Origin of the sequence: Staphylococcus simulans (assembly GCF_047037175.1) — a bacterium.
Lineage (GTDB): Bacteria > Bacillota > Bacilli > Staphylococcales > Staphylococcaceae > Staphylococcus > Staphylococcus simulans_C.
The window spans coordinates 403700-461370 of record NZ_CP178241.1 but is presented as its reverse complement, the minus strand read 5'-3'; the positions used below and the strand labels follow the sequence as shown (position 1 = coordinate 461370).

General features: G+C 36.8%; 53 protein-coding genes (2 of these 53 running past the window's edge). 3 read left to right on the top strand and 50 right to left on the bottom strand.

Features of this window, described 5'->3' with window-relative positions:
- Nucleotides 1–92: the 3' portion of a glycerophosphodiester phosphodiesterase gene (locus ACFCT9_RS02170; RefSeq protein WP_412520457.1), read on the top strand. The gene continues 862 nt to the left of window position 1, outside the view; the window shows 92 of its 954 coding nt (coding positions 863–954); the start codon falls outside the window, past its left edge; it ends in the stop codon at nt 90–92.
- 154 nt (nt 93–246) lie between these two features.
- Here ACFCT9_RS02170 and thiW read toward each other — a convergent pair whose 3' ends face one another.
- From thiW to ACFCT9_RS02105, 13 genes are all read right to left on the bottom strand, one after another.
- Nucleotides 247–744 carry an energy coupling factor transporter S component ThiW gene (thiW, locus tag ACFCT9_RS02165; RefSeq protein ID WP_412520455.1) on the bottom strand — a complete coding sequence of 166 codons (498 nt, stop codon included), beginning with the start codon at nt 742–744 and terminating at the stop codon, nt 247–249.
- Between the two features lie 33 nt (nt 745–777).
- Nucleotides 778–1134 (bottom strand): RicAFT regulatory complex protein RicA family protein, encoded by a 357-nt coding sequence (locus ACFCT9_RS02160; RefSeq protein WP_412520453.1) that lies wholly within the window; start codon nt 1132–1134, stop codon nt 778–780.
- Nucleotides 1134–2675, bottom strand: a complete 1542-nt coding sequence (miaB, locus tag ACFCT9_RS02155) for a tRNA (N6-isopentenyl adenosine(37)-C2)-methylthiotransferase MiaB (RefSeq protein WP_412520451.1) — start codon at nt 2673–2675, stop codon at nt 1134–1136. The genes ACFCT9_RS02160 and miaB overlap by 1 nt, the downstream gene beginning before the upstream one ends.
- Before the next feature lie 122 nt (nt 2676–2797).
- Complete coding sequence (gene opp4C / locus ACFCT9_RS02150; RefSeq protein WP_412520450.1) at nt 2798–3697, bottom strand: oligopeptide ABC transporter permease; 900 nt, start codon at nt 3695–3697, stop codon at nt 2798–2800.
- 12 nt (nt 3698–3709) lie between these two features.
- Nucleotides 3710–4678 carry an oligopeptide ABC transporter permease gene (gene opp4B / locus ACFCT9_RS02145; RefSeq protein WP_412520448.1) on the bottom strand — a complete coding sequence of 323 codons (969 nt, stop codon included), beginning with the start codon at nt 4676–4678 and terminating at the stop codon, nt 3710–3712.
- Nucleotides 4675–5661 (bottom strand): ABC transporter ATP-binding protein, encoded by a 987-nt coding sequence (locus ACFCT9_RS02140; RefSeq protein ID WP_412520447.1) that lies wholly within the window; start codon nt 5659–5661, stop codon nt 4675–4677. The genes opp4B and ACFCT9_RS02140 overlap by 4 nt, the downstream gene beginning before the upstream one ends.
- A gap of 12 nt (nt 5662–5673) precedes the next feature.
- Nucleotides 5674–6660 carry an ABC transporter ATP-binding protein gene (locus ACFCT9_RS02135; protein WP_412520446.1) on the bottom strand — a complete coding sequence of 329 codons (987 nt, stop codon included), beginning with the start codon at nt 6658–6660 and terminating at the stop codon, nt 5674–5676.
- Nucleotides 6661–6717: 57 nt separating this feature from the next.
- Nucleotides 6718–8439: an oligopeptide ABC transporter substrate-binding protein gene (opp4A, locus tag ACFCT9_RS02130; protein WP_412520444.1), complete on the bottom strand. Its 1722-nt coding sequence runs from the start codon at nt 8437–8439 to the stop codon at nt 6718–6720.
- A 172-nt stretch (nt 8440–8611) separates the two neighbouring features.
- The gene (locus ACFCT9_RS02125) at nt 8612–8902 is read right to left on the bottom strand and encodes an MTH1187 family thiamine-binding protein (RefSeq protein WP_412520443.1); all 291 of its coding nucleotides are present in this window, start codon (nt 8900–8902) and stop codon (nt 8612–8614) included.
- An 87-nt stretch (nt 8903–8989) separates the two neighbouring features.
- On the bottom strand, nt 8990–9505 hold the full coding sequence (locus ACFCT9_RS02120; protein ID WP_412520441.1) for a type II toxin-antitoxin system YoeB family toxin: 516 nt from the start codon (nt 9503–9505) through the stop codon (nt 8990–8992).
- Nucleotides 9506–9709: 204 nt separating this feature from the next.
- On the bottom strand, nt 9710–10576 hold the full coding sequence (locus ACFCT9_RS02115; RefSeq protein WP_412520440.1) for a 2-oxoacid:ferredoxin oxidoreductase subunit beta: 867 nt from the start codon (nt 10574–10576) through the stop codon (nt 9710–9712).
- Nucleotides 10563–12338 carry a 2-oxoacid:acceptor oxidoreductase subunit alpha gene (locus ACFCT9_RS02110; protein WP_412520438.1) on the bottom strand — a complete coding sequence of 592 codons (1776 nt, stop codon included), beginning with the start codon at nt 12336–12338 and terminating at the stop codon, nt 10563–10565. Before ACFCT9_RS02110 ends, ACFCT9_RS02115 begins: the two co-directional genes overlap by 14 nt.
- Nucleotides 12339–12452: 114 nt before the next feature.
- Complete coding sequence (locus ACFCT9_RS02105; RefSeq protein WP_412520436.1) at nt 12453–13250, bottom strand: TIGR00282 family metallophosphoesterase; 798 nt, start codon at nt 13248–13250, stop codon at nt 12453–12455.
- A gap of 280 nt (nt 13251–13530) precedes the next feature.
- Between ACFCT9_RS02105 and ACFCT9_RS02100 the strand changes: the two genes are divergently transcribed.
- Entirely contained in the window at nt 13531–13749 is a 219-nt protein-coding gene (locus ACFCT9_RS02100) for a hypothetical protein (RefSeq protein WP_412520435.1), read from the top strand.
- A gap of 112 nt (nt 13750–13861) precedes the next feature.
- On the opposite strand, the gene ACFCT9_RS02095 is transcribed toward ACFCT9_RS02100, so the two are convergent.
- Nucleotides 13862–14692 carry a LysR family transcriptional regulator gene (locus tag ACFCT9_RS02095; protein WP_412520433.1) on the bottom strand — a complete coding sequence of 277 codons (831 nt, stop codon included), beginning with the start codon at nt 14690–14692 and terminating at the stop codon, nt 13862–13864.
- Between the two features lie 122 nt (nt 14693–14814).
- Here ACFCT9_RS02095 and ACFCT9_RS02090 point away from each other — a divergent pair, with 122 nt between their 5' ends.
- Nucleotides 14815–15810: a YeiH family protein gene (locus ACFCT9_RS02090; protein WP_412520431.1), complete on the top strand. Its 996-nt coding sequence runs from the start codon at nt 14815–14817 to the stop codon at nt 15808–15810.
- A gap of 111 nt (nt 15811–15921) precedes the next feature.
- Here ACFCT9_RS02090 and rny read toward each other — a convergent pair whose 3' ends face one another.
- The 36 genes from rny to hslU all read right to left on the bottom strand — a co-directional run.
- A complete protein-coding gene (gene rny, locus ACFCT9_RS02085) occupies nt 15922–17481 on the bottom strand; it encodes a ribonuclease Y (RefSeq protein ID WP_412520429.1) in 1560 nt (519 codons plus the stop codon).
- Between the two features lie 199 nt (nt 17482–17680).
- Nucleotides 17681–18745: a recombinase RecA gene (gene recA / locus ACFCT9_RS02080; RefSeq protein ID WP_412520427.1), complete on the bottom strand. Its 1065-nt coding sequence runs from the start codon at nt 18743–18745 to the stop codon at nt 17681–17683.
- A gap of 168 nt (nt 18746–18913) precedes the next feature.
- Complete coding sequence (locus tag ACFCT9_RS02075) at nt 18914–20059, bottom strand: CinA family nicotinamide mononucleotide deamidase-related protein (protein WP_412520425.1); 1146 nt, start codon at nt 20057–20059, stop codon at nt 18914–18916.
- Between the two features lie 134 nt (nt 20060–20193).
- Nucleotides 20194–20775 carry a CDP-diacylglycerol--glycerol-3-phosphate 3-phosphatidyltransferase gene (pgsA, locus tag ACFCT9_RS02070; RefSeq protein ID WP_412520423.1) on the bottom strand — a complete coding sequence of 194 codons (582 nt, stop codon included), beginning with the start codon at nt 20773–20775 and terminating at the stop codon, nt 20194–20196.
- A 25-nt stretch (nt 20776–20800) separates the two neighbouring features.
- Complete coding sequence (locus tag ACFCT9_RS02065) at nt 20801–21199, bottom strand: helix-turn-helix domain-containing protein (RefSeq protein ID WP_412520421.1); 399 nt, start codon at nt 21197–21199, stop codon at nt 20801–20803.
- 21 nt (nt 21200–21220) lie between these two features.
- Nucleotides 21221–22060, bottom strand: coding sequence for a DUF3388 domain-containing protein (locus ACFCT9_RS02060; protein WP_412520419.1), 840 nt, complete (start codon nt 22058–22060; stop codon nt 21221–21223).
- Nucleotides 22061–22192: 132 nt separating this feature from the next.
- Nucleotides 22193–22897 carry an elongation factor P 5-aminopentanone reductase gene (ymfI, locus tag ACFCT9_RS02055; RefSeq protein WP_412520418.1) on the bottom strand — a complete coding sequence of 235 codons (705 nt, stop codon included), beginning with the start codon at nt 22895–22897 and terminating at the stop codon, nt 22193–22195.
- Nucleotides 22898–24184, bottom strand: coding sequence for an EF-P 5-aminopentanol modification-associated protein YfmH (gene yfmH, locus ACFCT9_RS02050; RefSeq protein WP_412520416.1), 1287 nt, complete (start codon nt 24182–24184; stop codon nt 22898–22900). It lies immediately after the preceding gene.
- Nucleotides 24185–25480: an EF-P 5-aminopentanol modification-associated protein YfmF gene (yfmF, locus tag ACFCT9_RS02045; RefSeq protein ID WP_412520414.1), complete on the bottom strand. Its 1296-nt coding sequence runs from the start codon at nt 25478–25480 to the stop codon at nt 24185–24187.
- Nucleotides 25470–26192 carry a GntR family transcriptional regulator gene (locus ACFCT9_RS02040; protein WP_412520412.1) on the bottom strand — a complete coding sequence of 241 codons (723 nt, stop codon included), beginning with the start codon at nt 26190–26192 and terminating at the stop codon, nt 25470–25472. Before ACFCT9_RS02040 ends, yfmF begins: the two co-directional genes overlap by 11 nt.
- A gap of 2 nt (nt 26193–26194) precedes the next feature.
- Nucleotides 26195–28561: a DNA translocase FtsK gene (locus ACFCT9_RS02035; RefSeq protein WP_412520410.1), complete on the bottom strand. Its 2367-nt coding sequence runs from the start codon at nt 28559–28561 to the stop codon at nt 26195–26197.
- Between the two features lie 225 nt (nt 28562–28786).
- A complete protein-coding gene (rnjB, locus tag ACFCT9_RS02030) occupies nt 28787–30460 on the bottom strand; it encodes a ribonuclease J2 (RefSeq protein WP_412520408.1) in 1674 nt (557 codons plus the stop codon).
- Between the two features lie 184 nt (nt 30461–30644).
- The gene (pnp, locus tag ACFCT9_RS02025; RefSeq protein ID WP_412520406.1) at nt 30645–32750 is read right to left on the bottom strand and encodes a polyribonucleotide nucleotidyltransferase; all 2106 of its coding nucleotides are present in this window, start codon (nt 32748–32750) and stop codon (nt 30645–30647) included.
- A gap of 166 nt (nt 32751–32916) precedes the next feature.
- Nucleotides 32917–33186, bottom strand: a complete 270-nt coding sequence (gene rpsO, locus ACFCT9_RS02020; protein WP_002480719.1) for a 30S ribosomal protein S15 — start codon at nt 33184–33186, stop codon at nt 32917–32919.
- A 125-nt stretch (nt 33187–33311) separates the two neighbouring features.
- On the bottom strand, nt 33312–34286 hold the full coding sequence (locus ACFCT9_RS02015; RefSeq protein WP_412520404.1) for a bifunctional riboflavin kinase/FAD synthetase: 975 nt from the start codon (nt 34284–34286) through the stop codon (nt 33312–33314).
- Between the two features lie 14 nt (nt 34287–34300).
- Entirely contained in the window at nt 34301–35215 is a 915-nt protein-coding gene (truB, locus tag ACFCT9_RS02010) for a tRNA pseudouridine(55) synthase TruB (protein ID WP_412520403.1), read from the bottom strand.
- A gap of 161 nt (nt 35216–35376) precedes the next feature.
- Nucleotides 35377–35724 carry a 30S ribosome-binding factor RbfA gene (gene rbfA / locus ACFCT9_RS02005; RefSeq protein ID WP_412520401.1) on the bottom strand — a complete coding sequence of 116 codons (348 nt, stop codon included), beginning with the start codon at nt 35722–35724 and terminating at the stop codon, nt 35377–35379.
- A gap of 353 nt (nt 35725–36077) precedes the next feature.
- Nucleotides 36078–37376, bottom strand: a complete 1299-nt coding sequence (locus tag ACFCT9_RS02000; protein ID WP_412520399.1) for an MFS transporter — start codon at nt 37374–37376, stop codon at nt 36078–36080.
- Nucleotides 37377–37405: 29 nt separating this feature from the next.
- Nucleotides 37406–38155, bottom strand: coding sequence for a glycerophosphodiester phosphodiesterase family protein (locus tag ACFCT9_RS01995; RefSeq protein WP_412520397.1), 750 nt, complete (start codon nt 38153–38155; stop codon nt 37406–37408).
- Between the two features lie 266 nt (nt 38156–38421).
- Nucleotides 38422–38805 carry a VOC family protein gene (locus ACFCT9_RS01990; RefSeq protein WP_412520395.1) on the bottom strand — a complete coding sequence of 128 codons (384 nt, stop codon included), beginning with the start codon at nt 38803–38805 and terminating at the stop codon, nt 38422–38424.
- A 96-nt stretch (nt 38806–38901) separates the two neighbouring features.
- Nucleotides 38902–41019, bottom strand: coding sequence for a translation initiation factor IF-2 (gene infB, locus ACFCT9_RS01985; RefSeq protein ID WP_412520394.1), 2118 nt, complete (start codon nt 41017–41019; stop codon nt 38902–38904).
- Nucleotides 41020–41035: 16 nt separating this feature from the next.
- Nucleotides 41036–41341, bottom strand: a complete 306-nt coding sequence (locus tag ACFCT9_RS01980) for a YlxQ family RNA-binding protein (protein WP_412520393.1) — start codon at nt 41339–41341, stop codon at nt 41036–41038.
- Complete coding sequence (rnpM, locus tag ACFCT9_RS01975) at nt 41338–41622, bottom strand: RNase P modulator RnpM (protein ID WP_412520392.1); 285 nt, start codon at nt 41620–41622, stop codon at nt 41338–41340. Before rnpM ends, ACFCT9_RS01980 begins: the two co-directional genes overlap by 4 nt.
- 18 nt (nt 41623–41640) lie before the next feature.
- Nucleotides 41641–42876, bottom strand: coding sequence for a transcription termination factor NusA (nusA, locus tag ACFCT9_RS01970; RefSeq protein ID WP_412520390.1), 1236 nt, complete (start codon nt 42874–42876; stop codon nt 41641–41643).
- A gap of 21 nt (nt 42877–42897) precedes the next feature.
- Nucleotides 42898–43365: a ribosome maturation factor RimP gene (gene rimP, locus ACFCT9_RS01965; protein WP_412520389.1), complete on the bottom strand. Its 468-nt coding sequence runs from the start codon at nt 43363–43365 to the stop codon at nt 42898–42900.
- 137 nt (nt 43366–43502) lie between these two features.
- Nucleotides 43503–47810 carry a PolC-type DNA polymerase III gene (locus ACFCT9_RS01960; protein WP_412521606.1) on the bottom strand — a complete coding sequence of 1436 codons (4308 nt, stop codon included), beginning with the start codon at nt 47808–47810 and terminating at the stop codon, nt 43503–43505.
- A 260-nt stretch (nt 47811–48070) separates the two neighbouring features.
- Nucleotides 48071–49771 (bottom strand): proline--tRNA ligase, encoded by a 1701-nt coding sequence (locus ACFCT9_RS01955; RefSeq protein WP_412520388.1) that lies wholly within the window; start codon nt 49769–49771, stop codon nt 48071–48073.
- Nucleotides 49772–49792: 21 nt separating this feature from the next.
- The gene (rseP, locus tag ACFCT9_RS01950; protein ID WP_412520386.1) at nt 49793–51076 is read right to left on the bottom strand and encodes an RIP metalloprotease RseP; all 1284 of its coding nucleotides are present in this window, start codon (nt 51074–51076) and stop codon (nt 49793–49795) included.
- A 190-nt stretch (nt 51077–51266) separates the two neighbouring features.
- Nucleotides 51267–52049: a phosphatidate cytidylyltransferase gene (locus ACFCT9_RS01945; protein ID WP_412520384.1), complete on the bottom strand. Its 783-nt coding sequence runs from the start codon at nt 52047–52049 to the stop codon at nt 51267–51269.
- Between the two features lie 20 nt (nt 52050–52069).
- A complete protein-coding gene (locus ACFCT9_RS01940; RefSeq protein WP_412520383.1) occupies nt 52070–52837 on the bottom strand; it encodes an isoprenyl transferase in 768 nt (255 codons plus the stop codon).
- A gap of 185 nt (nt 52838–53022) precedes the next feature.
- Nucleotides 53023–53577, bottom strand: coding sequence for a ribosome recycling factor (gene frr / locus ACFCT9_RS01935; protein ID WP_412520381.1), 555 nt, complete (start codon nt 53575–53577; stop codon nt 53023–53025).
- A 26-nt stretch (nt 53578–53603) separates the two neighbouring features.
- Nucleotides 53604–54326: a UMP kinase gene (gene pyrH, locus ACFCT9_RS01930; protein WP_002480696.1), complete on the bottom strand. Its 723-nt coding sequence runs from the start codon at nt 54324–54326 to the stop codon at nt 53604–53606.
- Nucleotides 54327–54464: 138 nt separating this feature from the next.
- Nucleotides 54465–55346, bottom strand: a complete 882-nt coding sequence (gene tsf, locus ACFCT9_RS01925) for a translation elongation factor Ts (RefSeq protein ID WP_412520379.1) — start codon at nt 55344–55346, stop codon at nt 54465–54467.
- Nucleotides 55347–55583: 237 nt separating this feature from the next.
- Nucleotides 55584–56366: a 30S ribosomal protein S2 gene (gene rpsB, locus ACFCT9_RS01920; protein WP_412520378.1), complete on the bottom strand. Its 783-nt coding sequence runs from the start codon at nt 56364–56366 to the stop codon at nt 55584–55586.
- Nucleotides 56367–56552: 186 nt separating this feature from the next.
- Entirely contained in the window at nt 56553–57326 is a 774-nt protein-coding gene (gene codY, locus ACFCT9_RS01915; RefSeq protein ID WP_412520377.1) for a GTP-sensing pleiotropic transcriptional regulator CodY, read from the bottom strand.
- A gap of 33 nt (nt 57327–57359) precedes the next feature.
- Nucleotides 57360–57671, bottom strand: the final stretch of a protein-coding gene (hslU, locus tag ACFCT9_RS01910) for an ATP-dependent protease ATPase subunit HslU (RefSeq protein WP_412520375.1). The gene runs 1095 nt beyond the window's last position; the window shows 312 of its 1407 coding nt (coding positions 1096–1407); its start codon lies beyond the right edge, outside the window — the gene reads right to left on this strand; it ends in the stop codon at nt 57360–57362.

Sequence of the window (57671 nt, the reverse complement as noted above, 5' to 3'; positions counted from 1 at the left end):
CAGCAGAAATGAAAACATTACTCAACGCCGGTGTGGATGGTGTCTTCTCAAATTATATTGATCAGTATATTCAATTACGTGACCAAAAATAGTACGCATTGAACACATATTGCGATTTCATAAATGATTTCGAACAGTTTACTGTTCTTTTCTTTCTATAACTAAAACAATCATTCGTTATAAAATCATAAGATATAACAATGACCCCATTCACTTCTTTACAGAAATGAATGGGGTCTCATTTTATTAATCTTTAGGCAGCCAACGAGAGAGTTTGCCTTTTTTAAATAATATCATCAAAATCACATAGCTGATAAAAGCACCGACAGTACTTGACGTAATAAAAGCTGCCATTAAAGGTTTAATCGCGAAATGTTGTAAACCGAGTACGAAAGCTAGCGGAATACACATAAAACTTCCAATTAAACCTGTACCAATAACTTCACCAATCGCCGCCATAAACAAATGTTTACGATAGCGATAAAGCGCACTTGCGAGTAATACGCCAATCATACTGCCAGGAAATGCGAAAGCAGAGCCTGTGCCGAACATCATACGAATCACTGAAGATAGAAAGGCTTGTGCCAATCCAAACCATGGTCCTACAAACACCGCACATAACACATTGATCATATGCTGAATCGGTGCTGCTTTGATTGGACCAATGGGAATTACAATCAAACTGCTTAATACCACATTAATGGCGATAAACATTGATGTCAGTGTAAGTTTTCTTACATTCACAATAAAAAACGCCCTTTCACTTATAATTTAAAGTTACTGCTTGTGGTGCGCTGCGTTTAACTGATCAGCCATCGTATTAATCATCATTTGCAACAATTCATTCGCATCTGCTTGCGCATCACGAAACTCTGTCACAATCGGCAACGCATTAATTTTTTGTTCAATTTCTGCGATTTCTGCTTCGCTACGTTTATAGGCTTCTAGCTTGCCATAGTTCTGCAAATTCACAGATTGCTTTTGTCTTTGTTTCAAATCTGCCATCCAAGCATCAATATGATGATTGCGATGAATTTGTGCTTCTACTTTTTGATATTCTTGAACGGTTTCTAAAGCTTTAATTTGTTCACTGAGTGCTTCGGCTTTAGCGATGATCGATGCTTTGTCATACATTAGGCTTCAACCGCTTCAGCTTTAACAATATTTAAGAATGTCCCATTTAAAGAATACTGCTTCGCTTCATCAATTTGAACTTTCACTAATTGACCAATTGCTTCTTTAGGACCTCTGAAGTTAACTAGTTTGTTTTTCTCAGTATAGCCTGCTAGAACTTCTTCATCTTTTTTACTGCTGCCTTCACATAATACAGTGACCACTTCGCCTTCATAGGCTTTTAATGCACGTTCAGAATAATAGCCGACTTTTTTATTTAAACGTTGTAAACGTTCTTTCTTCACTTCAGTTGCGACATTATCTTTCATACGTGCTGCAGGTGTACCATCACGTTGTGAATATAGATACGTATACGCATGTTCAAATTGAACTTCATCATAAAGTGATAGTGTTTCTTCAAATTGTTCTTCTGTTTCATTCGGATAACCGACAATAATATCCGTTGTTAACGCGACATCTGGAATTGCTGCTTTAATACGTTTAACTAAATCTAAATAACTTTCACGTGTATATTTACGCCCCATAATTTTGAGTACTGCATCATTCCCTGATTGAACCGGTAAATGAATGTGAGGGACAATGTTGCCGCCTTTAGCAATGACTTCAATCATATGATCAGTGAAGTCCCAAGGGTGGCTGGTTGTGAAGCGGACACGTGGGATATCAATTTTCGAGATATCTTCAAATAAGTCGCCTAAACCATATTCGATGTCTTTTAAATCTTTACCATAAGAGTTAACATTTTGGCCTAACAACGTAATTTCTTTATAACCTTGACGGGCTAGGTCGCGCACTTCTTCAATAATATCTTCTGGTCTACGGCTACGTTCTTTACCGCGTGTAAATGGTACAATACAGTAGGTACAGAACTTGTCACAACCGTACATAATATTGACCCAAGCTTTGAAATAGTCATCACGAACTTTAGGCAAGTTTTCAATAACATCGCCCTCTTTTGACCATACATCAATGACCATTGCTTTTGATAAGTAAGCTTCTTCTAAAATTTCAGGCAGCTTATGAATATTGTGCGTACCAAAAATCATATCCACGTTTTGGAATGATTTTAAAATTTTATTGACGACTGATTCTTCTTGTGACATACAACCGCATACACCAATTAAACAATCTGGACGATCACGTTTTAAATGTTTTAAATTACCGATTTCACTAAATACTTTATTCTCCGCATTTTCACGAATCGCACATGTATTTAATAAGATGACATCAGCTTTTAACATATCATCAGCTAAAGTATAACCAAGCGCTTCAAAAATCCCTGCCATCACTTCTGTGTCATGTGCATTCATTTGACAACCGTATGTTTTAATAAAGAACGTACGGCCTTTACCCATATCTTTAAACTTTTCATCTATTTGGAAATCACGATTATATTTTACTTCTTCTTTTCCGCGTTTTTTCGCTTCTTTTAAACTAGGAGGTTGATACACTGTTTCGAAGTATTGACTATAATCTTTTTCTTTTTTATTTCGTTGAGCAATGACGTCTAAAGAACCTGCTTTTCTTTGTTCTTCATTCACTTCGCAAAATCCTTTCTATATCCCCGATTTATCATTATTACATTATATATGGTTTATCATAAAAGTGCAAAATGATTCTTAATCTCAAAAGAAAAAGTCGGTCATTGTGACCGACTCTGAAATTAGTGTTTAGATTTAGGGTTTAAGGCATCTTTTAATCCTTCACCCACAAAGTTGATACATAAAATTGTAATTGTGATGATCATCGCTGGCGGCATCCAAATCCATGGCTTACTGCTTAATACATCCGCTTCTTGTGCATCAGACAACATATTCCCCCATGTTGGTGTTGTTTTCGCAATACCGAAACCAAGGAAACTTAACCCTGCTTCTGCGACAATTTGTACCGCAAATAATAGAGTGGCTTGTACGATGATAACACTTAAAATATTCGGCAATAAATGTTTCAACATAATTTTATAAACAGGTGTGCCGATTGAAACAGCGGCTAAGAAATATTCATTTTCTTTCTCTTGCATCACTTTACCACGTGTCAATCTGGCAATTCCAACCCATGATAATGTGATGATAACAGCTGCTAAAATAAACGCTGAACCATATGGGTTTTTAATTTTATCGCTGAATGTCGCATTTAAGACGATTGCGAATGGAATGAATGGGAATAACATCACAAATTCAGTGAAACGCATGAGAATTGTATCTACTTTACCCCCATAGTATCCGGAAATCATTCCGACAATTAAGCCGATAATCAAAATTCCTGCAGTCGTTACAATCCCAAAGACCATCGAAACACGACCTGAATAAAGCAGACGACTTAAAATATCGCGTCCTCCTGCATCTGTACCTAACCAATGTTCTGGTGACATGTCCCCTTTAATATATACAAGGTTCTGCAAGTTCGGATCATATGGCGCAAGCAGTGGAGATAACATTGAAATCACAAATATCGCAATTAATGTAATCAACGCTGTCATTGCTAGTTTATTATGTGTGAAATGAATCATAGCTGTTTTCAGCGGTGAATAACTTTCACGTTTAGATTTTGTTTTTTTAGACATGTTTTCTCCTCCTTAGTTGCTCTTAATTCTAGGGTCTACAATACTGTATGTGATATCAGAGATTAAGTTCGCTAACAGTCCTAAAAATGCGAAGAATAAAAGTAACGCCATCATTAATGGATAGTCTTTACCACTGATTGCTTCAATTAACAATTTACCGATACCAGGATAAGAGAAAATAGTTTCTGTAATAACCGCACCACCGAAAATAGATAGTACATCTCCACCAAAGAATGTCACAATCGGAATGACTGAGTTTCTTAAAATGTGTTTATTATAAATTTTATTTTCTGAGATACCATTAGAACGTGCTGTTCTGACATAGTCTTTACGAGAATTCTCGATAATATCATTTCTTAAGAATTGCACATAACCTGCTGTCGACATAATACCTAAAATTAATGCTGGTAATAAGGCATGATAAATCTTACTCATATAATAAGGGAAAGTTCCTTCTTCCAATCCCATTGTGACTGACCCTTGGAATGGGAACCAGTTCAATTGGAATGCGAATAAATAAATCGCGAACACACCCGTAACAAATGAAGGTAATGCCAGTAAGAGATAGTTCCCAATTTGTATAGAATAATCTAAAGGCGAGTAAGGTTTACGCCCCGAAATAATACCAAGCGGAAAAGCTAAAATATAAGTGAATACTAAACTTAAAGTACCTAAAGTAATGGTATTTGGCATTCTTTCTTTGATTAAATCTATAACTGGGCGTTTGAATCGTACAGACTCTCCTAAATCGCCATGGGCAATATTGTCAGCCCATTTCATGTATTGCACATGAATCGGTTGATCGTAACCAAGTTTCTTTCTTTGTTGTTCAATATATTTAGAAGTTGAACTATCTGTTGATGTTACTGTACCTGTAAATGCATCCCCTGGCTGTAATTTCGCAATCCCGAAGATGACGATTGAAATTAAGAATAATAACGGAATCATTAATAATACACGACGAACAATTAACTGAATCATTTTTCCACCTCTTCCTCAATCAACAAGCATGCTGCAAAATGATTTTGACTGACTTCTTTGTACTTTGGTTTCGTTGTTTTACACGCTTCTTGCGCAATCGGACAACGGGTATGGAATGGACACCCTGTTGGCGGATTGGCAGGAGAAGACAGATCGCCTGTTAGTAAAATACGTTCTTTTCTTTTATCTGGATCAATTTCAGGAATTGCTGAAATTAAAGCTTGTGTATAAGGATGTTTCGGATTACTGTAAATCTCATCTGCAGGGCCTTGTTCTACGATGTGACCAAGGTACATCACACCGATATAGTCACTCACATGTTTAACGACGCTTAAGTCATGAGCGATAAATAAATAACTTAAGTTGAATTCTTCTTGCAAGTCATCTAATAAGTTTAAAACTTGAGATTGTACTGAAACATCTAATGCGCTGACGGGTTCATCTAAAATAATCAGTTTCGGTTTTAAGGCTAAAGCACGTGCAATACCGACCCTTTGTCTTTGTCCACCTGAAAACTCATGGGCATATTTATAATAATCTTCTGTGTTCAATCCTACTTTGACTAATAAGGCTTTTACTTCTTTTTCAAGTTCTGTTTTAGATAATTTTTGATAGTTTTTAATCGGTTCAGCGACTATATCGCCGACCATTTGAAGCGGGTTTAAAGAAGCATAGGGGTCTTGGAAGACCATTTGGAATCCTTGTCTTGCTTCTCTTAACTTTCTTCCTTGAATTTTGGTAATATCTTCACCATCAAATAAAACAGTTCCATCTGTCGGTGTCTGTAATCTTAAAATACTGCGGCCTGCTGAAGATTTACCACAACCTGATTCTCCTACAAGCCCCATTGTTTCCCCTTCATTGATTTTAAAACTGATACCGTCTACTGCTTTAACTTGGCCGATTGTTCTACGAAAAAATCCACCTTTAATTGGATAATATTGCTTAAGATTGTTTACTTCTAAGATTGTCTTTTTATCCATATCGTTCCTCCATTATTGCTCATCAAATAAATGACAAGCGACTTTATGTTTTGCGCCAATTGTTTTTAAAGCGACGTTTTCAGTTTTACAAATATCCATCACATGCGGGCATCTATTTGCGAATTTACATCCTACTTTCGGCATGTTGACAAGAGAAGGAACATTGCCTTCGATGACTTCTAATTTTTCAACCTCAGTATCCAATTTTGGTATAGATCTGATTAACGCTTGTGTATAAGGATGTTTTGGTGATTTGAAAATTTCCTCGGTTGTTCCTGTTTCAATAATGTTTCCGGCATACATCACTGCGACACGATCACACAGTTCAGAGATAACTGCCAAGTCATGCGAAATGAAGATAATCGACATATTCGTTTCTTTTCTGATTTTACGTAGTAATTCTAATATTTGCGCTTGAACCGTTACATCTAACGCTGTAGTAGGTTCATCCGCGATTAATAAATCCGGACTGCAAGAAATTGCCAGTGCAATCATGACACGTTGTCTCATCCCGCCTGATAGTTGATGCGGATAGTTATCAATCACTTCTGCTGCACGTGGAATCCCTACTTGATTCAATAAATCAATCGCCCTCGCTCTTGCTTCTGTTTTATTCAGTTTTAAATGCAGCATTATTTTTTCAATAAGCTGATTTCCAATCGTAAACACTGGGTTGAGTGCTGTCATCGGTTCTTGGAAAATCATAGACAATTCTTTTCCTCTGAATTGGTTATAAACATTTTCATCCAAGTTATCAATTCGCTTACCTTTAAATAGGATTTCTCCCTCTTCAATTTTGGCGATTTTTTCTGGCAACAGCTGCATAACAGATAAACTTAATACAGATTTACCTGAACCCGATTCACCTACGATGCCAAGAATTTCTCCCTCTTCCACTGACAAATTAATATTGTTAACTGCAGAATGCCATTCTTTCTTTATGTAAAAGCTGGTTTTTAATTGTGTTATTTCTAAAATATTCCTCGCTGTCAATTTCATCTCTCCCTTTACTTATTTAGAAAAAGCCTCGAAAATAATCGAGGCTTTCTTACAAAATTATTTTTCTACAGTCCATTCATTTGCAGGGTTAGCACCTTTGAATGAAACTTTAAAGTTTTTAACTTTGTTGCTGACTAAAGTAATATCTTCAAGTTCTACAAGAGGGATAACTGGAACATCTTTATTCCAAAGTTTTTGCCATTTCAAGTAGATATCTTTACGTTTTTCTTTGTCATTGCCTACAACATCAAAATCAGTAGCTTCCGCTAATAATTTATCTGATTCTGGGTTGTTGTAACGTGATTCATTCCATAATGCATTTGATTTATATAATCCTGATGGATCTGGGTCAGCCCCTTGTTGCCATCCTCTGAAGTAAACTTCTACGTTTCCGTCAGATTTTTCTAAGTCTGAATTATATTTACTGAATTCAACCATGCTGACTTTAGTTTTTAAGCCAACTTTTTCCCAATAACCTTTAAGTGCTGCAGTTCTTGGTTCGAATGTTGGGTTAGAACCTGCATAGTGTTTTAAGCTGATTTCGAATTTTTTACCTTTAGGGTCTTCTCTGAAACCATCGCCGTCTCTGTCTTTGTATCCTGCTTCATCTAATAATTGTTTTGCTTTTTTAACGTTGTATTTGTAATCTTCTAAGCCTTTGTTACCTTGAGATACCCAGTGACTTGTAGGGATAAGTGAGTTTGTTGGTTTAGCGTAACCATACATGAATGCTTTGATCCATTCATCTTTGTTAATCGCATAATCCATTGCTTTTCTTAAACGTACATCTTGGTATTTAGGTAATGGTTCTCCGACTTTCATTGCTTTTTTATCGTATTTGTTTAATACAAAACCGATAATCATGTATTGTGTTGATGGAGCTGTTAAAACTTTAATGTTGTCTGCTTTAGAATCTTTAACTTGTTTAGCCATTGGCGGTGTACCTTGACCAACCATGTCGATTTCACCATTTTGTAGTGCTTTAACCATCGCATTTTGGTCTACAACTTTATAGTTGATTTTGTCTAGTTTTGGTTCACCTTTCCAATAGTCTTTGTTTTTCTCAAATTGTACTGATTCGCCATCTACAATTTTTTTAACTTTGAATGGTCCATAACCGATTGGGTGTTTACGAACAGCGTCTGATTTCGCCATATCTTTAATTGGAATATCTTTAAAGATTTTTTCGCTTAATAAGTCGCCTGCGTAAATTTTCAATAAGTTATTAACTTTTTTCTCTTTGAACGTGATTTCAACATTGTAATCATCGATTTTTTTGATACCAGAGATTTTATCTGCTTGACCTTCTTTTTTCGCTTTTGCACCTTCGATACAATCTACAGTGTCAAAACGTGGTCCATCATAATCTGGGCTTGCTAATGTTTCCAATGTGAAAATCCAGTCATTGATTGTTAATGGATTGCCATCTTGCCATTTCACACCTTTTTTCAATGTGAATTTATATTTCTTAGCTGGTTCTAATTCTTTCCAAGAAACTAAGTTTGGTTCGATTTGTAAATGATCATCCGTTTTGAATAAACCATCACTGAATAATCCAATTACACCTGAGTCAGTGACTGATGATGCAAAAATACCTGAGAAGTTCCCTTCTGGCGGTGCACCTGTACCAATATTTAATGTGCCGCCTTTTTTGTCGCTCTTGCCTGTACTGCTTGAATCTTTAGCACTATCAGAACCCGACTTTTTACTGCCGCACGCTGAAAGTACTAATAAGAGTGATAGTAAAACTATCGCTAACTTAAACCATCGCTTCTTCATAAAATTCCTCCTCTTGATGTTGTCTCTATGCCGTAATATGAAATTATTATATTAATATTCTGACTATTGTGTCAATGACGATTTAGATTTTTATTATTTTAATAATTAGTATATTCGATAACACAAAAAAGCACTCCTTCAAAAAGGAATGCTTAAGCAAATAATTATTTTATTAATCATACTTCGCAGTCAAATCTTCCATCGTAATACCTGTCGGTACATGATAGAACTTAACTTGACTGATAATGCTTGGTACTTCTAATTCAACCATTCTGTCATTGATATTTTGAATTAAAATCAAACATTCGCTCATCGTGCCTTGAACTGTTGTTTCTAAAGGCGAAACTCTGAATTTCATTCCTGATTGTTCAATAATAGAAATAGCTTCATCAACATAAGGAATGACATCTTCTCCATTAGGTGTCTTAGGTAAAACTTGAATACTCATCAACGTATCTTGCATTTTTTAACCTCTTTTCACGCTTTCATTGATTTAACTTTATCAGAATTCATAGTGTCTTTCTATTGTCATAACTTTATTTAATGAAAATTAAACAGTGTGGTAATAACAGCTGATAATGATAAGGCGTTGATCAATGATTTTATAAACTAAGCGATGGATTTCATCTAATTTCAATACTTTAAAGCCGCCTTCGCTGATTCGTCTCACATATAGAGGCACAGGATGATTCGCTTCATCAAAAGGAATCTCACCTTTAATTTGTCTAATTGCGCGATTAAAGTGTTTGATTAATTCTCCATTTAAACTTTTGAAATGGGTATGATCATTATTTGCCGTTTCCGTAAAATCAATTAATAGCTGATCATCAACTAAAACTTTGACGAGATGTCCATTAATGTAATCTCTAATACAATGTGCTAGATGTTTTCGATTGGCTTCATTTTTTAATAAATAAATACGTGCATCATACCCTTGTGGTGTTTCATTATCATTTATATGTTCATTTGAAGGTTCAACTTGCTGTCCTTCTAAGTAATTATGTGCAATTTTATTTAATAAGTGCTCTTGTGTCATAGGTTCGTTTCCATTTATCTCTTTCTTCATTTGTACACCTCTTAAATGCGACTTATTTTAACAATACCCTGATAAAGTGGTATGCCAAACTTTTATTTTAAACTTTAGTCAATCTCAATTTAATAGATATACAAAAGAATCAGATATGTATAATTTGATAATCATAAATAAGCCTTCACACCCTATAATAACTTATACCCGTTATTTGAGGAATATGAAGGCTAATCTACTATTTTAAATAAATTGTTTTGTCAGTTCGTCAAATTGTGATTGATCAATGCTGATATCTTGTTTTGCTAAAGCTTCACCGCTCATGACTTCTAATTGTGATTCATAAGAAGGTGTTTCTTTATCTTGGTATACAATACCTGTCAACAATGATTCATGATTAATGACTGCTTGAGTGGCTTTCCCTTTATCTGACGGATCATAATCTTCTAACTCATCCACAGATACAAGGTTTTCTTTAAACCAATCGTATGTGTTGACTTTATTATAAGTCACACAAGGTGAAAAGACGTTCACAAATGAGAAACCATCATGGTTAATTGCTTCTTCAATTAACGCAGTCAAACCTTTGATGTCACTTGAGAAACCTTGTCCTACAAACGTTGCACCCGATGATAATGCTAATTCTAGCGGCGCAACATTTTGTTCAATGTTACCTTTCGGCGTTGTTTTTGTCACAAAGCCAGGTGCTGATGATGGTGACGTTTGACCTTTTGTCAAACCGTAAATTTGGTTATCCATTACAATGTACGTAATGTTCATGTTACGGCGTAATGCATGAATAGTATGTCCCATACCAATCGCATAACCATCTCCGTCACCGCCTGAACAAATGACTGTTAAGTCTTTATTGGCCATTTTTACGCCTTGCGCAATCGGCAATGCACGACCATGAATCGCATGCATACCGTATGAGTTCACATAGCCTGATAAACGGCCTGAACAACCGATCCCTGTTATTAATGCTACTTCTTCTGGCTCTAAACCGACATTTGCGGCTGCTTTTTGTATTGCGGCTTGGACTGAGAAGTCACCACAACCTGGACACCAGTTTGGCTTAACGTTATTTCTAAAATTTTTAAATGTTGCCACCTGTAACCACTCCTTCAGTTTCTTTGGCAATTTCTAAACCTTTTTCTTCAATTTCATGTGGTAAGAATGGTGTGCCATCATACTTCGTTTGATTGATTAATTTTTGATGGACATTCACATTCATTTTCAATATATTCGCAAGTTGTCCTTGATAGTTATGTTCAACAACAACAACTTTTTTCGCTTTATCAACCGCTTCTTGCACGATTTGTGTAGGGAACGGATGTAATTGTTTAATTTGTAAGTGATTGACTTTGATGCCTTCATCTTCAAGTCTTGCTTTGCCCTCTTGAATCGCACCTTTCGTAGAAATGAATCCGATATATAGAATATCTGCTTCATCATACGGTTGATCCTCAATCACAGGTTCATTGATTAATAAGTTTTCTGTCTTACGCATACGTTTATCCATTTGTTCTTGACGGTTTTGTGCAGACTCGCTAGGTTTGCCTTCTGGACTGTGTTCTACGCCTGTCACGTGGTGAATACCGCCTTTAACACCTGGAATTGGTCTTGGTGATACACCGCTTGCTGTCAATGCATAACGTTTGAAGTAAGATTTGTCATCTTCATCTCTTTCAATGTCACTTTGCAATAATTCACCGCGTTTAATTTCTACACGACTGAAATCTAATTGTTCAACCGTTTGTTTACCAAGCGCTAATTGTAAATCACTTAAGATAATCACAGGACATTGATATTCTTCAGCCAAGTTGAACGCTTCGACTGTTAAATAGAATGAATCTTCTGCGTCAGTCGGTGCTAAAACAATTTTAGGAATATCACCATGTGTCCCATAAATCATCTGCATTAAATCAGATTGCTCTTCTTTTGTCGGTAAACCTGTTGAAGGACCGCCACGTTGTGTATTCACAATTACTAATGGTGTTTCAGTCATGCCTGATAAACCAATAGATTCCATCATTAATGAAAGACCAGGACCTGCTGATGCTGTAAATGCACGGACACCTGCATAGTTTGCACCAATCGCCATCGTTGCTGCTGCGATTTCATCTTCTGTTTGAATCACTGCACCATTTACTTTAGGTAAATTATCAATCATATATTCCATAATTTCTGATGCAGGTGTAATCGGATAAGCTGCCATAAATTTAGAACCTGCTGAAATGGCACCTAAACCGATTGCATCGTTACCAATCATATATAAGTGCGGTTCAGATTGGCTCGCTTCTAAGTGATAGTCACCTTTTAAATCGGCCATTTCATCTTTCATGGCTTGATAGCCTTCATGCAAGGCTTGCACGTTCATGTCTACAATATTTTGTCCTTTTTTACCGAATGTATTCGCAATCAATGATTCAAATGATTTTGTATCTAAATCCATAATGGCACAAGTTGCACCGATTGCGACCATATTTTTCATTAATTTCGTACCAAGCTCTTTTGCGATATCAGTAAAAGGCAGTACGATAAGTTGCGCTTTACAATTGTCAGGACGAGACGGTTTTGCTTTTGCATCTGCAATAATCACACTATCATCACGCATTTCATGATGATTTAATTCGATTGTTTCTTGATCGAATGCGATTAAAATATCTAAATCATCACTGATCGCATGTACAGGTGTTGTAGATACTCTAATTTTATTATTGGTATGTCCGCCTTTGATACGGCTTGAGAAGTGTCTGTATCCGTAGAGATAATATCCTTCACGGTTCATTGCTGTGGCAAAGATTTCTCCAGTCGATTCAATTCCTTCACCTTGTTGTCCGCCTACTTTCCAAGATACTTGTGATTTCATACCTAGCTTTGCCTCCTGTCATATAATTCATCTATCATCATAACAAAATAAACCACTGTATTACTATGATAACAGTGGTTTTAAGTGAAATTCATACTAACGGACGATACCCTATCAGACTATATCGAATGGGTTATCCTCATTAATTAAAACACGTTCTATTTTTTTCGTTTTACCATTTTTATCTAAATCAATGACGACACCAGATAAGACTTCTCTGCCTTCATCAGGTACGACGTGACGTTGCGGTAAACTTGAGATGAAGCGGTAGATAACTTCATCACGATTTATACCTAAGATACCGTCATAATAGCCTGTCATACCGACATCTGTAATATAGCCTGTTCCTTGCGGCAACACACGATTATCTGAAGTCTGAATATGTGTATGTGTCCCGACTACAGCGCTCGCACGACCATCTAAATACCAGCCCATCGCATTCTTTTCTGAAGTTGTTTCCGCGTGGAAGTCAACAAAGATATATGGCGTTTCTTTTTGCGCTTCTTGAATCAACGCATCTGCTTTTTTAAATGGATCATCAATATCTTGCATAAACGCACGCCCCTGCAAGTTGATTACTGCTAGTTTTGTATCATTAATCTGCATATAACGCATCCCAACACCAGGTGCTTCATCTGGGAAATTCGCAGGTCTGACCATACGTTTCGCATCATCAATAAACTCATAAATTTGGCGTTGACCATAGGTATGATTGCCCATTGTGATAAAGTCTACGCCTTCACGCAATAATTGCTTATAAATTTTTTCAGTCAGTCCTTTGCCGTGTGCCGCATTTTCAGCGTTCACAATTGTCGCAGTCGGACGGTAATGTTGTTTTAATTTAGGAAGATACGTCGTAATTGCCTGACGTCCTACCTTCCCTACGATGTCGCCGATAAATAATATTCTCAACGTTCTTCATCCTCTCATATTAGTTAGTTTAATGGAAAAAGCATCAATTGAAAAGCACCAATCTTTTGATTAAATCAAAGAATTTCTAAAGTATCTCTTAAAATTTAGCCACTCAATCTTTAATTTTATGTAGACCGGGTAAAAGTAATTAAGTCATTCATACATCACAATGTTGTATTTGTAAAAAATCTGTCAATTTTCGATTGAAAGTTTTACTTTTTCATACTGTGTTTGTATGTTATGATTTGTCTATCAAATTTATAGGAGATGTCGTTAATCAATGTCAATTAATATTGATCCCGAAAAGTTCGCAGAACTAGTACTTCAATCAAATCCGTCAAGAAGTGAGGATGCGGAAGATATCGCAAAAGATGCATTAGAACTTTATGTTAATGCTTATCGTTTAGCTGAAAGATATGCACAACTATCTTCAAATGCATTAGATACTTGCGAAGTACTTAAAGAAGTAAAACAAACAGATTTGCTTCTATCTAAATAAAAAAATAAAGATTAAAAAATAAAAACTATTACAGTGAGAAACACTGACACATGAAACACGAGAAGTTAAGCGATTGATGCTTAACTTCTTTTTTTATGAACTACTTTTCTATCTATTGTTTCTTCAAATGCTCAATCAATAAACTTAAGTTATCATCGATATATTTATGCTTATGTGTAAATAAATAGAAGTCACGTTGTATATCAACTGGCACGACACTTAAGTATTGATGATCATAAGGTGTCAGTGCTGAAGATGAAATAATTGAAATCCCCATGCCGCTGCGCACCATATTTTTGATTAGCGTTGTGTTGTTCATCTCAACTAAGAAGACATCATGTAAACCCAGTGCTTCTATACCCTTTTCTTGATACGCACGAGTACCTGAACCGCGTTCTCGAATATAAAATGTTGATGCTTGTTCAAATACTTGTCCTTTTCTGCGTATCAACACTAATGCATCATGTTCAATTTTGATTTTATTCAATGCATTATCTTGAATCTCTTTTTCTACAATCCCCACATCGATACTATTGCTTTTCAGATGTTCGATAATATGTTCGGAATTATCTAATCGTGCATGAATGTGCAATTTAGGATATTTAAAAGCCAAGTCTGCTAAATGTTCAGATAAGCGATATTCACCATAAGTATAACTGCTGCCGATGACTAACTCTCCTGAGATCGTATGAGGTGCTTGTTTTAAATCCTTTTTCAAACGGTCTTCTAGCCGTTGCTTTTGAATAGCATATCGAAACAGTGTTTCCCCGTCTGAGGTCAAACGCATATTGGAATGTTTAAATTCAAAGACTTTTACGTCATATTCACTTTCTAAGCGCTTAATATCTCGACTGATAGAAGGCTGAGACGTATATAAATTTTGCGCTGCTTTAGTATAGCTTCTTGTTTTGACGACTTCAATTAACACTTTAAAAGGATCCATTTGATGTCCTCCGTAATTTATATTTTCCATCATTATAACAAATTTGTTATGAGTGACATACCAAATATTTATTTAACGTTATAGTCTGCTAATGGTACGCTTATTCTCAAGGAGGCGTAACTATGACAGCATTACGACAAAAACCTTTTATCTTAGGGATTGTGTTTACTCTGGTTATCGCACTGATCAGTATGTTGTTAGCGAAATTGCCGATTCTCGCAAATGTGGGCGCATTAACCATTGCCATTTTATTTGCGATTGTTTATCGGCATGTCAAAGGCTATCCAGAACAACTCAGACCAGGTATTGAATTTTCAGCCAAGAAGTTGTTAAAATTTGCGATTGTCTTGTACGGTCTTAAATTAAATATTAATGAGATTATTACACAAGGACGTACTTTATTACTTGTCGATATCGGCGTAGTCATTTTCAGTATCGGTTTTATTTTCTTACTCAATAAATGGCTGAAAGGCGATCGTGATATTGGTCTTTTATTAGGTATCGGCACAGGAATTTGCGGTGCAGCTGCGATTGCCGCAACTTCTTCCATTTTAAAAGCAAAAGAAAAAGATACAGCTTTAAGTGTTGGAATTATTGCCTTAATCGGAACACTCTTTTCATTGGTATATACTGTTATCACATCAATCTTTAATATTGCGCCTCAATTATATGGGGCATGGTCAGGCACAAGCTTGCATGAAATTGCACACGTTGTTTTAGCTGCTGGCTTTGCGGGAGAAGCTTCTCTTAAAATCGGCTTGCTCGCAAAATTAGGACGTGTATTCTTATTAATCCCAGTAAGTTTAATCTTGCTTGCTATTATGAAATACAAATCACAACATAGTACACAAAAAGCCAAAATCGAAATTCCTTATTTCTTATTCGGTTTTATTATTACAGCACTGATTAATACGTATGTACCTTTACCAGAACCGTTAATGGCAGTCTTAAACTTCCTAGCAACCTTGCTGATCATTATGGCGATGGTTGGTTTAGGATTAAATGTCGCATTAAAAGACATTAAAGACCGTGCCGGCAAACCACTCATTGCGATAGTCATTGCTTCTATCGTATTATCTGCCTTAACCTTTGCGACATTAAGCATGTTGCATATTTAATACTATAGTTATCATAATTGCTCCCTTTAGCACTTTGTTGAAGGGAGCTTTTTTATGTAAGTAAAAGAACCTTGAGCTGTCTCTAGCCCAAGGTTCTGTTAATTTCAAAAATTATTTTGCATATTCAATTGCTCTCGTCTCACGAACAACTGTCACTTTGATATGTCCTGGATACTGTAATTCATCTTCTATTTGGTTTTTAATATCTCTTGCTAGGCGATGTGCTTTCAAGTCATCAATGTCATCTGGTGATACAATCACACGGATTTCACGACCTGCTTGAATCGCAAATGCTTTTTCTACGCCTTCATAACCTTCAGATAGCGCTTCTAAGCGTTCTAATCTGCGGATATAATTTTCAAGTGTTTCTTTACGAGCACCTGGGCGTGCTGCTGATAGCGCATCTGCGGCAGCAACTAGGATAGAGATAATAGATGTTGGTTCAACATCCCCATGGTGGGAATGAATCGCATTAATCACTGTTTCATTTTCATGATATTTCTTCGCAAGTTCAACACCAATTTCAACATGGCTGCCTTCTACTTCATGATCAATCGCTTTACCAACGTCATGTAATAAACCAGCACGTTTTGCCAATGTCACGTCTTCAGCCAGTTCAGCTGCAAGCATACCAGATAGGTGTGCAACTTCGATAGAGTGTTTCAAGACATTTTGGCCATAACTTGTTCTGAATTTAAGTCGACCAAGTATTTTAACAAGGTCAGGATGCATGTTATGAACGTTAATTTCAAATGTCGCTTGTTCACCAGCATCTCGGATAATATCATCTACTTCTTTACGTGCTTTTTCTACCATGTCTTCAATACGACCCGGATGAATCCGACCGTCTGAAACTAGGTTGACTAAAGCTGTGCGTGCAATTTCTCGTCGAATAGGATCAAAGCCTGATAATATAACCGCTTCTGGTGTATCATCTATAATTAAATCAATACCCGTCAATGTTTCTAAAGTACGAATGTTACGGCCTTCACGACCAATAATTCGACCTTTCATTTCATCATTCGGCAAGTTGACTACCGACACTGTTGACTCTGACGTATGTTCTGCTGCTAAGCGCTGAACTGTAGTCGCCAACAATTCTTTCGCGGTTTTATCAACTTTTTCTTTCGCTTCAAGTTCCTTTTCTTTAACAAGTACTGCAATATCTTGTGACAGTTCTTCTTCAACACGTTGAAACTGTTCTTTGATAGCTTCTTCACGTGTGAGACCGGAGATGCGTTCTAATTCTTGTTCGTGCTTCATTATTATGGATTGAACACTACTCTCTTTTGCATCTACTTGTTGTTGTTTTTCTTCAATTTTCGACTCTTTTTGTTCTAAAATCTCATCTTTTTTGTCTAAAAGATCAGATTTACGATCTAAGTTATCTTCTTTTTGAAGAAGGCGGGTCTCTTGTTTTTGAAGATTTCCACGTATTTCTCGAAGTTCATTTTCTGTTTGTTCTTTTAAACGTTGATTTTCTTCTTTCGCCTCAAGTAATCTCTCTTTCTTGAGATTCTCTGCTTCTTTGTTCGCCTGATTGATAATATCATCTGCAGTTTGTTTAGCTTGCACTTGTTTGTCGTGCAAAACTTTTTGGGCAACTATATACCCTACAACAACTCCTAGAATACAACCCAGCAAAATGAGTAGGAGGGTTAATAAATTCACACAAACACCTCCTTTTTCTAGGATTTTGTTTATTTGTATATCGATTTCAATATGATTATATGAAGTTATATAAGAATCATACATACCAATTGTACTTTTTTAACATGAGTAGTGTCAAGGCTAATAGTTTACATAACCTTCACAATTACACCGCAAAAAGAAAAACCTGGAAGCTATGTCCAGGTTTATAAAATCAATGCTATTCTTCTTCAAATAATGATGCATTTTCATTATTTTTTTCTGCTTCTTTTTCTTCTTTCTCTTCAACATCGCCATCAAAGATACCCAATTTTTGACGTAATTTTTGATCGATGTCTGCTTTCACATCAGGATGCTCTTTCAAGTAATTTTTAACATTTTCTTTACCTTGACCCATACGTTCGCCATTGTAAGAATACCAAGCGCCTGATTTATCTACGATATCATGTTCGACACCTAAGTCGATTAATTCGCCTTCTTTAGAAATACCTTGTCCGTACATAATGTCCACTTCTGCCACTCTGAATGGAGGTGCAACTTTGTTTTTAACGACTTTAATTTTAGTACGGTTACCGACGATTTCTTGACCTTGTTTTAATTGTTCAGCACGACGTACTTCTAAACGAACTGAGCTGTAGAACTTCAATGCACGTCCACCTGGTGTTGTTTCAGGGTTACCGAACATAACACCGACTTTTTCACGAATTTGGTTGATGAAAATCGCTGTACAATTTGATTTAGAAATAGCACCTGAAAGTTTACGTAATGCTTGAGACATCAAACGTGCTTGTAAACCAACATGTGTATCTCCCATTTCACCTTCAATTTCAGCTTTCGGTGTTAATGCTGCAACTGAGTCAACAACAATAATGTCCACTGCACCACTACGTACAAAGGCTTCAGCAATCTCTAAACCTTGTTCCCCGTGGTCAGGTTGTGAAAGGTATAAGTTGTTGATATCTACACCTAATGCTTCTGCATAGACAGGGTCTAACGCATGCTCAGCATCGATAAATGCCGCAATGCCGCCTTGTTTTTGTACTTCCGCAATCGCATGCAATGCAACTGTTGTTTTACCAGAACTTTCTGGTCCATATATTTCTACAATTCTTCCTTTAGGGTATCCGCCTACTCCTAAAGCGTTATCTAATGTAACAGAACCGCTTGATACACTTGAAACACGGCGTGCTTTGTTATCGCCTAACTTCATAACCGCACCCTTACCAAACGATTTCTCCATATTCTTAATAACAGTATCTAGCGCTTTTTGACGTTCATTATTCAATGTCTGGCCTCCTATTCGAGATATCTTCTCAAATTTATCTTAATTAATACTATACAGGTTTCTATCCTGAATTACAAGAAATAAACGAATATTTGTTCGGTTATTTATCATTTTAAGCTACATCCAACCGAACACCCGTACTTATAAATACATTTTTTCAGTTAATCTCTACTCAGAAAACATATTTATCAAACGGATATAGACATAGTTTGGCGTTCTATGTTTAATTAAATTCCTTTTTTGCGTCATAATAAAACTTTCTATTTTGAAGTCATCTTCTGTTAGTACACCTAAATAGACTTGGTCTTCCTCATGCAATAAGGCAACACCGATATCTGTTTGATACAATTTGCGAACTTGTTCAGCACCTGATTTCAAACGCGCTTTGATATCTAAATCGTGCTCTACAAAGATTACATCATCGATCAACATACCTCTTAATTTATCAATTGTGTCGTCCTCTTTTAATCTAGAATAGACTTCACCTGATGTCACGCCATCGTATATCGCAAATGTACCTGGTACTTTTTCTAAAGTAGCTTGTTCAATTGTTGTTTCATCAGAGCCAAAATAATACTTACCGATACGATTTAAAATGTCCGCTTTGACGGGTTCAATCAATGTTTTACAAGTTGCTTCATCAGGTCCGCTCGCTGTCACACGTATTTTCACTTCATGTGAACCTGCTAGAGGTGCGATTGTCGGGTTGGATTGATTATCAATTAAATCCATGAGTTCCGTTTCAACACGTGATTCTCCGATACCCGCAAATTTAAGTTGCTCTGAGAAAATTGTTCCATTTTCCTCCATCAATAATGGCAATAATTCTTCCTCTGCCATCGGCTGCATCTCTTTAGGAGGTCCCGGCATTAACACAATACGTTTGCCGTCTTGTTCAACTAACATACCTGGGGCCATACCTACTTTATTGGGCAGCACTGTTGCCCCTTCAATTACTAGGGCTTGTTGTTTATTATTTTCACTCATTTCTTGCTTTTGATCTTTAAAGTAATTTTCAATATAGTCTAATGCTGTTTCATCCGTAACCAAGTCGCGTCCTAATACTTTGGCTACAGTATGTTTCGTCAAATCATCTTTCGTCGGACCTAGCCCGCCTGTCATCACGATGGTATCATTGACCTCTAAAGATTGACGTAATAAGCGTTCTAATCTGGCTTCATTATCACCAATTACCGCTTGTTCTACTACATTTAAGCCTACACCATTAAATAGTTGCGACAGAAACTTCGCATTTGTATTTAGTATTTGGCCGAGTAAGAGTTCTGACCCTACTGCTATAATAGAAATTTTCATAAAATTTCCTCCATTACCTTCGAAAATCTAAGTTTATTCTATACAAATATAAGAGTGGCATAAACATAGTGATTTGTGAACTCATATGCACTGTGTTCACCACTATATCTATGCCACTCTTTTGTTGATGTAACTTATGATTGTTTTTTAAATACATCTCTGCCTTTGTAGAAGTATTCAATACCTGAAAGAATCGTAAAGAATACACCGATGTATAACAATACTTGTCCAATTGGGAATCCAATCCATGCCACAAGCGGTTCACCCAGTAAAATCCAAACAAGTGCTACCATTGTAACAGCTGTTTTAATCTTACCTAATTGACCTGCTGCGCTGACGAAACCTTGTTCAATTTGCAGTAAACGTAATCCAGTAACTGCAAATTCACGTGCGATGATAATAATCGCTACGACTGAATTTGTTAAACCTAATTCAACTAATACGATTAAGGCACTCGCTACTAACAATTTGTCCGCAAGCGGATCTAAGAATTTCCCCATGTTTGTGACTAAGTTCCATTTACGTGCTAAGTATCCATCCGCAAAGTCACTCAATGATGCGATGATAAAAATCAAACCACTGATAAAGAACTCAATACGAATAGAATGACTTCCGATAAATGTCATATTGCCGAAGCCGAAATCGACTAACGCAAAAAGAATAAATACCGGTATTAAAATTACCCTGAAGATAGTTATCTGATTGGGTAGATTCATAAACATTTCCTCTTTTCTTGCTATATTATAATAAGAATACTGCTGCCACCCATAATGCTAATGTTGCCACAATAAAGCCGCTGAGCCAAACAACCAATTGCTTAGAATCTTTACTTTGTGTTTTATAATCTGGCGGGTTTGTGCTGCTGAATTGTTCAATTGTTTCCTCATAGTGACTATCCGTAGAATCCGGCAGTTCCTCTTGATGATGAGCAATCAGAATAGAAGCGTCAGTATTCACTGCTTTCGCATATTTTTCAATAATACCTTCTGCATAATTCGGGTTAGAAAGCGCATTAAAGTCATTCGCTTCAATAAGCGTCAAAGTTTCTCGTTTTACTTTAGTCTTTGACTCTAACTCATTTAACGTCATGCCTAAGCGTTCTCTTTTACCTTTTAATGTCTGTCCGATTGTATTGCTCATGTTTTGACACTCCTTGAAACATTATTCAAAAAATCCGAATCCTCCGCCAAAATCATCAAAGGAATTACCGAAATCTAAGTTATTCTTACTTTTAACTGTTTGTTGTTTCATATGTTCATATTTAATTTCTTGGTCTTCAGTTTCTCTTAATTCGATAATATAATCAAAATCATCTAACTGATAATCACAAGACTCTACAAATAAATCTGGATGCTCTACTACTTTAATGGCTGGTAAAGCCATCACTTCATCAACTAGATGACGGTGTTTAGGATCATTCTCCCTTGCGGTAACTGCGCCATCTATAATATAAACATGTTCTGGACCGTACTCTCCTTTTAACAGAGAGTTACGTATTGTTTGTTTAATCAAAGTTGAACTGATAAACAACCAACGTTTATGTGCACAGACACTGCCTGCTACGATAGATTCCGTTTTACCTACACGCGGCATTCCGCGGATACCGATCAGTTTATGCCCTTCTTCTTTAAAGATCTCTGCTAAAAAGTCCACAAGCAAACCTAAATCTTCACGTTCAAATCTGAAGGTCTTCTTATCATCAGCATCTTGTTTAATATAACGTCCATGTCTGACAGCTAAACGATCACGTAACTGCGGTTTACGCATTTTGGTAATCGAAATCTCATCAATTTGACTTACAATATCTTCAAAGCGTCGCATTTTGTCTAGACTATCTGCACGAATTAATAGACCACGTCGATTTTGATCGACACCATTAATCGTCACAATACTAATCCCCATCATCCCTAATAGACTTGCGACATCTCCTAAAAGTCCAGCACGGTTAAAGGTAATTTCATATTCTAAATACCATTCAATTTTTCTTTCTGGTGCTATCATGTTTTAACACGCCCCTTAGTTCAACAACATATAGAATTCATCAGAATGAAGTGATACATACTAATTTTCAATAGAATTGAAAGATATCTACATTATACATTATCTCAAAGTAGATGAATATGGAATTCATACCTAAATATACCAACCGCCATTTACTTTTTGCACGGTACCCGTCACACTTTGTGCGCGCTTATCATAAAGATAGGCACACGTATGTGCGACTTCCTCTGGTGTGACCATACGTTGTTGCGGCAATTCATCAATGATGGCTGCTAACTCAGATGGTTCAAATTCATCAGCCATATGACCGCTGACCATACCCGGCGTAACAGCATTCACTGTAACATTGGTCATCGCAAGTTCTTGACTCAATGCTTTAACAAATCCGATTTGCGCAGCTTTCATCGCAGAGTATATCGTTTCCATGCTCGCACCTGTTTCTCCCCAAATAGAAGAGATAACAATGATTCGACCATGACGACTTGCTCTTAATTGGTCTAAGAAATAACGCGTAATCAGCATCATATGCTTTACATTCAACCGATAACATGTATCAATTATATCTGCCGTCATATCTTGAAACATCCCATATAAACTGCGCCCTGCCGCATAGACTAAGACATCTAAATTATGGATAAATGAAAATGCTGATTCAACATCCAACGTGTCAGTTAAATCCGCTTGAACAAACGAGACATCTTGTCCTTCGTACTTCGTCATCAACTGATCAAGAGCAGCATGATGATAATGCACAATCACCTCATAGCCATCTGACAATAATCGTTCCACAATCGCAGAACCGATAGACCCGGAACCTCCAATGACTAATGCTTTCATTTATTTCTTAATCTCCAGTCTGCTGTCAGCAATTTGATCAAAGTTTAAACTTTTCACTGCTGTTTCATTAATACTTTCTAGCGTAATACTGTCTACAATATCTAACATATTAAATAAGCTGACACCTTCGAAATAAAGTTTTGTATATTGGTTTGCGATGTATTCTGGTGAATTTAAGCTAGAAACAAACTCTCCGATGAATTGTTTTTTCAACAATTCAAAAGCTTCTTCATCTTCCAATTTTCCAACTTTGGCTTTTAATTCATCCAATAACATGGCTTTCAATTTATCTGGGTCAGGTGTTGAACTTGTAATTAAAGAGAAACTATACGACGGTTCTAACACAAATTGGTAACCGAATGTATCATCAATTAATCCTTGATTTAATAAGCTTTGATAGAAATCTGTTTCTTCTCCTAATACCATTTCAAAGAAGAAAGTCATTTCGATATCACGCTGCATAAAGACTTCTTTAGATGCCTGTTGCGGTACATTTTTAAAGCCCAGCATTAATCTTGGAATTTGGATATTCATTTCCTCAACTACTTTAGTTTGCTGTACTGCTTCTGGCTCTTCTAAACTGTCTCTCACGATTTCAGGTTGTGCAGTTAATGCGCGTTTCGCTTCATGATCACGAATCAAGTCATGAATACGTTCAGGTTCTACATTACCTACGACAAACATTACCATATTTGATGGGTGATAGAACGTTTCATAGCACAGATATAAATCATCTTTCGTAATTTCATAAATACTTTCAACACTTCCAGCAATATCCACTTTAACTGGATGTTGTTTATACATGGCACGTAACGTATTGAACATTAATTTATAGCCTGGTTGTTCTTGATACATTTTAATTTCTTCTGCGATAATCCCTTTTTCTTTTTCCACTGTTGCTTCAGTGAAATAAGGTGTTTCAACCATATTCATCAAGCGTAAAATATTAGACTCAACATTTGATGTTGCGCTGAATAAGTAGCTTGTACGATCAAAGCTTGTAAAGGCGTTCACTTGTGCGTTATCTTCCGCAAAGTCAGTAAATAAATCGCCTTCTTCTTTTTCAAATAATTTATGTTCTAAGAAATGTGCTACACCATCTGGTACAGTCACAAATTCATCACTGTTTAAAGGTTTGAATTTACTATCTAATGATCCGAATTGTGTTGTATATGTAACAAAAGTCTTTTGGAATCCTGGCTTAGGAATAATAAACAGTTTCAAACCGTTATCCATTTGTGATTCATATACAGTTTCATCGATCAATTCATAATAACGTTTCTTCATTTAGGCTTCATCCTCCTTCGTCAACACATAAATCGTATCTAGGATGGCACTTTGTGTTAAGTGAATCACATCTTCTTTCGTCACATCATGGATTTTTTGTCCGTAATTGCCATTTGTTAAATCTTTTGGCAGTAGGATTTGATTATGCGCAATTTCAACCATACTTTTTGGACGATCTTGTGATTCATTACGTTGTGAAATTAAAATCTTCTTCGCAAGTTCTAATTTTTCTTCGCTGAATTCACCACGTTGGAATTTCTCGAATTCCGCTAAAATCGTATCTTTTGCAACTTCGTATTTCTCTGCTGAAACACCGCTCAATACGAACATATAGCCGTTTTTGCCATCAATTTGTGAGTGCACAGAATAAGCTAGGCTTTGTTTTTCACGCACCTCATTGAATAAAACAGATGATGGATCGCCGCCAAACATTGTATTGAAGACTACAAATGTATAGTAATCCGGTTGTCCATAATACGTATTAAAGCGATAACCAATATTTAATTTTGCTTGGTCAATCTCATCATATTCCACAATCGTTTGCGGTAACTCATCTTTAGAACGTTGTGCTTGAATCACTGAAGAAACTTGTTGTAATGGTTGAATATCAAACAGTTGTTTGATTTTGTTTGTGACTTCATTTGAATCAACATTACCTACAACATAAACAGCACAATCATCGTTTTCTAACATGGATTGGTATGTATGATATAACAATTCTGGTGTGATTTGAGGTATATGTTCGATTAAACCTGATGCTAAATAACTATAAGGTTGATCGCCAAACATGTTTTTCATCAATTTTAAGAAAGCCAGTTGTGCTTTATTATCGTTGATTGCTTCTAATTTCTTTTTCAATAATGTTTTTTCTTGTGTCACAAACGTATCATTGAAACGTTCATTTTCAACTAACGGATGATATAAAATTTGTTGCAGTAAAGCTAAACCTTCATCAAATAAAGGGTCCTTATGTTTTAAGTATCTTTCATTTACGATTTCTAATGTAATTGTGATGACATGTTTATCTTTGAATTTCGTCACAAAGCTGTTGACATAGGCGCCGTATAATTCTGAAAGTTTTCTATTGAACGCCTTGTCTGTCGGCCATTTTTTCGTTGCTCTGACCAGTAATTTACTTAACAATGCGCGCGCAGTCATTGTTTCTTCATCCAGTGGTGCCATAAATTTGAATGTGATAATTGTCGTTTTGAATTTATCTGTCGGCATCACTTTAATGCGCGGTTCTGTATGATTGTGTTGTTGACTCACACTGTCACACCCTTTCTTAATTTTCATCAGTTTTACGTATTGTTTTGAATTTGACTACTTCACTCTTGAAATAATTATATGAATATAGAATCGGTCTATTTTGATGGTCATAATGAATTTGTCTTAATAACATTAACGCTTCATTCGGCGCTGACTCTAAAGCTTCTGACACTTTAGGTTCATAACTGACCGATTCAATTTCAGTTTCTGAATAAGCAATATGAATATCAGCATAGGCTTTAATTGCGGTTAAAATCGATTCATCATGTGCTTGGAATGCCGCACAAGTCAAATAATTGGTTGCGACCTTATCTAGACAATAGACCACCGGTCTGCCGTCAGCTGTTCTGATTCTTTCAATCAGAGTCACAAATTCACCTTCATTTAAATTAAGTGCTTTACGGTCATACATACTTGCAGGCTGCTGATCCAAATTCATAAAGATTGTTCCAGCTGTATAACCTTCGTTTTCTATCATCTTGCTGATACTTAACAACTTATCAAGCGGATAAAAGAAAGGCTGAGGTGTTTTAACACTCGCTGTTGCCTCAAAGTTTTGCGTTAAAACTTGTTCCGTAATAAGTTCATCCACTGCATCATATACATCATCTGTTTTTGCGTTGACTTCTCTGGCGATTGATAAAGTACTTGGAACCGGATCACCCGGCAGCAATTTGCCTTCTTCAATTTCATTTAGTATCCATTCTTTAATTCTGTATATCGAATTCGTATTTGTCATCATTACACCTCACCATTATCTATATCCACTAATACTTGTCGTGGTTTACTACCACGTTGTGGCCCAATTACTTGGTTGTTTTCTAAATCATCCATTAAACGCGACGCACGGTTATAACCGATTCTGAATTGACGTTGTAAAAGGGATGTACTCGCTTTTTGCTGTTCAACAATAAATTGATAAGCTTCCTCATATAACGGGTCTTCACTTTTCTTTTCTCCGCCTTCAGGTGTGGTACCTGGTTCCATTTCTTTCACATAGTTGGCTTTTTGCTGATCAATGACAAAGTTCACGACATTTTGTACCTCTTGATCACTTAAGAAAGCACCTTGGATACGTGTTTGAATCGAACCGCCATTACCAAAGTACAACATGTCCCCTTTACCTAATAACTTCTCAGCGCCCCCTCTGTCAATAATCGTACGAGAGTCGGTTTGGGAGCTGACCGCAAAGGCAATACGTGATGGAATGTTGTTCTTGATTAAACCAGTAATGACATCCACAGATGGGCGTTGTGTCGCGATAATTAAGTGAATACCTGCAGCACGTGCCATTTGTGTGATACGTTGAATCGCATTTTCCACATCTTTACCTGCGACCATCATTAAGTCGGCTAACTCATCTACAATAACGACAATATAAGGCAATAATGATTGTTTTTCATCTAATTCCTCATTTTGACGTTTCATATATTCATTGTAGCCTTCAATATTTCTAGTACCCGTATGTTGGAATAAATCATAACGACGTTCCATTTCGGCTACAACCTTTTCTAAAGCTTGTGATGCTTTATGAGGATTTGTAACGACTGGAATTAATAAATGCGGAATACCGTTATATACATTCAATTCTACCATTTTTGGATCAATTAGCATGAGTTTTACTTCATGCGGCTTCGCATTCAACAAAATACTTGTAATAATACCATTGATACATACCGATTTACCGCTGCCTGTTGAGCCTGCCACAAGCAAGTGCGGCATTTTATTTAATTCTACACTGATAGGTTCGCCTGATATATCTCTACCCAAACCTACCTCTAATTTATTCTTAGAAGGGAATTTTTCATCTAAGACTTCTTTTAATGAAACGATTGCGATTTTATCATTCGGTACTTCAATCCCCACTGCTGAACGTCCAGGAATCGGTGCTTCAATACGAACATCTTTTGCTGCTAAAGCTAACGCAATATCATTATGCAAGTTTACAATCTTGCTGACTTTAACCCCTTGTGCCGGTTGTACTTCATATTGTGTTACGGCTGGGCCAATTTTGATTTGTGTCACTTTCGCATTGACATTAAAGTTTTTCAAAGTATTTTCTAACAAGCGGCCTTTCTTTTGAACTTCAGCACGTGACGTTGTTTTTTGTTTCACAGGTTCGTTCAAAATAGAGAGCGGCGGTAATTGATAATCTGAATTTTCAACTTCACCCGCTTCTGAAATACTGCTCATATCTTCAGCTGTTTCTGTCGCATCACGATCAACCAATTGACGTTTTTCACGCTTTCTCTTAGGTGATGGTGTTGGTTCTGGTTGTCTAGGTTCAGCTGGTTTTGGCGTCTCTTCTTTTTGATCATCACCAAAAATTGGAATCGCAGCTTCTTGCTTCTCAGTCTCTGACATGGGCACTTCAGTAAAGTCGCTGACGTCTATTACTTCGTCTTCTTGTTGTGCACGTTCAGCGGCTTTTTCTTCTTTACGACGTTGTTTTTCTTCTGCACGCTCAGCTTGACGTGCTTTACGTTCTTTTCTATGTACAGCTGCCTGTTCACTGCCTGATTTTAATTTTTCTAAGAAAATTTTCGCCACATCACGATGACGGCGTTTAGATAATAAAATAAAACTAGAAATAAACAGCAGTAACGTTAAGATGACAACACCTACAATTGAAACTAACGGTATCGTAAAATGGACTAAATAATAACCCAACACACCGCCGCCAAAGTTTGGAAAATGTGTTTTATCATACTGACGATATACATAAGAAATCACAGGTTCACGGTCACCCATGGCTCCTTTCGTAAAGACTAAATATAATTGTGTTGCGAATAACAAAGCCACTTGTAACACTATTGAGCCCGTTAATCTTCTTGTCTTCGGCAACTTAGCATTATACGCTAAAAAGCCTGTAGCTAATATCACAAGGATATAAGTTAAATATCTGCTATTGCCAAATAAGTAATTGAAAAGGGTATCAATTACTCTTCCGATTATTCCTAATTGGAAGGCACCTAGAACAACAAGTACAACCGTAATAATCGCAGCAATATAACGTAAGGGGGCTTCATTTTGTTTTTTCTTTGTATTTTTTCGTCTTGATGTCGTTTTACGTTTCGTATTTGTTGTTCTTTTCTTTCTTTGTGCCAAAACATACACCTTCTTTTCCATAAAATATGTCTTAGTGAATATGTATCATGCGTACAAACACATAATGTATCTGTACACATACTAAACTGACTATCCCTCTATTTTAACATTTTACGTTTAACCCACATAGTTCAACTTCTAAAATATGAGCTATACGATGAAATGCTATGGTACGCATCTTTGCACACCATAGCATTCTTGTATGTTCATCTTGCAGACCTTTAATTAAACTTCAGAAATAATTGGGATAATCATTGGACGACGTTTTGTGTTTTCAAACAACAATTTGCTGATTTTATCGCGCATGTTTTGCTTGATTTCAGACCATTCAATACGACGTTCTTGAAGTCCTTGCTCAACAATTTCACGTACTTTTTCTTCCGCTTCTTTAAGCAATTCTTCACTTTCTCTAACATAGACGAAACCACGTGATTGAATTTCAGGTCCAGCCGCAATTTGTCTTGTTTTCGGATCTAATGTCACAACCGCAATGAAAATACCATCTTCTGCTAATAAATGACGGTCACGTAAAACAATATTACCGACATCTCCGACACCGATACCATCAATTAATACGTTGCCTGACTCTACTTTTTCATTTAAAATCATGTCTTCGCCGTCAAAGTTTAACACGTCACCTTTTTCAGCTAAGAAAATCTTTTCAGGTGCAACGCCTGCTTCTGCCGCTAATTTTGCATGAGCAATCTGCATTTTGAACTCGCCTTGGACAGGGATAAAGTATTCAGGCTTCATGATGTTAAGCATCATTTTGAGTTCTTCCATGCAACCATGACTTGATGCGTGGATTTTCTTATTGTTTGGAATTATATCTGCACCGGCACGCGCTAATTCATTTAGCGTATCACCGATAATGACTTCCATGTTAGCTGAAGCTGTCATTGCTAAGAAGACTGAATCTCCTGGCTCGATATTCATAATTTTATGTTTTTGGCGTGCCATTTGATTTAATGCTTCAACAGGTTCTCCTTGCATGCCTGTCGCAATAATTACCACTTCATTCTTCGGATAGTTTTTAACTTCATTAATTGGAATTAACAATTCTTTAGGAATATCAAAGTATCCCATTTTACGTGCAATATTAAATGACGTTTCTAATGAACGACCTAAGAATGACACTTTACGATTTAATTTGCTCGCAATATTCAACACTTGTTGAATTCTGATAAAGTTAGATGCATAACAAGACACAATCAATCTGCCGTTGACTTTTGTAAATGCATCTAGCATGTGAGACTCAATCACATTTTCAGGTGTATTGTAGCCTGGTTTCTCTGCTTCTGTTGAATCACTGATTAACGCAAAGACACCCTCTTCACCAATTTCAGTCATTTTCTTAAGGTCTGGCGCATAATTGCCTTGTAAACTTTGGTCAAATTTAAATTCACCTGTATACACAATTGCACCATATGACGTATGAATCGTGATACCTAAACTATCTGGAATACTGTGTGACGTATTAAAGAATGATACATTCACATTTTTAAAACGCATCACAGATTCATTGTTGACTGTATAATATCTAACCTTCTTATCAATTTTACGTTCTTTCATATTTTCTTTGACTAACGCAAGTGTCAATTTAGAACCATAGACAGGTGCATCTACTTTCTCTAACACATAGCTGACTGCACCGATCGCATGCTCATGGCCATGCGATAAGAAGATTCCTTTTAATTTATCTTTATTTTCAATGACATATTGGATATCTGGAATAACAATGTCGACACCCAGCATTTCGTCTTCTGGGAACATAAGACCTGCATCCAACATAAACATTTCATCGTCGACTTCAACGATATACATATTTTTCGCAATTTCACCCACGCCGCCAAGCGGGATGATGCGGATATCATTATTCTTTTTCTTTACTAAATTCAATTTTTCTCCTCCTATTTATAATCCCCGACCATATAAGTATTCACTCTATATTATAAGTTAAATTCTTTTTAATGTACACTAACTAAGAGTCTGCTTGAAGATAAACCCTTCATATGTATAAAAGAATGCTTGTGCAGCAACATTAAGTTGTACAAGCATTCTTCTTATTGAATCTATTATGCTATTAGTCTTCTTTGTTTAACAATACGCGGTGTGATGCATTCACACGGCCTTTGCTATCAATTTCTGTAACTTTAACTTCAATAGCATCGCCGATTTTCAATACATCTTCTACTTTATTAATACGTTCATTCGCAATTTGTGAGATGTGTAATAACGCATCAGTGCCTGGGAATAATTCCACAAATGCACCGTATTTTTCAATACGTTTTACTTTCGCATTATATGTTTGACCGACTTCTGCTTCACGTGTAATTTCTTCAATAATTTCACGCGCACGATTAATCATTGCTTGATCAACTGCACCGATAAAGATAGTACCATCTTGTTCGATATCCAGTTTAACACCTGTTTCATCAATGATTTCGTTAATTTTCTTACCGCCAGGTCCAATGACATCTCTGATTTTATCTGGTTTGATTGTCATTGTTTCAACTTTAGGTGCATAGGCACTTAATTCTGGTCTTGGTTGATCAATTGTTTGAAGCATATGCTCTAAAATTGATAAACGACCAACACGTGCTTGCTCTAAAGCTTCTTCAATGATTTCTCTCGTTAAACCATCAATTTTGATATCCATTTGGATTGCTGTGATACCGTCTTTTGTACCGGCAACTTTGAAGTCCATGTCACCTAAAGCATCTTCCATACCTTGGATATCTGTAAGAATTGTATAGTTATCATCACGTGTGACTAGACCCATCGCAATACCAGCTACAGGTGCTTTAATAGGCACACCGGCATCCATTAACGCAAGTGTTGAACCGCAAATTGATGCTTGTGATGATGAACCGTTAGATTCAAGCACTTCACTGACAATACGTACAGTGTAAGGGAAATCTTGTGTATCAGGAATAATATATTTTAAAGCGCGTTCTCCTAATGCACCATGTCCGATTTCACGACGTCCTGGTGCACGTACTGGACCTGTTTCCCCTACTGAGAAGTTAGGGAAGTTATAGTGATGCATAAAGCGTTTTTCAACTTCTGGTCCTAAACCGTCAATAAATTGATATTCGCTTAATGCGCCTAATGTCAATACAGATAACGCTTGTGTTTGACCACGTGTGAATAGACCTGAACCATGTGCGCGCGGTAATAAACCAACTTCAGATTCTAACGGACGAATTTCGTCTGGTTTACGTCCATCCGGACGCACTTTTTCATCTGCTATTTGTCGACGAACTTCTTCTTTCACTAAATCATTTAAGATTGCATTGACTTCAGAAAGTACCGCTTCATTTTCCGGATCTTCTTCATCTTCAAATAACGCAACAATTTCGTCGCGAACTGCGTCGATATTTTCTTCACGTTCTTTTTTATCGAAAGTTTGAATTGCTTCTTTCAAACCTTTTTCTTGTGTTAACGCAGTTACTTTTTCTTCTACCTCTGCGTCACGTTCAACCGGTACAAATTCTGATTTCTCTGGTTTAAGGTAATCAATAATTTCCTCTTGGAACGCAACTAAACGTTTAATTTCATCGTGACCGAAGAAAATCGCATCTAACATTTCTTTTTCAGTAATCTCGCTTGCGCCTGCTTCAACCATGTTGACTGCGTCTTTATGGCCCGCAACTTCTAAGTCTAAACGAGATTGTTCTTTTTGTTCAACAGTCGGGTTAATCACATATTGACCATCGACATAACCGACATTTACCCCTGCAATCGGACCTTGGAATGGGATATCTGATACGCTTAATGCCATTGATGAACCGATCATTGCAGCCATTTCTGGTGAGCAATCTGGATCAGCACTTAATACGATATTCATGATTTGTACATCATGACGATAACCTTTCGGGAATAACGGACGGATTGGTCTGTCAATCAGACGGGCAGTTAACGTTGCTTCATCAGCTGGACGTCCTTCACGTTTTTTGAATCCCCCAGGAATTTTACCTGCAGCATACATTTTTTCTTCATAGTTGACTGTTAATGGGAAGAAATCACCATCACGCGGTTCTTTTGATGCTGTTGCAGTAGATAATACAACTGTATCCCCATAACGTACGAGTACCGCACCGTTTGCTTGTTTTGCCATCTGCCCAGTTTCAATTGTTAACGGACGGTTTGCCCATTCGGTCTTAAACACTTTCTTGTCTTGAGACATTAGGAATCTCCTTTCTCTTACTACCTCTTTTACATTAATAATTCTATCATATCATTTACATGATTACTTTTATACGCACATTCGTATCTAAGCTATAAAAAAAGGAAAGCAACCAACGATGGTCCTTTCCTCTAACTGGTATCAGCGTTTTACTTAAGTGAAAAGATTAACGACGGATACCTAATGATTTGATTAATTCACGGTAACGTTGAATATCTTTTTTACGTAAGTAGTTTAATAAATGTCTACGACGACCTACCATTTTTAATAAGCCACGACGTGAGTGGTGGTCTTTTTTGTGTGTACGTAAGTGTTCGTTTAAAGCGTTGATTTCAGCAGTTAATACTGCGATTTGTACTTCTGGTGAACCTGTGTCTGTTTCGTGTACACGGTATTGTTTGATTAATTCGTCTTTACGTTCTTGTGAAATTGCCATAGTCAATTTCCTCCTTTAATAATTTAGTCTCCTCAGTCTGAGTCAGGCGTCGGAGTATCGACCTGCCAAGAGTGAGGACTGTTTTTAATAATACTTAGATTACAACATGTGTAATCTTTCCGACCTTAAATATTATAAGATACTTCATCCCCGAAATCAACCGATAATAAATATTTCGCTTGTTCTTTATCTTTATTCATTTGTTCCACAAGCGGATCAATGCCATCAAATTTCACTTCTGGTCTTAAGTAATGATGCCAGAATACGATTACGCGTTCACCATAAATGTCTTCATCAAAATCAAAGATATTAACTTCGATAACGACATGAGACTTTTTAGGGTCGTGGAAGGTTGGTTTTACCCCAACATTGCATACGCCTCTATAAATACGTTGTTCTGTACCAATTGCTAAGCTGACCGCATATACGCCTTTTTTAGGTAAGACATAATCATCACTTGGTTCAATATTCGCAGTTGGGAACCCGATTGTTCTGCCGCGTTTTTCACCTTGAACAACAGTTCCCTTAATGCGATAACGGTAACCAAGTTCATCATTCGCTTTCTGCAAGTCGCCTTCTTTTAATGCTTTTCTAATTTCAGTTGTTGATATTTTCTCAGAGAACATTTCTTGTTTGCTCACAATCGTTGTATTAAAGTGTGTTTTTAATTCTTGAAGTACAGACATATTACCTTTACCATGTTTGCCGAATGTAAAATCAAAGCCAGCCACAACTTCTTTTACATGATTTGAAATCAAGTATTCATTCACAAACTCATCAATCGAAACATCCGCAAATTTTGATGTGAAATTGACAATAATCACATAATCGATATGGTAAGCCTCTAAAATCTCGATTTTATCACTTAATGGTGTTAAATAATCCGTTCTTTTTTGTTTTGGATTCAATACAACCGATGGATGCGGATCAAAAGTCATAACGGCTTTTTTTAAATCATGCTTTTTCGCAACCTCATTTAACGTGTGAAAAACTTGTGCATGACCTTTATGCAAGCCATCAAAAAATCCTAATGCCATCGCAACGTCTTCTTGTATATATTGCTCAGGTTGAATTGGATGTGTAACTTCAATAACTTTCATTTTGCGATGCTCCTTTAATTAAATACCTTTTTAGGTTTGATTTCATTCGGTTTATCAGCATGTGGAATATAAAGTGCTAATGCTTTGCCTGTAGCTTTATCTTCCATCACTGTTACTGCATCTATCACTTCAGAAAATTCATGTTTATAAAATTTCTGTCCATTTAAAATACGTGTTTTAATCTTCGGATCGTCAACTTGTATATGTGGCAACCCTTTCAAACCATATTCTATCGGAAATAGCTTTTCCTGTAATGCTTCTTGCTTATATAATGCATCAATTTGCTCTAAAGTTAAACTTTCATCAAGTGAAAATCCGCCGCTTTCGACACGTGTTAATTGAGACATATGTGCCGGATAACCTAAAGCTTTCCCGATATCTGTCGCTAATGTTCTGATATACGTCCCTTTACCGCAGCGAATAAAGATATCGAATGAACATGTTTGATTTTCATAACGAATCTCTGAATTGCGTTCGATTTCATAGATACGCACCTTACGCTTCGGACGTTCTACTGTTTCATTATTACGCGCATATTCATAAAGTTTACGTCCGTTTACTTTTACAGAAGAATACATCGGCGGAATTTGTTCGATTTCACCTACAAAGGATAAGATTGCTTCATCGATTTTGTCAGCGGTCATTTCTTTGCTGACTGCTTTCGTCTCCAACACGTCACCCGTCTGATCTTCTGTCGTTGTACTGACACCCATCGTAACCGTTGCTTGATATGCCTTACCCATTTCCATAATATAGTCACTGACTTTAGTCGCACCACCCACACAAATCGGTAAGACTCCATTTACTTCTGGATCTAGTGTGCCCGTGTGGCCCACTTTTTTAGTATGTAAAATTTTACGTAATTTAAATACAACATCATGGCTGGTTAAACCACGATCTTTAAATACAGGTAAAATACCCTCCATCAACTACACCTCTTCTCTCTGTCATACCTTTACTATTTTACATTAAATTCAAAATGAAATATAGGTATACTAAATCAGTATGAGTCTAAACATCATAATCTATGTACATCAATCCATAAAAAAACAGCCATGCATCATGCATAGCTGCCTTCAACTTCATTGAATCAATCTTTCTTATGAAGATCTTGAATCATTTTTTCGATTTTATTACCATACTCGATTGAGTGATCATATTCGAAGTATAATTCTGGAACGGTTCTTAGACGAAGTCTTGAACCTAATTCAGCTTTAATAAAGCCGCGTGCTTTTTCTAAAGCTTTAAACGTATCGTCTACTTCTTTTTCTTTACCTAATACAGTCAAGTAGACTTTAGCTTGAGATAAATCATTTGTGACTTGTACGTCAGTGATTGTTAAAAATCCGATTCTCGGATCTTTCACTTTATTATTAATAATATCCATCAACTCTTGTTTGAGTTGTTCACCAACGCGTTCTGCTCTCATTTTACTCATGTGTGTTTCACCTCTTTATTTCAACAATGAACGATTGAGTTCAATCCAAGATTATAAACTATAATCGCTCCTTTTACAAAACTTTTCCCCTTTTCGTATGTCATTAATCAAAATGCCAGGTACAAATTGTAAATAAACAGTTAAGCATATTAATTTTGCGTAAATGTCCGACCCTTCATTTCAAAATGACCTTTACATTTCATTTACATACATTTAAGCGCACTTAAGTGTAATGCCTCTATTATAAAAACAACCGAGTAATTTAAAGGTATATCAAGCCTTTAAAGCACTCGGTTTATTTTTTGCACAATCACTTAAATTGCTGCGACGTCATTTTCAGACGTTTCATTTTATTATTTCATTTCATTTTTAAGCTCTTGTTGGCGTGTACGTTTCATCAAAAATGTTAGAACCAAAGCTGAAATTGCACCACATAATGCGACCACAATACCGATTTTAAAAATCATTTGATATGCCAGTACTTCATGTCCTTTAAAGGTATCTAATAAATTACCATTTAATTGATACACCCAAAAGATTGGTGCATACGCTAAAAATGATCCGACACTCATCGCTGAACCTGAGAAATCTTTAGGCAATTTCAATTCTGAAATCGGCGCAAGCAGGACACTTTTTGATAAAAACGTTGTCAAAGATAAAACGACAAGTAAGATAATACTTAACTGTGTTCCTATATTGAAATACACAATAACAATTAAAATGATTGCGGATGACAACAATGCAACACCAATCATTTTCGCAGATGATTTAAAAATAAAGTCTGAAACTACACCTGCGATGATACCTGCGAAAACACCCATCATCGCAGTATTAATCACACCAAAAAATGCGGTTTGAGCGGTAGATAGGTGGTACACGCTTTGTAAGTAAGGAACCGTATATATTAAAATAATATAACCCCAATATACAGACATTGCGGTAATCGCAGCTAACCATATTTTCGGTTGTGTTAACACGAACAATAAACCTTTGAGCGCTTTCGCAGATTTATAACCTGTTTCTTCATTGTGTGTTTCATCTGCCGCAATCCCATTTTTCGGTACAAATTTCCAAATTAAAAGCATCATTGGAATTAATAATAAATTATAGGCAATCATACCGCCTTTTAATACGACGAGTCCGCTGACCGCAGCCATAATCGCGACAAGCAATAAATTCATCAACATTTCTTGTGCACGACGAATAGATTCTAATAAACCAAAGCCTAAGCCGCGATGTTCACGGTCTGTGAAGAAGACGACCCCATTCAACACAGCTGGCCAAAAGAATGCTTCTACAAGTCCCCAAATCACTGTGATAATTTTCAACACCGCAAAGCTTGGATTCATGAAAATTACAACACACATTGTGATAAAGCGAATTAACATCCCAGTTATCAATAATGAACGAATGGAAAATCTATTGTTTATCCATCCCCCTGGAATATAGAAGAACATGGATAATCCGATTAAACTAAAGATGACACCGAGTTCTGCATTATTGACATGGAGTATTTCTAATAATTGATTATAAAACGTCCCTTTGAATGCTTCAAAACCAGAATAAATAATTTGTCCTGCGGTAACGACAGAAAGATAACCTGCCAGTTGTCTTGCATTTTTCAAACCTAATTTATGCATCAGCCAATTCATGTTGTTGTTCCTCCTAGTTGCGGCCTTTATTAAATTGATTCTTGTAAATGAACTAAATTTTGCGCATAATCCGTAAAGACACCATCTACGCCAAAGTTGAATAATTGATTCACGCGATCCACATCATTGACGGTATAGACATTTAAAATATAACCATCGTCTTTAATTTGTTTGATTAAAGCTTCGGTTAAATGGCTGTCTTCTAAATGCAAAATGTGCGTATCACAAAAATCTAATACCGTACGCCAATCTTCATAAAACGCACACATCTCATACAGAACTGCTCTTGGATATTGAGGAAGGGCTTCTTGAATAGCTTTAAGTAACGGAATGTTAAAGCTAGAAAATAAAATTTCTACCTCAGGATCAAATTTCGGCATAGCCTCAACTATTTGTTTGATCATTGATTTTGCTAATCTAGGTCCATTCTTGCCAGTGATCCCTTTAAGCTCAATATTAACGTTTAATTTAGAGGCATTCACAAAATCAATAAATTCATCAAACGTTAAAACTTGTTCTGCTTTAAATCGTGGATGGAACCAATACCCAGCACTTGCTTGTTTAATTTCATTGAATGATGTTTCACTCACTTCTCCTGTAATGGATGTCGTGCGCTCTAAATAATCATCATGTATCATTATTAATTGTTCATCAGCCGTAATACCCACATCCACTTCAATCCATTGTAGTTCAGGAATTTCCGCAGCAGCATGATAAGACGCTAACGTGTTCTCTGGGGCGACACTCGGTACACCTCTATGTCCAAAGATTGTTTTCATAGTTGTTCACCTTCTAGATAGTAAAGTATCAAGTTGCAAACAGACTTGTATTTATATTTCTTACAACTCGTTTTATTTAGTGCATTATTTATTTTTAATCATATGACTTAAAACACAGTTTTTCAATCGGATTTACAATTTCCATTGAAAGTTTACAACAAATTTACAATATCTGACTGCTTTTTAAAGTGTGATGCAACTAAAAAATCCAATCCGAAAACATCATTAGTTGTCTTCAGATTGGATCATTAACATCTCAAATTAAGTTATTGTTCTGGAAACACAAGCACATTGAAGAAATGCCCATCTATATCTTCAAATGTGAAACCATAAAAGCCATTACGTTCTTTAGGCTGATCAATGATTTTACCGCCAGAGTTTTGGATATCTTCTTTAAGTTGGTCTGCTTCTTCTTTCGTATCTACAGAAATAGAAATCAAAGCGTCATTTCCATAGGGTACACGATGAATATAAGATTCAAAGGTATCCATTGCCACAATCATAATCGGTGATCCTGTTTTCCCTTTAATGCCGAACATCGTCCCTTCTTGTTCTGGACGTTCCATAATCTCAAAGCCAATGTTTTGATAGAACTTTTTACTTTTATCTAAATCTTGACTCGCGAGATTAAACCAAATATTGTTAACCATACTTTCTCCCCCTTAATTGGTTTAATTTATTATTCCCTTCATTCATACGAAAAAGCACTTTCGATAAAGAAAGTGCTTTTGTTTAAATTAATCATTTTAGCGTTTAATTTCAACCATTTCGTAAGCTTCGATGATATCTTCAACTTTTAAGTCGTTGTATTTTTCAATTGTGATACCGCACTCATAACCTTGTGCGACTTCTTTCACATCGTCTTTGAAACGTTTCAACGTATCAAGTTTACCTTCGAAGATAACAATGCCGTCACGGATAACACGTACACCTGCGTTACGTGTGATTTTACCATCAGTCACATAACAACCTGCGATTGTACCAACTTTAGAAACTTTGAACGTTTGACGAACTTCAGCTTGACCGATAACTTTTTCTTCGTATTCAGGATCAAGCATACCTTTCATCGCTGATTCAATTTCTTCAATAACGTTATAAATAACACGGTGTAAACGCAAGTCAACATTTTCTTGTTCAGCTGCACGTTTCGCACCAGCGTCAGGACGTACGTTGAATCCGATGATAATACCATTTGAGGCATTCGCTAATGTAACGTCAGATTCGTTGATGGCACCCACTGCTGTGTGGATGATACGAACGTTAACGCCTTCAACGTCGATTTTCATAAGTGAAGCGGCTAATGCTTCTACAGAACCTTGTACGTCACCTTTGATGATTACGTTAAGGTCTTTCATTTCACCTTGTTTCATTTGTTCGAACAAGTTGTCTAATGAAACATTTTTGCTTTCTTGACGTTGTTGTAAGATGCTTTCTTCATGACGTGCTTCACCGATTCTACGCGCTTGTTTCTCGTCTGAGAAGACAACGAAGCGGTCACCGGCTTGCGGTACATCGTTAATACCTGTAATTTCAACCGGTGTTGACGGACCAGCTGTTTTAATACGTTGACCTAAGTCATTGACCATCGCACGAATACGACCGAACGTATTACCTACGACAATCGCATCTCCCACATGTAATGTACCGTTTTGAACTAATAATGAAGCAGCTGGACCACGTGATTTATCAAGTTCAGCTTCAATTACTGTACCGACAGCACGTTTGTCTGGATTTGCTTTTAATTCTTGTACTTCTGATACTAAGACAATCATTTCTAATAAATCATCGATACCGTCACCGCTTAAAGCTGAAAGTGGTACGAAGATTGTGTCGCCGCCCCAGTCTTCAGGGAATAAACCATGTTCAGTTAATTCTTGCATTACGCGATCAGGGTTTGCAGTTGGTTTATCAATTTTGTTAACTGCTACGATAATTGGTACATCTGCTTCTTTCGCGTGGTTGATGGCTTCAATTGTTTGAGGCATCACACCATCATCTGCCGCAACAACTAATACTGTAATATCAGTTACTTGCGCACCACGTGCACGCATTGTAGTGAAGGCTGCGTGTCCAGGTGTATCTAAGAAAGTGATTTTTTTGTCGTCATTTGTGATTTGGTAAGCACCGATATGTTGTGTGATACCGCCCGCTTCACCTTGTGTCACATGTGTATTTCTGATTGAGTCAAGCAATGTTGTTTTACCATGGTCAACATGTCCCATGATTGTTACAACTGCTGGACGTTCAATTGCATCTGGATCTTCTTCTTCGTCATCGAAGTAGATATCTAAATCTTCTTCATCAATCACAACTTCTTTTTCTACTTCTACACCATAATCATCAGCGATTAACTCAATTGTTTCATCGTCTAATGATTGGTTAATATTGGCCATAATACCAAGTAAGAATAATTTCTTAACGATACTTGATGACTCAATATTCATTTTGTCAGCTAATTCGCCAACTGTAATACCTTCTAAGTAAGTGATTTTTTCAGGCACTTCTTTTTTTGGTTGTTCTGGTGCTGGTTTTTGATGATTGTTTTTCTTATTTTTGTTGTTTTTGTTGTGGTTCTTGTTGCCTTTTTTATTATTGTTCTTTTTAGCATTACCGCTATTATTGTTATTGTTTTTATCTTTATTATTATTTTGATGTTTTTTGTGATTATTTTGAGCAGCTTTATCGTTTTGCTTATCTTTAGATGAATTTGGTTTGAATTTTTTATCCAATTCTTTGACTTCATTTGGTTCTAACGCTTGCATATGGTTAGACACCTCAACATTCATCTTCTTCAATTCATCAATAACATCTTTACTTTTTAATTTTAAATCTTTTGCATACTCGTAAATTCTCTTTTTACTCATATAATCACTCCTTACGTTATTCATCTATCATTGATAATAGCTTTTTGGCAAAACCGTTATCCATTATAGCTATATTCACGCGAGAGGACTTGCCAAGTGCTTGGCCTAACTCATCTCTTGTACCGAATATACGCAACGGAACGTGATAACTCTCACATTTTTGACTGATTTCTTTGGTTGTCCTCGATGAGGCATCTTCAGACAAAATCACTAAAGCCGTTTTACGCTTTTTGATTTCTGTCAGAATAACCGACTCACCGCTTTTAACCTTGCCAGCCCGCATTGCCAATCCTAAAAAATTCAAGATGTTGCTCTTATTCATTTTGGAATCTCTTCTCTGTAAATGAGACGTATGATTTCTTTATAGACAGGCACTAAAGTATCAGCATCCGCATTAAAGAATTTTTCTAAAACTCCTTTTTGCTGTGCTTTTTCAACAAGTGCGACATCTTTTGAAACATATGCACCACGGCCAGGTTTCTTACCTGTCGCATCTGCTGAGATTTCGCCTTCTTTGTTAATAACCACACGAATCATATCATTTTTGGGACGCATTTCATTTGAAAGTATACACTTTCTCATTGGAATCTTCTTTTTCTTCATAAAGGCATTCACTCCAAATTATTCTTCTACGTCTTTTTTAGCTTCTGTTACTTCTGATTCAGCTGCTTCAATGTCTTCTGCTTCTTCTACTTCAACATCTTCAACTGCCTCAACTTCAGGTTCTTCCTCTACTTGTGCCACAACGACCTCTTCAGAAAGATCTTCTTCAATCGGTGTTGTTTCAGTTTCATCTTGTTCTGGCACTGGATAGATACCCGCTTCACGTGCATCTGTTTCAGATTTAATATCTATTTTCCAACCTGTCAATTTCGCTGCTAAACGTGCGTTTTGACCGCGTTTACCGATTGCAAGTGATAATTGATAATCTGGAACGACTACTGTTGTAGATTGGTTTGCTTCATCTACAATAACTTCTAACACTTGTGAAGGACTTAAAGCATTTTTCACAAAGACTTTAGGATTTTCATTCCATTGAACGATATCAATTTTTTCTCCGCCAAGCTCTTCAACAATCGCTTCAACACGGACACCTTTTGCACCTACACAAGCACCCACTGCATCAATATCTTCATTTTCAGAGTAAACACTGATTTTAGAACGATCGCCCGCTTCACGTGCAACTGATTTAATCACAACTGTACCATCATAAATTTCTGGTACTTCTTCTTCAAACAAACGTTTCAATAGGCCTGGATGACTACGAGAAACGTAGATTTGAGGTCCTTTTGTTGTTTGTTCTACTTTGTTGACATACACTTTGATACGTTCGTTAGGAATGTAACTTTCATTTGGACTTCTTTCAGCTTCAGATAATACTGCTTCTGTACGTCCTAAGTTCACATAAACATATCTGTGATCGACTCTGTCGATGATACCTGTCATGATATCTTCTTCTTTATCAATAAATTCATCATAAAGAATTTCTCTTTCAGCATCGCGTAAACGTTGCATCACAGCTTGTTTTGCTGCTTGTGCACCCACACGGCCGAAGTCTTTTGGTGTAACATCTTCTTCATAAATGTCGCCGATTTCATAAGCTGGGTTTTTCACCAACGCAGTACTGATGTCCACTTCATCGCGGTCATCAAATACTTCCTCAACCACTTCTTTACGTGCGATGACTTTGAACGTACCTTCGTCCATATTCAATTCGACACGTGCATTACGTGAAGACTCGTAATTCTTTTTATAAGCAGTAATCAATGCTGCTTCAATCGCATCGATTAGTACTTCTCTAGGAATCTTCTTTTCTTTTTCCAAATATTCTACTGCTAGTATTAATTCATTTGACACGGTTAAATCCTCCTACTCAGGTTAAATCAAAACTGCATGACGTGCTTTAGCAATTTTATTTCTTGGGATTTCAACTTGCTTTTTCTTTGATTTGACTTGCACTTCGATAACGACTGTGTCGTCCTCTACTGACTGCAAGACACCTAACCATTCTTTAGCACCTTCAACCGGCGCATAAAGAGTGACAAACACAGGTTGATTGACTGCATTACGAAACGCCTTATCGTCTTTGATAGGACGTTCAGCACCTGGTGACGCAACGTCTAGATAATACATTTGTTCAATCGGATCTGCTTCATCCATTGCTGCGCTGATTTTTTCTGATGCCAATGTGCAGTCATTCAAATCAACGCCGCCCTCTTTATCAATAGAGATTCTGAGATAGTGCTCTCTACCTTCTTTTGTGAATTCGATATCCACGAGTTCATAGTTCAATTCATCTAAAACCGGTTGAATAATTGTTTCGATTTGTTCAGTAATTTTACTCATGCTGACCTCCTTTATACAAATAGAAAAGAGCGGGTAAACCCCACTCTTCGTGACTAAAGTTCATTTTTTACGCACTATGATTATAACACAGTACATCTTGAAATGCCAATTGAAGCACAGTTGACACTTTTTAAGCATTACATATCAAAAATTGATAATTGTGCTTTATCAGGTAAACCAGGTAACGAACCTAAATCATCTAAATACTCAATGACTTTTTGAGAAAGTCCAGCTTTCTTATTCAAGTCTTCTTTAGATAAGAATGGTCCTTCATTACGCGCTTCTACAATACGTTTCGCAACGTTTTCACCTAAACCTGGCACCGCAATAAACGGCGGAATTAATGTATCGCCTTCGATAATAAATTCAAACGCCTGACTCTTCTCTAAACTAATCGGCTGCATACGGAAACCGCGATGTGCCATCTCATTCATAATTTCAAGTACCGTTAAGACATCTTTCTCTTTCTTACCGAGTTCCATATATTTAGAATACATATCTTTCACGACCGCTTTAATCCCTTCTTTGTCTTTAATCATTGTGATTAAATCAAAGTCTGAGGCACGGACAGTAAAGTAAGAGGCATAATAATATAATGGATAATGAACTTTGAAATACGCAATACGTACTGCCATTAATACATAGGCTGCCGCATGGGCTTTCGGGAACATGTACTTGATTTTCTTACATGAATCTAAATACCAATCTGGTACATCATTTTCTTTCATGATTTCTTCCCATTCTTCTTGCAGCCCTTTACCTTTACGTACAGCCTCCATAATTTTGAAGGCCAGTGAAGGTTCTAATCCGGCATACATCAAATACACCATAATATCATCACGACAACCAATTACGCCTGATAAATCACATGTACCTGAACGTACTAAATCTTGCGCATTGCCTAGCCATACGTCTGTACCGTGTGATAAACCAGAGATTTGCACGAGTTCAGAGAACGTTGTTGGTTTTGTATCTTCCAACATTTGACGAACGAAACCTGTACCGAACTCTGGTACACCGAACGTACCCGTCTTACATAAAATTTCTTCTTCTGTCACACCAAGAGATTCAGGCGTACTGAAAATACGCATTGTTTCTTTATCATCGACTGGTACCGTTTTTGGATCAATACCAGATAAATCTTGAAGCATACGAATCATTGTCGGATCATCATGTCCCAGAATATCGAGCTTCAACACGTTATCATGAATTGAATGGAAGTCAAAGTGTGTCGTCATCCATGCTGAAGATTGATCATCAGCTGGATATTGAATCGGTGTAAAATCATAAATATCCATATCATCAGGCACAACAATGATACCGCCCGGGTGTTGACCTGTCGTACGTTTAACACCCGTACATCCTTTTACTAAACGGTCAATTTCTGCCCCGCGTTTATGAATGCCTTGGTCATTTAAATACCCTTTAACATAACCAAAGGCTGTTTTCTCTGCGACTGTACCAATTGTACCGGCACGGAATACTTTATCTTCACCGAATAACACTTTGGTATAGTTATGGGCTTCTGGTTGATATTCACCACTAAAGTTCAAGTCAATATCTGGTACTTTGTCACCTTTAAATCCTAAGAAGGTTTCGAACGGAATATCTTGGCCTTCTTTAATCATTTCTGCCCCGCATTCACATTTCTTGTCGGGCAAGTCGAAACCTGAGCCGACAGAACCATCATTGAAGAATTCGCTCTTCTTACATTTTGGACAAATATAATGCGGCGGTAATGGATTTACTTCAGTAATTTCAGTCATCGTCGCAACGAAACTAGATCCGACGGAACCACGTGAACCTACTAAATAGCCATCATTTAATGATTTCTTAACTAAACGTTGTGAAATCAAGTAAATAACCGCAAATCCGTTACCGATGATACTTTCTAATTCTTTTTCAAGGCGATCAATGACGATTTGCGGTAAATCATCACCATAAAGTTTACGCGCATTCGCATAACTCATTTCACGAATTTCTTCATTCGCACCATCCATATTCGGTGTATACAGTTTATCTTTGATTGGTACAACACGTTCAATGCGATCAGCTAATGCTTGTGTATTATCCACCACAATTTCTTTGGCTTTCTCTTCACCTAAGAAGTGGAAAGCATCTAACATTTCATCTGTTGTTCTGAAATGTGCTTCAGGCAAAGTAGAACGATTTAACGGATTCCCTGGTTGAGAAGCAATTAAAATTTTACGCGCAATCGCATCATGTTCATTTAAATAATGCACATTACCTGTCGCCACCACTGGTACATTAACCGCTTTACCCGCTTCAATCAAACGCTGATAAATTTCAACCATCGTTTCATTATCACGAATCAATTCACGGTCAATCAAATCTTGGTATAACGCAGGCGGCTGTACTTCGATGTAATCGTAGTACTTCGCAATATGTTCCACTTGAGATTGGTCTTTCTGCATCACCGCTGTGAAGACTTCACCTTCATCACAGGCCGAACCGATTAATAACCCTTCACGATATTCATCTAATAAAGAGCGTGGAATTCTAGGTGTACGGTAGTAATACGTTACTAACGATTCACTGACTATCTTGAATAAATTTTTCAAGCCTGTTTGGTTTTGAACTAAGATTGTCACATGACTCGGACGTGCACGTTTATAAGCATCTTCGTTAGATAATGACTGGTTAATATCTTGATGATTGGTCACACCTAGTTCATCTACTTGTTTCAGCATTTTAATAAAGATATACGCTGTTGCTTCTGTATCGTAAATGGCACGGTGATGTTGTGTCAGTTCAACACCGTATTTCTTCGCTAAGAAATTCAAACCGTGCTTACCGAAGTCAGTATTAATCGTACGAGAAAGTTCTAATGTATCGATAACACCATTAGTATAGTGGCCTAAGCCCGCACGTTCATAGCCTGTATCAATGAAGCCCATATCGAAGGAAGCGTTATGCGCTACGAATATCGCATCTCCGACCCATTCCTTAAATTCCGTTAACACTTCATCAATTTCAGGCGCATCTACTAACATTTCATCTGAAATATGCGTCAAATTCTTAATGGTTTCAGATAAGCGTTCATGCGGATTACTGAAACGTTCAAACTTATCGATGATTTCGCCATCGTGGACTTTCACCGCAGCTAACTCGATAATTTTGTCATATTGGTTAGATAAGCCTGTTGTCTCAACGTCAAAGACTACATAAGTCGCATCTTTTAGAATACGGTCTGTCGGATTATACGCAATCGGTACACCATCATCAACCAGCATACCTTCCATACCGTAAATCATTTTAATGCCATTTTTTTCTGCAGCACTAAAAGCATCTGGATAAGCTTGGACAACGTTATGATCTGTTACCGCAATCGCAGGATGACCCCATTTTGCGGCTTGTGCAACATAGTCACCGATTTGGTTAATCCCATCCATTTGACTCATCGCTGTATGCAGATGCAATTCTACACGTTTGTCTTCTGCTTTATCTTGTTTCGGTGTTTTCTTAATTTCTTCAATATCAGACATCATCATAACTAAATCACGTACAAAGGTATCTTCTTCAATACGGCCTTGTGCACGAACCCACTTGCCGACACTTAATGCTTTGAAGTGATCTAAGTCGTCTTTGTTTTTACGCGTAAACATTTTTAAGACAAGTGAATCTGTATAGTCTGTCACTTTCAATTCTACAATGTGGCGACCACTTTTCAGTTCTTTGATATTCATATCAAAGATAACCCCTTCAATGGCAACTTTGAACTCTTCTTCGATGATAGTCTCAATCGGTCTGACATTATCCACTTGAATCGCCTTACCGATTTGACACTTATCTACAGCACTTTCATTATTATCTTGTTGTTTGGCTTTTTCAGCTTTCATACGTTCTAATTTTTCAGTTGCTTCTCGCGCACTTTGTTGATCTTCTTCTTGAATATGTGCTTCTAAAGAAGCTAAATCATTATCATGTTCCGTTGTATCTGTCTCAAAGACAATTTTATTCACGTCAAAGCCGCATTGTTTGTAGGCTTTAACTAAACTGCCATTGCACGCTTTATGAAAGTAATCCCGTTCAATATCATTTGAAACCATGACTTTTAATACATTGCCAGAATTAATCAAACGTTTTTGTTTCAATTGTCCTTTTACTTTCGGTGACAATCTGGTTTGATCGATACAATGATTGAAATACTTCATCGCAAACTCGTCTTGGTTTGTTGTATCACGAACGACAAAATGCCAATCCACAGTCGCAATCTCTTTAAATTCTTCAATTAAGGCATGGGTAAATAACATGTAGTCTTCATAGGTTAAAAAATGAGGCAGTGTAATTTGAAATAACCATGTACGCTCTTTTTGAGAGACATCTATACGGTTTAATTCACTGTTTTCTATAATATCTGGAGAAAGCTGATTCGCAATTTTTATTTGGTCAGCTAATATTTTAAATTTTTCTTGATTTGTCATTGCCAAGACTATTACCACCTTAGTCATTAATTACATCGTTCATATGGTTTTGGAGCATATCAGAAAGTTTTTAAAGGTGCATGCCCTTTCGTTAAAAAAATGGAACCACGTCTCACAACGCGGTTTTGTTTCATCTCTGTTCTGAAGTTCTAAAATATTATACCAAATTTCCTCAAATACTTAAAATACACAAACTGAAAATCTTGCTATGTAAAAAGTCGAAGCGCTATGACTGCGCTTCGACTCGTTGTTTTAAATGATTAAATTTGTTCGTATAAATCTTTCACGTAGTTTACTAAATCTGCTGCGGCTACTTCTTCACTTTCACCATTGTCGCGACGTTTCACTTCAACAATTCCTTCTGCTGCACGTTTACCGACTACGACACGTATTGGTAAGCCGATTAAGTCAGCATCGTTGAATTTAACACCTGCACGTTCTTTACGATCGTCATATAAGACTTCAAAAGATACTTGAAGTGATTTATATAATTCATCACCAAGTTCTCTTTGATCCTCTTTCTTAGGATTAATCGTAATTAAGTGCACTTCAAATGGTGTCACTGATTTTGGCCAGATAATACCATTTTCATCGTTATTTTGTTCCACAATCGCACTTAATGTTCTAGAGACACCAATGCCATAACACCCCATAATAAGTGGTTGTGCTTTACCTTGGTTATCTAAGAATGTTGCGTTCATAGATTCTGAGTATTTTGTGCCGAGTTTGAATACTTGACCGACTTCAATACCTTCTGCGAATTTCGCTTCACCTGAACCATCGCTTAACGCTTCACCTTCTAAGATGAAACGGAAGTCTCCAAATGCTTCCACATTGAAGTCGCGTTCAATATTCGCATTGATATAGTGATAGCCATCTTCATTAGCGCCTACGACGAGGTTAGGAATTTCTTGTACATAGTTGTCCGCATAGACTTTGATGCCTTTTTCTTGGATAGGTCCGATTGAACCTGGGTTCGCGCCTACTAGATTTACAATTTCATCTTGGCTCGCAAGTTCGATGTTGTCTGTACCGAAGTAAGCTTTTAATTTCACATCATTCACTTCATGATGACCGCGAACGAGCACAATCACAAATTCTCCATCTACTTTGAAAATCATAGATTTTGTAATTTGATCTACTGGACGATTTAAGAAATCAGCCACTTCTTGTGCAGTATACACATTGGGTGTCTCTACTTTTTCTAATTCAAGTAACGCTTCATCATGAGTTGTAGGTTGATAAACTACATCTGCTTTTTCAATGTTCGCCGCATAATCACTGTTTTCACTGTAAACAATCGTATCTTCACCAATTTCGCTGAGTGCCATAAACTCATGCGTATGGCTGCCGCCGATAGCCCCTGAGTCAGCTACCACTGGACGTGCATTGATGCCGGCACGTTTGAAAATACGACCATAAGCATCATACATATCATTATACGTTTCATCTAATGATGCCTCATCCGCATGGAATGAATACGCATCTTTCATAATGAATTCACGACCGCGCAATAAACCGAAACGTGGGCGTTTTTCATCTCTGAATTTAGATTGAATTTGGAATAGTGTTAAAGGTAATTGCTTATAAGATTTCAATTCGTCACGTACTAAAGACGTTACGACTTCTTCATGTGTTGGTCCTAATGCGAATTGACGGCCATTACGGTCAGTCAGACGCATTAATTCACTGCCATAAGCTTCCCAACGTCCTGACTCTTCCCATAATTCTGAAGGTTGTAATGCCGGCATTAAGATTTCTACCGCATCAATTTTCTCCATTTCTTCTCTGATAATTGATGTAATATTATTTAATACACGTGTCGCAAGCGGCAAATAACTGTAAATCCCGCTTGTACTTTGTTTAATCAATCCTGCTTTCAACAGTAATTGATGACTTAAGGCTTCAGCTTCCGCTGGTACCTCTCTTAACGTTGGTATAAATACTTTTGACTGTCTCATAAATCTGAGCTCCTCCATTTCTTATAAGAAATAACGTTGTATGTCATTCCATGTCACTAATATCATAATAATTACTACGAATATCGCACCTGCACCGATAATGTAGGCTTCTGCTTTTTTGTTAACGGGTTTTCTGAAGATGGCTTCATAAATAACGAAGAGAATTCTTCCGCCGTCTAATGCTGGAATTGGTAATAAGTTCATTAAACCTAAGTTCACACTTAACATAGCTGTCCACGCTATCAAGTTAATGATACCAGTTTTTACCACAGTATCAACATTATGGTAAATACCGACCGGTCCATTCAACATGTCGAATGAGAAACCGCCTGTAAAGATACTTGCGATCATCGTTACAATCGCTGTGAAGATAATCGTACCCGCTTTAAAGAATTGTTCAACCCCTGTCGCAAGCGGCGCAACTAAAGAGCTGTGATCTTTATCAGGTTGGAAACCTAGGATATAGCGTGTTTGAGAGGTCATTTTTGTTAACTTCTCGACAACTTTTTTAGGTTTGAATTCCGCTGATTTTTGATGGCCGTCACGTTCGTATTTCATAGTTACCTTTTGGCCTTTATACTCTTCTAATGCTTTAGCGATATCTTTGAAATTGTCGATTTTTTTATCACCGATTTGTTCAATCTTATCTCCTGGTTTCAAACCAATTTCTTGTGCGGGTGTGTGATCCGCAACTTGTTTGACCACATTATTCGGTGTGCCTTGGTAATAGGCTAAACCGATAAAAATAACAATCGCTAATAAGAAGTTGAATAAAGGTCCCGCAAACAATGTTAAGAATTTTTGCCATGGCGTTTTATGTACCAATTGACGATTGCGCGGCGCAATTTGAATCAACGAACCATTTTCTAAGAAATAAGCTTCTTTCGCAATATAGAAACGATGACGTTCATCATCATAAGAGGTAATACCTTCTAAATACATTTCATCTTTGAAGTCGATTTTCTTCACTTCAATGACTTCTGCTTGTTGGAATTTATGTTGGTCATCCAACAAGATATGCGTAATTTCATCTTGATCATTTAATTTAATTTTCACTGACATGCCTGGTTCAACAGGCGGTTCTTCTAATCCGTCTCCTGCCATGCGGACATAACCGCCGACGGGTAATAAACGAATCGTATATAATGTTTCATTCTTTCTGAAACTGAATATCTTCGGTCCCATGCCTATCGCAAATTCAGGACACATAATCCCTGCACGTTTCGCGAAGAACATGTGACCGAACTCATGCACGAAGACTAATACGCCGAATACGATAATAAAAGATAGTATAGTTATTAGCAAAATTGGGCCACTCCTATTTAATTAATTAGTCCATCAAATATGTAAATAGCTTACATGTGACGGTGTTTCATTTCATAAAATCATTTTAATGAAAATCACAAGAACATACAACAAATATCGATGTTACAAAAATGAGGCATGCCTTAAGCAAACGCTGTTTCTTGTTTGCATACCCGCATGCCTCACGTTATTAGTTTTGTAAAAGTAAAATATTTAATAGCGGTAATACGAACATAAAGCTGTCAAAGCGATCAAGGATACCACCATGTCCAGGTAAGATTTTACCTGAGTCTTTCACACCAAAGTGGCGTTTGAATCCTGATTCTACTAAGTCACCCAGTTGTCCGAACATACTTAATACAACTGTAATCACCATCATAATGAAGATGTTGACTGGGAATTCAATAAACAGCTGCATAATTAGCGGTACTAATAAACTGCATAGTACGCCGCCGATAAAGCCTTCAATCGTTTTATTCGGACTGATGACCGGCCACAACTTATGTTTCCCGAGACTGCGTCCAAATAGATATGCGCCTGTGTCTGTAGTCCATACGACTAAGAAGGCATATAAAATGAAGGCCAAACCTGCTTCACGTGTCTCATATAAGTACATAAAGCCGATGCCGACATAAGCTACAGACATTAAGCAGAAGGCTGCGTCAATGAAGCTGAAGCGGTTCTTAGACATGACCGTATAGCTTAATACCACGAAACTCATAATCACAAGACCCTTTAACTGTATTGCCGGCACAAGAGAACCTAAATCTTGCGGCAACATAATAATAACGAGCCCTAGTGCACTGATAATCCCGGGTATAGAAATAAAACGGATTTTATTCATATTTAATAATTCTTTTAATGCGATAAACGCCAGTAAAAATGAAAAGTACATCAGTACTTGTCCACCGATAATGAGTATCGGTAAAAAGATGATTAAGGCAATAATAGCCGTGACCGTTCTAACTCTCATATTTAATTCCTACCTTAAAATTATAATAGCCCGCCGAAACGACGTTGTCTTTTTTGATATATCTTAATACAATCGTACAATTCTTGTTCATCAAAATCAGGCCACAATTTCTGGTTGAATATAAATTCACTATATGAAATCTGCCAAATTAAGAAATTGCTGATACGTTGTTCCCCAGATGTGCGAATCAATAATTCAGGATCAGGATACTGACTTGTCATTAAATACTGATTCATCATACTTTCAGTGATATCCTCGCTATTATATCCTTGTTTCTGCATATCATCAAACATTCGACGAACACTGTCTACGATTTCTGCTCTTCCACCGTAATTAATCGCAAAAATCAATTTCAATCCTTGATTATGTGCTGTCTTTTCTTTCGCGTGGTTAATCGCTTTTAAAGTCGATGCCGGTAAATCTTCAGTGAATCCGATGGTTTCAACTTTGACATCTTTCTCAATTAATTCGGGTAAAAAAGTCTTCAGGAAGTTCACCGGTAAATTCATAATATAATTTACCTCTTGTTCAGGACGGGACCAATTTTCAGTTGAAAAGGCGTATAATGTTAAATATTTTACGCCAACATCATTTGCTGCTCTTGTGATTTTCTTAATGGTTTGCATTCCTTCATAATGCCCTTTAATTCTTGGCATCTTACGTTTCTTCGCCCAACGGCCATTACCATCCATGATAATCGCTATATGTTCGGGTATGTTATGTAAATCTAATTCTGAATGATTCTTTTCGGTTTCAGAACGATTTTTATTTCTTAGCTTTTTAAACATGGTCTATCCTCCGAGCTCAATCTATCTCTGTTACATTATAATAGATTATTCATGCAATTATCTATCATTTTATCACACTCGTTAAAGTCAATGAATAGAACAATTAAAAAACTGTACCAAAGTCTGAGTTGGTACAGTTTTAATCTGTGATTTAAACATCAATGGAATTAAATCAATTTAGATGATTAGACAGCCATAATGTCTTTTTCTTTTTCATCTAATACTTTTTCAATTTCTTTAATAGATTCATCAGTGATTTTTTGAACTTGTTCTGTTGAAGAACGTAATTCATCTTCTGAGATTTCCCCATTTTTCTCTTCTTTTTTCAATTCATCGTTGCTGTCACGACGAATGTTACGAACAGATACTTTCGCATTTTCAGCCATTTTCTTAACGTCTTTAACTAATTCTTTACGACGTTCTTCAGTTAAAGCTGGAACTGTAATACGAATGACTTCACCGTCACTTGTAGGGTTAACACCTAAGTTAGCAGCGTTGATTGCACGTTCAATTTCAGAAAGTGATGATTTGTCGTATGGTGATACAACTAATAAACGTGGTTCAGGTACGTTGATACTTGCTAATTGTTGTACAGGTGTTGGTGCACCATAGTAATCAACATTAACACTTGCTAAAAGGTTTGAGTTTGCACGACCTGCGTTAACTGTCGCAAATTCACGTGATAAACTCTCGATAGATTTCTTCATTCTTGATTTCGTTTCGCTTAAAATGTCACTCATCTTTCTTACACCTCAAATTTATATAATTATTTAGTTATAGTTGTTCCGATTTCTTCTCCTAATACTGCACGCTTAATATTACCCTCTTCTGAAATAGAGAACACATTCAACGGAATGTTGTTGTCCATACAGAATGAAGCGGCAGTTGAGTCCATGACTTGAAGACCCTCTTGCAACATTTGAATGTATGTCAAATGCTCATATTTAACTGCGTCTTTATCAACTTTAGGATCCGCTGAATAAACACCGTCAACATTATTTTTACCCATTAAAATTACATCAGCTTCTACTTCAGCTGCGCGTAATGCAGCTGTTGTATCTGTTGAGAAGTAAGGGTTGCCAATACCTGCAGCAAAAATTACAACACGTTTTTTCTCTAGGTGTCTGATTGCACGACGTCTGATATAAGGTTCAGCGACCTGTTTCATTTCGATTGATGTTAAAACACGTGTATCACAGTCAAGTTGTTCTAAACTGTCTTGGAGTGCTAATGCATTCATCACTGTCGCTAACATACCCATGTAGTCAGCAGTTCCGCGATCCATACCTAAATCACTGCCAGTTTTTCCTCTCCAGATGTTGCCGCCACCAACGATAACTGCAATTTCACAGTCTAATTCTACGACTTCAGCAATTTGTTTTGCAACACTTTTAATGATAATCGGATTAATTCCGAATCCTTTTTCTCCTGCTAGTGCTTCTCCGCTCAATTTCAAGACAACGCGATTGTATTTAGAAGTTTCAGCCATTTTCTTATCCTCTCTATAGTAAAAATATGTATGTGATACAAGTAAAGAAGACACATGGAGGTACGTCCGATACAAATGTGTGCATTTATATAGATATACAAGGGTGTCTTCTTTCTTGTTCAACATTTTAATAGATTATTATTTCATTTGTCCTTTAACTTCATCAGCAAAGTTTTCGTCACGTTTTTCTAAACCTTCGCCCACTTCATAGCGTACGAAGTCAGTTAATTTACCGCCTTTTGATTTAAGGAATTCTTCAACTGTAACGTCTGGGTTTTTAACGAAGTCTTGGTCAACTGCGCAAATTTCTTGTAAGTATTTGCGTAAACGGCCTTCAACCATTTTTTCAACGATTTTTTCTGGTTTACCTTCATTTAATGCTTGTTGTTTTAAAACTTCTTTTTCGTGTGCAAGTTCTTCTTGGCTTACTTGGTCAGAAGAAACATATTTAGGATTGATAGCAGCAATATGCATTGCAACATCTTTAGCAGCTTCTTCGTCAGTTGTACCTTCAACTACTGTTAATACACTGATACGGCCGCCCATATGTTCGTATGCACCGAATGCATCGTTGTCGCCTTTAGTTCTGATTGCGAAACGACGTAAGCTTAATTTTTCACCGATTGTTGAGATTGCTTTGTTGATACGTTCGCTAACAGTGTCGCCTGTTGATAATTTAGTTTCTAACAATGCATCAACTGATTCTGGTTTAGTTTCAAGAATTTGGTTTGCGATTTCTTTAACTAACTCTTGGAAGCCTTCGTTACGTGCTACGAAGTCAGTTTCAGAGTTGATTTCAACGATTACAGCATCGTTGCCTTTAACTCCAACATAAGTCATACCTTCAGCAGCAATACGATCTGCTTTTTTAGCAGCTTTCGCAATACCTTTTTCACGTAGGTAGTCGATTGCTTTTTCGATGTCGCCATCAGTTTCTACTAATGCTTTTTTACAATCCATCATACCTGCGCCAGTTCTTTCGCGCAATTCTTTAACTAATTTAGCTGTAATTTGTGCCATTCAATTTTCCTCCATTTATATAACATAATATAATCAGTCAAATATAGTATATCAGTTCTCTCTCTAATTATAACTCTATTTGTCTTGCGTTAAACGCATAAACTCTGATTATTCTTTAATTTTTAAACGCTTGTTGCTTACACAATGCATACGCAACAAAAGCTTTACTTTTTATTAATATTATTTTTAAAAAAAGGTGATAAGCCTTTATATCTTATCACCCATTTTGAATTATTCTTAGTTTGATTCAACAGAAGTTTCTTCAGTTTCTTTTGCTTCGCTGTTATCTTCTTCTTTTAAGTCGATGTTTTGCTCAGCAGCTACTTCTTCGTTAGAAACACCTTGTTGTCCTTCTAAGATAGCGTCAGCCATTTTGCCTGTTAATAATTTAACGGCACGGATAGCATCATCGTTCGCTGGAATTACGTAATCAATTTCATCTGGATCGCAGTTTGTATCAACGATACCTACGATTGGGATGTGTAATTTACGTGCTTCAGCAATCGCGTTACGCTCTTTACGAGGGTCAACTACGAATAATGCTTGAGGCATTGATTTCATATCACGAATACCACCTAAGAATTTGATTAAGCGGTCGTATTCTTTTTTGATTTCAACAACTTCTTTTTTAGGTAATACTTCGAATAAACCGTCTTCTTCCATTTTTTCAATTTCAGAAATACGTTTTACACGTTTAGAGATTGTTTTATAGTTAGTCAAGATTCCGCCTAACCATCTTTGGTTAACGTAGAATTGACCAGCGCGCTCAGCTTCATTTTTGATTGATTCTTGCGCTTGTTTTTTAGTACCTACGAATAAGACTTTACCGCCATCTTCTGATACTTGTTTAAGGAAGTTGTAAGCTTCGTCAACTTTTTTCACTGTTTTTTGTAAGTCGATGATATAGATACCATTTCTTTCAGTGAAAATGTATTTTTTCATTTTTGGGTTCCAACGGCGTGTTTGGTGACCGAAGTGAACACCTGCTTCTAGCAATTGTTTCATTGAAATTACTGCCATGATTAAAATCCTCCAATTTGGTTATTTTCCTCCATAAATAGCTCATGTAATAACGACGCAATAACATCGCACCAATTACATTTCAGCTCTTTATGTGTGTTATCGGCTTTATAGCCGTCATTAAATATAACATACTGCCGTCAATAAAGCAATATTTAAAATTTAAGTTGTCAGCGTTCTTTCGACTTATTTAGTCTTTTCTAATTCATCTAAGAATTGTTCTTTTTTCACTTTGATGAAAGTACCCTTCATACCTAGTGAACGAGATTCGATTACGCCTGCACTTTCAAGTTTACGTAAAGCATTTACGATAACTGAACGTGTGATACCGACACGGTCCGCAACTTTAGATGCGATTAATAAGCCTTCTTTACCGCCTAACTCTTCAAAGATGTGCTCGATTGCTTCTCTTTCAGAGTATGATAATGAATTGATCGCCATGTTGATTGCTGCTTTATCACGTGCTTCTTGTTCTACTTCACTGTGCTTTTCACGTAAAATTTCCATACCTAATACCGTTGCTGCATATTCTCCTAGTACTAAGTCATTATCCGTAAAGTCATCCGATACACGGCCAAGTACTAAAGTACCTAAACGTTCTCCGCCACCTAATACTGGGAAGATTGTTGTTTTACTATCAATGAACGCATCTCTGTTTTCTGGAGGAAATACTGATAAATCGTTATCGATATCGATATTTGATTCTGTTTGTTTAACGTCCATTAATTTTTCAGTATATTCACTTGGAATATGGCGGTCTTCTAACATTTGATTGATTCGACTGTTTTTCAACAATTCATTCAAGCTTGCTCCTAGGATTTTACCTCTGCGTGATACGATAAATACGTTAGTTACAGTTACCTCACTAATTTTACGCGCAACGTCTTTAAAATCTACAGCAATTCCTTTATGTTTTTGCAACAGTGTATTCAATTCTCTTGTTTTTGAAAGTAAACTCATTTTTCTTCTCCTTTTGTATTTATAATTATAAGTTTATAAGATAAATGCACTTAAATCTTTATTCGTAGAGATAGATTTCAATTTATCATCAACATATTGTGCTGTTATCTCTACCACCGCATTCGGCATTCCAGGTGCTTCGTATGAAAGATCTTCCAGCATTTTTTCTAAAATCGTATGAAGTCGACGGGCACCGATATTATCAGTGTCTTGGTTCACTTGGAAAGCAATTTCAGCTAAACGTGTAATTGCTTCGTCAGTAAAGTTAACCGTTACTTCTTCCGTTTGCAACAATGCTTCGTATTGTTTAATCAGTGAAAGTTTTGGTTCTTTAAGGATATTCAC

What these genes read in the sequence shown, in the direction of transcription:
- ACFCT9_RS02160 (WP_412520453.1), bottom strand. Translation starts at nt 1,134, where the DNA reads ATGTATGACAAAGCATCGATCATCGCTAAAGCCGAAGCACTCAGTGAA.
- opp4C (WP_412520450.1), bottom strand. Translation starts at nt 3,697, where the DNA reads ATGTCTAAAAAAACAAAATCTAAACGTGAAAGTTATTCACCGCTGAAA.
- opp4B (WP_412520448.1), bottom strand. Translation starts at nt 4,678, where the DNA reads ATGATTCAGTTAATTGTTCGTCGTGTATTATTAATGATTCCGTTATTA.
- ACFCT9_RS02140 (WP_412520447.1), bottom strand. Translation starts at nt 5,661, where the DNA reads ATGGATAAAAAGACAATCTTAGAAGTAAACAATCTTAAGCAATATTAT.
- ACFCT9_RS02135 (WP_412520446.1), bottom strand. Translation starts at nt 6,660, where the DNA reads ATGAAATTGACAGCGAGGAATATTTTAGAAATAACACAATTAAAAACC.
- opp4A (WP_412520444.1), bottom strand. Translation starts at nt 8,439, where the DNA reads ATGAAGAAGCGATGGTTTAAGTTAGCGATAGTTTTACTATCACTCTTA.
- ACFCT9_RS02125 (WP_412520443.1), bottom strand. Translation starts at nt 8,902, where the DNA reads ATGCAAGATACGTTGATGAGTATTCAAGTTTTACCTAAGACACCTAAT.
- ACFCT9_RS02120 (WP_412520441.1), bottom strand. Translation starts at nt 9,505, where the DNA reads ATGAAGAAAGAGATAAATGGAAACGAACCTATGACACAAGAGCACTTA.
- ACFCT9_RS02110 (WP_412520438.1), bottom strand. Translation starts at nt 12,338, where the DNA reads ATGAAATCACAAGTATCTTGGAAAGTAGGCGGACAACAAGGTGAAGGA.
- ACFCT9_RS02100 (WP_412520435.1), top strand. Translation starts at nt 13,531, where the DNA reads ATGTCAATTAATATTGATCCCGAAAAGTTCGCAGAACTAGTACTTCAA.
- ACFCT9_RS02095 (WP_412520433.1), bottom strand. Translation starts at nt 14,692, where the DNA reads ATGGATCCTTTTAAAGTGTTAATTGAAGTCGTCAAAACAAGAAGCTAT.
- ACFCT9_RS02090 (WP_412520431.1), top strand. Translation starts at nt 14,815, where the DNA reads ATGACAGCATTACGACAAAAACCTTTTATCTTAGGGATTGTGTTTACT.
- ACFCT9_RS02075 (WP_412520425.1), bottom strand. Translation starts at nt 20,059, where the DNA reads ATGAAAATTTCTATTATAGCAGTAGGGTCAGAACTCTTACTCGGCCAA.
- pgsA (WP_412520423.1), bottom strand. Translation starts at nt 20,775, where the DNA reads ATGAATCTACCCAATCAGATAACTATCTTCAGGGTAATTTTAATACCG.
- ACFCT9_RS02065 (WP_412520421.1), bottom strand. Translation starts at nt 21,199, where the DNA reads ATGAGCAATACAATCGGACAGACATTAAAAGGTAAAAGAGAACGCTTA.
- ACFCT9_RS02060 (WP_412520419.1), bottom strand. Translation starts at nt 22,060, where the DNA reads ATGATAGCACCAGAAAGAAAAATTGAATGGTATTTAGAATATGAAATT.
- ymfI (WP_412520418.1), bottom strand. Translation starts at nt 22,897, where the DNA reads ATGAAAGCATTAGTCATTGGAGGTTCCGGGTCTATCGGTTCTGCGATT.
- yfmH (WP_412520416.1), bottom strand. Translation starts at nt 24,184, where the DNA reads ATGAAGAAACGTTATTATGAATTGATCGATGAAACTGTATATGAATCA.
- yfmF (WP_412520414.1), bottom strand. Translation starts at nt 25,480, where the DNA reads ATGAAAATTAAGAAAGGGTGTGACAGTGTGAGTCAACAACACAATCAT.
- ACFCT9_RS02040 (WP_412520412.1), bottom strand. Translation starts at nt 26,192, where the DNA reads ATGACAAATACGAATTCGATATACAGAATTAAAGAATGGATACTAAAT.
- pnp (WP_412520406.1), bottom strand. Translation starts at nt 32,750, where the DNA reads ATGTCTCAAGACAAGAAAGTGTTTAAGACCGAATGGGCAAACCGTCCG.
- rpsO (WP_002480719.1), bottom strand. Translation starts at nt 33,186, where the DNA reads ATGGCAATTTCACAAGAACGTAAAGACGAATTAATCAAACAATACCGT.
- ACFCT9_RS02015 (WP_412520404.1), bottom strand. Translation starts at nt 34,286, where the DNA reads ATGAAAGTTATTGAAGTTACACATCCAATTCAACCTGAGCAATATATA.
- rbfA (WP_412520401.1), bottom strand. Translation starts at nt 35,724, where the DNA reads ATGAGTAAAATGAGAGCAGAACGCGTTGGTGAACAACTCAAACAAGAG.
- ACFCT9_RS02000 (WP_412520399.1), bottom strand. Translation starts at nt 37,376, where the DNA reads ATGAATTGGCTGATGCATAAATTAGGTTTGAAAAATGCAAGACAACTG.
- ACFCT9_RS01995 (WP_412520397.1), bottom strand. Translation starts at nt 38,155, where the DNA reads ATGAAAACAATCTTTGGACATAGAGGTGTACCGAGTGTCGCCCCAGAG.
- ACFCT9_RS01990 (WP_412520395.1), bottom strand. Translation starts at nt 38,805, where the DNA reads ATGGTTAACAATATTTGGTTTAATCTCGCGAGTCAAGATTTAGATAAA.
- infB (WP_412520394.1), bottom strand. Translation starts at nt 41,019, where the DNA reads ATGAGTAAAAAGAGAATTTACGAGTATGCAAAAGATTTAAAATTAAAA.
- ACFCT9_RS01980 (WP_412520393.1), bottom strand. Translation starts at nt 41,341, where the DNA reads ATGAATAAGAGCAACATCTTGAATTTTTTAGGATTGGCAATGCGGGCT.
- rnpM (WP_412520392.1), bottom strand. Translation starts at nt 41,622, where the DNA reads ATGAAGAAAAAGAAGATTCCAATGAGAAAGTGTATACTTTCAAATGAA.
- rimP (WP_412520389.1), bottom strand. Translation starts at nt 43,365, where the DNA reads ATGAGTAAAATTACTGAACAAATCGAAACAATTATTCAACCGGTTTTA.
- ACFCT9_RS01960 (WP_412521606.1), bottom strand. Translation starts at nt 47,810, where the DNA reads ATGACAAATCAAGAAAAATTTAAAATATTAGCTGACCAAATAAAAATT.
- ACFCT9_RS01955 (WP_412520388.1), bottom strand. Translation starts at nt 49,771, where the DNA reads ATGAGACAGTCAAAAGTATTTATACCAACGTTAAGAGAGGTACCAGCG.
- ACFCT9_RS01945 (WP_412520384.1), bottom strand. Translation starts at nt 52,049, where the DNA reads ATGAGAGTTAGAACGGTCACGGCTATTATTGCCTTAATCATCTTTTTA.
- ACFCT9_RS01940 (WP_412520383.1), bottom strand. Translation starts at nt 52,837, where the DNA reads ATGTTTAAAAAGCTAAGAAATAAAAATCGTTCTGAAACCGAAAAGAAT.
- frr (WP_412520381.1), bottom strand. Translation starts at nt 53,577, where the DNA reads ATGAGTGACATTTTAAGCGAAACGAAATCAAGAATGAAGAAATCTATC.
- pyrH (WP_002480696.1), bottom strand. Translation starts at nt 54,326, where the DNA reads ATGGCTGAAACTTCTAAATACAATCGCGTTGTCTTGAAATTGAGCGGA.
- tsf (WP_412520379.1), bottom strand. Translation starts at nt 55,346, where the DNA reads ATGGCACAAATTACAGCTAAATTAGTTAAAGAATTGCGCGAAAGAACT.
- rpsB (WP_412520378.1), bottom strand. Translation starts at nt 56,366, where the DNA reads ATGGCAGTAATTTCAATGAAACAATTGCTAGAAGCAGGTGTTCACTTC.
- codY (WP_412520377.1), bottom strand. Translation starts at nt 57,326, where the DNA reads ATGAGTTTACTTTCAAAAACAAGAGAATTGAATACACTGTTGCAAAAA.